Source organism: Sphingomonas pseudosanguinis, assembly GCF_014196255.1.
Classification (GTDB): domain Bacteria; phylum Pseudomonadota; class Alphaproteobacteria; order Sphingomonadales; family Sphingomonadaceae; genus Sphingomonas; species Sphingomonas pseudosanguinis.
On record NZ_JACIDH010000001.1, the window covers coordinates 283,479 to 337,843 of the forward strand.

65 protein-coding genes and 1 tRNA gene (2 of these 66 cut by a window edge) are annotated in these 54,365 nt (G+C 64.6%); 53 read left to right on the forward strand and 13 right to left on the reverse strand.

Annotation, left to right across the window (positions count from 1 at the left end):
- The 7 genes from GGR48_RS01350 to GGR48_RS01380 all read left to right on the forward strand — a co-directional run.
- Positions 1-1,657, forward strand: the 3' portion of a protein-coding gene (locus GGR48_RS01350; RefSeq protein ID WP_183950079.1) for a methyl-accepting chemotaxis protein. It extends 26 nt beyond the left edge of the window; the window shows 1,657 of its 1,683 coding nt (coding positions 27-1,683); the start codon falls outside the window, past its left edge; it ends in the stop codon at positions 1,655-1,657.
- Complete coding sequence (locus tag GGR48_RS01355; RefSeq protein ID WP_183950081.1) at positions 1,654-2,151, forward strand: chemotaxis protein CheW; 498 nt, start codon at positions 1,654-1,656, stop codon at positions 2,149-2,151. Before GGR48_RS01350 ends, GGR48_RS01355 begins: the two co-directional genes overlap by 4 nt.
- Positions 2,152-2,227: 76 nt before the next feature.
- The gene (locus tag GGR48_RS01360; RefSeq protein ID WP_240456144.1) at positions 2,228-3,079 is read left to right on the forward strand and encodes a CheR family methyltransferase; all 852 of its coding nucleotides are present in this window, start codon (positions 2,228-2,230) and stop codon (positions 3,077-3,079) included.
- A 4-nt stretch (positions 3,080-3,083) separates the two neighbouring features.
- Positions 3,084-4,157: a protein-glutamate methylesterase/protein-glutamine glutaminase gene (locus GGR48_RS01365; protein WP_183950083.1), complete on the forward strand. Its 1,074-nt coding sequence runs from the start codon at positions 3,084-3,086 to the stop codon at positions 4,155-4,157.
- Between the two features lie 19 nt (positions 4,158-4,176).
- Positions 4,177-5,886: a hypothetical protein gene (locus GGR48_RS01370; RefSeq protein ID WP_183950084.1), complete on the forward strand. Its 1,710-nt coding sequence runs from the start codon at positions 4,177-4,179 to the stop codon at positions 5,884-5,886.
- A gap of 133 nt (positions 5,887-6,019) precedes the next feature.
- Complete coding sequence (poxB, locus tag GGR48_RS01375; RefSeq protein WP_183950085.1) at positions 6,020-7,744, forward strand: ubiquinone-dependent pyruvate dehydrogenase; 1,725 nt, start codon at positions 6,020-6,022, stop codon at positions 7,742-7,744.
- Positions 7,741-8,292 (forward strand): FUSC family protein, encoded by a 552-nt coding sequence (locus tag GGR48_RS01380; protein WP_183950086.1) that lies wholly within the window; start codon positions 7,741-7,743, stop codon positions 8,290-8,292. The genes poxB and GGR48_RS01380 overlap by 4 nt, the downstream gene beginning before the upstream one ends.
- Here GGR48_RS01380 and GGR48_RS01385 read toward each other — a convergent pair.
- From GGR48_RS01385 to GGR48_RS01395, 3 genes are read right to left on the reverse strand one after another with little or no spacing between them, the layout of a single operon-like run.
- Entirely contained in the window at positions 8,270-10,852 is a 2,583-nt protein-coding gene (locus GGR48_RS01385) for a carbohydrate-binding protein (protein WP_183950087.1), read from the reverse strand. The genes GGR48_RS01380 and GGR48_RS01385 overlap by 23 nt on opposite strands.
- 23 nt (positions 10,853-10,875) lie before the next feature.
- On the reverse strand, positions 10,876-12,264 hold the full coding sequence (locus GGR48_RS01390) for an MFS transporter (RefSeq protein WP_183950088.1): 1,389 nt from the start codon (positions 12,262-12,264) through the stop codon (positions 10,876-10,878).
- Positions 12,265-12,282: 18 nt separating this feature from the next.
- Positions 12,283-14,334, reverse strand: a complete 2,052-nt coding sequence (locus GGR48_RS01395) for a glycoside hydrolase family 31 protein (protein ID WP_183950089.1) — start codon at positions 14,332-14,334, stop codon at positions 12,283-12,285.
- Between the two features lie 123 nt (positions 14,335-14,457).
- On the opposite strand from GGR48_RS01395, the gene GGR48_RS01400 reads away from it, so the two are divergent.
- On the forward strand, positions 14,458-15,519 hold the full coding sequence (locus tag GGR48_RS01400) for a substrate-binding domain-containing protein (RefSeq protein WP_183950090.1): 1,062 nt from the start codon (positions 14,458-14,460) through the stop codon (positions 15,517-15,519).
- A 276-nt stretch (positions 15,520-15,795) separates the two neighbouring features.
- Entirely contained in the window at positions 15,796-17,673 is a 1,878-nt protein-coding gene (locus GGR48_RS01405) for a glycoside hydrolase family 127 protein (RefSeq protein ID WP_240456145.1), read from the forward strand.
- A gap of 435 nt (positions 17,674-18,108) precedes the next feature.
- On the opposite strand, the gene GGR48_RS01410 is transcribed toward GGR48_RS01405, so the two are convergent.
- Positions 18,109-18,184: transfer RNA gene (locus GGR48_RS01410), tRNA-Val, on the reverse strand.
- A 599-nt stretch (positions 18,185-18,783) separates the two neighbouring features.
- On the opposite strand from GGR48_RS01410, the gene GGR48_RS01415 reads away from it, so the two are divergent.
- A complete protein-coding gene (locus tag GGR48_RS01415; RefSeq protein ID WP_183950091.1) occupies positions 18,784-19,083 on the forward strand; it encodes a hypothetical protein in 300 nt (99 codons plus the stop codon).
- Positions 19,084-19,350: 267 nt separating this feature from the next.
- Here GGR48_RS01415 and GGR48_RS01420 read toward each other — a convergent pair whose 3' ends face one another.
- Together GGR48_RS01420 and GGR48_RS01425 are read right to left on the reverse strand one after the other, a co-directional pair.
- Complete coding sequence (locus GGR48_RS01420) at positions 19,351-19,626, reverse strand: hypothetical protein (RefSeq protein WP_206362534.1); 276 nt, start codon at positions 19,624-19,626, stop codon at positions 19,351-19,353.
- A gap of 8 nt (positions 19,627-19,634) precedes the next feature.
- Positions 19,635-19,862: a hypothetical protein gene (locus tag GGR48_RS01425; RefSeq protein ID WP_240456146.1), complete on the reverse strand. Its 228-nt coding sequence runs from the start codon at positions 19,860-19,862 to the stop codon at positions 19,635-19,637.
- Between the two features lie 176 nt (positions 19,863-20,038).
- Between GGR48_RS01425 and GGR48_RS01430 the strand changes: the two genes are divergently transcribed.
- The gene (locus GGR48_RS01430) at positions 20,039-20,449 is read left to right on the forward strand and encodes an ABC transporter permease (protein WP_183950095.1); all 411 of its coding nucleotides are present in this window, start codon (positions 20,039-20,041) and stop codon (positions 20,447-20,449) included.
- A gap of 178 nt (positions 20,450-20,627) precedes the next feature.
- Here GGR48_RS01430 and GGR48_RS01435 read toward each other — a convergent pair whose 3' ends face one another.
- Together GGR48_RS01435 and GGR48_RS01440 are read right to left on the reverse strand one after the other, a co-directional pair.
- Entirely contained in the window at positions 20,628-21,665 is a 1,038-nt protein-coding gene (locus tag GGR48_RS01435; RefSeq protein WP_183950097.1) for a phage portal protein, read from the reverse strand.
- Positions 21,665-23,470, reverse strand: a complete 1,806-nt coding sequence (locus tag GGR48_RS01440; RefSeq protein ID WP_183950099.1) for a terminase large subunit domain-containing protein — start codon at positions 23,468-23,470, stop codon at positions 21,665-21,667. The genes GGR48_RS01435 and GGR48_RS01440 overlap by 1 nt, the downstream gene beginning before the upstream one ends.
- A 168-nt stretch (positions 23,471-23,638) precedes the next feature.
- Here GGR48_RS01440 and GGR48_RS01445 point away from each other — a divergent pair, with 168 nt between their 5' ends.
- The 28 genes from GGR48_RS01445 (at position 23,639) to GGR48_RS01575 (ending at position 43,702) form a co-directional block, all read left to right on the forward strand.
- On the forward strand, positions 23,639-24,460 hold the full coding sequence (locus tag GGR48_RS01445) for a GPO family capsid scaffolding protein (RefSeq protein ID WP_183950101.1): 822 nt from the start codon (positions 23,639-23,641) through the stop codon (positions 24,458-24,460).
- A 46-nt stretch (positions 24,461-24,506) separates the two neighbouring features.
- The gene (locus GGR48_RS01450) at positions 24,507-25,583 is read left to right on the forward strand and encodes a phage major capsid protein, P2 family (protein WP_183950103.1); all 1,077 of its coding nucleotides are present in this window, start codon (positions 24,507-24,509) and stop codon (positions 25,581-25,583) included.
- An 89-nt stretch (positions 25,584-25,672) separates the two neighbouring features.
- Complete coding sequence (gpM, locus tag GGR48_RS01455) at positions 25,673-26,458, forward strand: phage terminase small subunit (RefSeq protein WP_240456147.1); 786 nt, start codon at positions 25,673-25,675, stop codon at positions 26,456-26,458.
- 127 nt (positions 26,459-26,585) lie between these two features.
- Entirely contained in the window at positions 26,586-26,831 is a 246-nt protein-coding gene (locus GGR48_RS01460; RefSeq protein WP_183950107.1) for a hypothetical protein, read from the forward strand.
- The gene (locus GGR48_RS01465; protein ID WP_338110537.1) at positions 26,828-27,310 is read left to right on the forward strand and encodes a head completion/stabilization protein; all 483 of its coding nucleotides are present in this window, start codon (positions 26,828-26,830) and stop codon (positions 27,308-27,310) included. Before GGR48_RS01460 ends, GGR48_RS01465 begins: the two co-directional genes overlap by 4 nt.
- Positions 27,310-27,522, forward strand: a complete 213-nt coding sequence (locus GGR48_RS01470) for a tail protein X (protein ID WP_183950111.1) — start codon at positions 27,310-27,312, stop codon at positions 27,520-27,522. Before GGR48_RS01465 ends, GGR48_RS01470 begins: the two co-directional genes overlap by 1 nt.
- Entirely contained in the window at positions 27,513-27,866 is a 354-nt protein-coding gene (locus tag GGR48_RS01475; RefSeq protein WP_206362535.1) for a hypothetical protein, read from the forward strand. The genes GGR48_RS01470 and GGR48_RS01475 overlap by 10 nt, the downstream gene beginning before the upstream one ends.
- Positions 27,863-28,381: a glycoside hydrolase family protein gene (locus GGR48_RS01480; protein ID WP_183950115.1), complete on the forward strand. Its 519-nt coding sequence runs from the start codon at positions 27,863-27,865 to the stop codon at positions 28,379-28,381. The genes GGR48_RS01475 and GGR48_RS01480 overlap by 4 nt, the downstream gene beginning before the upstream one ends.
- On the forward strand, positions 28,378-28,848 hold the full coding sequence (locus GGR48_RS01485) for a hypothetical protein (RefSeq protein ID WP_183950117.1): 471 nt from the start codon (positions 28,378-28,380) through the stop codon (positions 28,846-28,848). Before GGR48_RS01480 ends, GGR48_RS01485 begins: the two co-directional genes overlap by 4 nt.
- Positions 28,849-28,957: 109 nt before the next feature.
- Positions 28,958-29,086, forward strand: coding sequence for a hypothetical protein (locus tag GGR48_RS18265; RefSeq protein WP_276208025.1), 129 nt, complete (start codon positions 28,958-28,960; stop codon positions 29,084-29,086).
- 2 nt (positions 29,087-29,088) lie between these two features.
- Positions 29,089-29,424, forward strand: coding sequence for a hypothetical protein (locus tag GGR48_RS01495; protein WP_183950120.1), 336 nt, complete (start codon positions 29,089-29,091; stop codon positions 29,422-29,424).
- Complete coding sequence (locus GGR48_RS01500; protein WP_183950122.1) at positions 29,417-30,811, forward strand: polysaccharide deacetylase family protein; 1,395 nt, start codon at positions 29,417-29,419, stop codon at positions 30,809-30,811. Before GGR48_RS01495 ends, GGR48_RS01500 begins: the two co-directional genes overlap by 8 nt.
- Entirely contained in the window at positions 30,808-31,305 is a 498-nt protein-coding gene (locus tag GGR48_RS01505) for a phage tail protein (protein WP_183950124.1), read from the forward strand. The genes GGR48_RS01500 and GGR48_RS01505 overlap by 4 nt, the downstream gene beginning before the upstream one ends.
- Entirely contained in the window at positions 31,305-31,781 is a 477-nt protein-coding gene (locus GGR48_RS01510; protein ID WP_183950125.1) for a phage virion morphogenesis protein, read from the forward strand. The genes GGR48_RS01505 and GGR48_RS01510 overlap by 1 nt, the downstream gene beginning before the upstream one ends.
- A 58-nt stretch (positions 31,782-31,839) precedes the next feature.
- Positions 31,840-32,733, forward strand: a complete 894-nt coding sequence (locus tag GGR48_RS01515) for a baseplate assembly protein (protein ID WP_183950128.1) — start codon at positions 31,840-31,842, stop codon at positions 32,731-32,733.
- A complete protein-coding gene (locus GGR48_RS01520) occupies positions 32,730-33,374 on the forward strand; it encodes a phage tail protein I (protein WP_183950130.1) in 645 nt (214 codons plus the stop codon). The genes GGR48_RS01515 and GGR48_RS01520 overlap by 4 nt, the downstream gene beginning before the upstream one ends.
- Positions 33,371-34,423 carry a phage tail protein gene (locus GGR48_RS18045; protein ID WP_240456148.1) on the forward strand — a complete coding sequence of 351 codons (1,053 nt, stop codon included), beginning with the start codon at positions 33,371-33,373 and terminating at the stop codon, positions 34,421-34,423. The genes GGR48_RS01520 and GGR48_RS18045 overlap by 4 nt, the downstream gene beginning before the upstream one ends.
- Positions 34,424-34,426: 3 nt before the next feature.
- Complete coding sequence (locus GGR48_RS01530) at positions 34,427-36,412, forward strand: hypothetical protein (RefSeq protein WP_183950132.1); 1,986 nt, start codon at positions 34,427-34,429, stop codon at positions 36,410-36,412.
- On the forward strand, positions 36,409-36,546 hold the full coding sequence (locus tag GGR48_RS17880; protein ID WP_206362536.1) for a hypothetical protein: 138 nt from the start codon (positions 36,409-36,411) through the stop codon (positions 36,544-36,546). Before GGR48_RS01530 ends, GGR48_RS17880 begins: the two co-directional genes overlap by 4 nt.
- A gap of 74 nt (positions 36,547-36,620) precedes the next feature.
- The gene (locus tag GGR48_RS01535; protein WP_183950595.1) at positions 36,621-37,172 is read left to right on the forward strand and encodes a phage baseplate assembly protein V; all 552 of its coding nucleotides are present in this window, start codon (positions 36,621-36,623) and stop codon (positions 37,170-37,172) included.
- Positions 37,173-37,177: 5 nt separating this feature from the next.
- Positions 37,178-37,546: a GPW/gp25 family protein gene (locus GGR48_RS01540; RefSeq protein ID WP_221211336.1), complete on the forward strand. Its 369-nt coding sequence runs from the start codon at positions 37,178-37,180 to the stop codon at positions 37,544-37,546.
- A complete protein-coding gene (locus tag GGR48_RS01545; protein WP_183950136.1) occupies positions 37,543-38,718 on the forward strand; it encodes a phage tail sheath subtilisin-like domain-containing protein in 1,176 nt (391 codons plus the stop codon). Before GGR48_RS01540 ends, GGR48_RS01545 begins: the two co-directional genes overlap by 4 nt.
- 32 nt (positions 38,719-38,750) lie before the next feature.
- Positions 38,751-39,263, forward strand: coding sequence for a phage major tail tube protein (locus tag GGR48_RS01550; RefSeq protein ID WP_183950138.1), 513 nt, complete (start codon positions 38,751-38,753; stop codon positions 39,261-39,263).
- A 71-nt stretch (positions 39,264-39,334) separates the two neighbouring features.
- Complete coding sequence (locus GGR48_RS01555; protein ID WP_183950140.1) at positions 39,335-39,679, forward strand: phage tail assembly protein; 345 nt, start codon at positions 39,335-39,337, stop codon at positions 39,677-39,679.
- Positions 39,680-39,687: 8 nt separating this feature from the next.
- Complete coding sequence (locus tag GGR48_RS01560) at positions 39,688-39,816, forward strand: GpE family phage tail protein (RefSeq protein WP_183950142.1); 129 nt, start codon at positions 39,688-39,690, stop codon at positions 39,814-39,816.
- A 3-nt stretch (positions 39,817-39,819) separates the two neighbouring features.
- On the forward strand, positions 39,820-42,279 hold the full coding sequence (locus tag GGR48_RS01565) for a phage tail tape measure protein (RefSeq protein WP_183950144.1): 2,460 nt from the start codon (positions 39,820-39,822) through the stop codon (positions 42,277-42,279).
- Positions 42,279-42,668 (forward strand): phage tail protein, encoded by a 390-nt coding sequence (locus tag GGR48_RS01570; RefSeq protein WP_183950145.1) that lies wholly within the window; start codon positions 42,279-42,281, stop codon positions 42,666-42,668. Before GGR48_RS01565 ends, GGR48_RS01570 begins: the two co-directional genes overlap by 1 nt.
- A complete protein-coding gene (locus GGR48_RS01575) occupies positions 42,665-43,702 on the forward strand; it encodes a contractile injection system protein, VgrG/Pvc8 family (protein WP_183950147.1) in 1,038 nt (345 codons plus the stop codon). The genes GGR48_RS01570 and GGR48_RS01575 overlap by 4 nt, the downstream gene beginning before the upstream one ends.
- Positions 43,703-43,734: 32 nt before the next feature.
- Here the strand turns inward: GGR48_RS01575 and GGR48_RS01580 are convergent, their stop codons facing one another.
- The 5 genes from GGR48_RS01580 to GGR48_RS01595 form a co-directional block, all read right to left on the reverse strand.
- A complete protein-coding gene (locus GGR48_RS01580; RefSeq protein WP_183950148.1) occupies positions 43,735-44,181 on the reverse strand; it encodes a type II toxin-antitoxin system VapC family toxin in 447 nt (148 codons plus the stop codon).
- Entirely contained in the window at positions 44,178-45,269 is a 1,092-nt protein-coding gene (locus GGR48_RS01585) for a hypothetical protein (RefSeq protein ID WP_183950149.1), read from the reverse strand. Before GGR48_RS01585 ends, GGR48_RS01580 begins: the two co-directional genes overlap by 4 nt.
- 15 nt (positions 45,270-45,284) lie before the next feature.
- Complete coding sequence (locus tag GGR48_RS01590) at positions 45,285-45,941, reverse strand: MT-A70 family methyltransferase (protein WP_183950150.1); 657 nt, start codon at positions 45,939-45,941, stop codon at positions 45,285-45,287.
- Entirely contained in the window at positions 45,938-46,159 is a 222-nt protein-coding gene (locus GGR48_RS17885; RefSeq protein ID WP_206362537.1) for a hypothetical protein, read from the reverse strand. The genes GGR48_RS01590 and GGR48_RS17885 overlap by 4 nt, the downstream gene beginning before the upstream one ends.
- A 98-nt stretch (positions 46,160-46,257) precedes the next feature.
- Positions 46,258-47,070 carry a LexA family transcriptional regulator gene (locus GGR48_RS01595; RefSeq protein WP_183950151.1) on the reverse strand — a complete coding sequence of 271 codons (813 nt, stop codon included), beginning with the start codon at positions 47,068-47,070 and terminating at the stop codon, positions 46,258-46,260.
- Between GGR48_RS01595 and GGR48_RS01600 the strand changes: the two genes are divergently transcribed.
- The 14 genes from GGR48_RS01600 to GGR48_RS01660 all read left to right on the forward strand — a co-directional run.
- Positions 47,069-47,461: a hypothetical protein gene (locus GGR48_RS01600; protein WP_183950152.1), complete on the forward strand. Its 393-nt coding sequence runs from the start codon at positions 47,069-47,071 to the stop codon at positions 47,459-47,461. The genes GGR48_RS01595 and GGR48_RS01600 overlap by 2 nt on opposite strands.
- Positions 47,458-47,622 carry a hypothetical protein gene (locus GGR48_RS01605; RefSeq protein WP_183950153.1) on the forward strand — a complete coding sequence of 55 codons (165 nt, stop codon included), beginning with the start codon at positions 47,458-47,460 and terminating at the stop codon, positions 47,620-47,622. The genes GGR48_RS01600 and GGR48_RS01605 overlap by 4 nt, the downstream gene beginning before the upstream one ends.
- Positions 47,619-47,876: a hypothetical protein gene (locus tag GGR48_RS01610; RefSeq protein WP_183950154.1), complete on the forward strand. Its 258-nt coding sequence runs from the start codon at positions 47,619-47,621 to the stop codon at positions 47,874-47,876. Before GGR48_RS01605 ends, GGR48_RS01610 begins: the two co-directional genes overlap by 4 nt.
- Positions 47,873-48,103, forward strand: coding sequence for a hypothetical protein (locus tag GGR48_RS01615; protein ID WP_183950155.1), 231 nt, complete (start codon positions 47,873-47,875; stop codon positions 48,101-48,103). The genes GGR48_RS01610 and GGR48_RS01615 overlap by 4 nt, the downstream gene beginning before the upstream one ends.
- Entirely contained in the window at positions 48,100-48,702 is a 603-nt protein-coding gene (locus GGR48_RS01620; protein ID WP_183950156.1) for a hypothetical protein, read from the forward strand. Before GGR48_RS01615 ends, GGR48_RS01620 begins: the two co-directional genes overlap by 4 nt.
- Entirely contained in the window at positions 48,699-49,193 is a 495-nt protein-coding gene (locus tag GGR48_RS01625; protein WP_183950157.1) for a hypothetical protein, read from the forward strand. The genes GGR48_RS01620 and GGR48_RS01625 overlap by 4 nt, the downstream gene beginning before the upstream one ends.
- Positions 49,190-49,507 carry an ogr/Delta-like zinc finger family protein gene (locus tag GGR48_RS01630; RefSeq protein ID WP_183950158.1) on the forward strand — a complete coding sequence of 106 codons (318 nt, stop codon included), beginning with the start codon at positions 49,190-49,192 and terminating at the stop codon, positions 49,505-49,507. Before GGR48_RS01625 ends, GGR48_RS01630 begins: the two co-directional genes overlap by 4 nt.
- Positions 49,508-49,613: 106 nt before the next feature.
- Positions 49,614-52,340 (forward strand): toprim domain-containing protein, encoded by a 2,727-nt coding sequence (locus tag GGR48_RS01635; protein WP_183950159.1) that lies wholly within the window; start codon positions 49,614-49,616, stop codon positions 52,338-52,340.
- A 13-nt stretch (positions 52,341-52,353) separates the two neighbouring features.
- Entirely contained in the window at positions 52,354-52,716 is a 363-nt protein-coding gene (locus GGR48_RS01640) for a DUF2312 domain-containing protein (protein WP_240456149.1), read from the forward strand.
- Complete coding sequence (locus GGR48_RS01645; protein WP_183950160.1) at positions 52,716-53,201, forward strand: hypothetical protein; 486 nt, start codon at positions 52,716-52,718, stop codon at positions 53,199-53,201. Before GGR48_RS01640 ends, GGR48_RS01645 begins: the two co-directional genes overlap by 1 nt.
- Positions 53,198-53,320: a hypothetical protein gene (locus GGR48_RS18270; RefSeq protein WP_276208026.1), complete on the forward strand. Its 123-nt coding sequence runs from the start codon at positions 53,198-53,200 to the stop codon at positions 53,318-53,320. Before GGR48_RS01645 ends, GGR48_RS18270 begins: the two co-directional genes overlap by 4 nt.
- Complete coding sequence (locus tag GGR48_RS01650; RefSeq protein WP_183950161.1) at positions 53,317-54,003, forward strand: hypothetical protein; 687 nt, start codon at positions 53,317-53,319, stop codon at positions 54,001-54,003. The genes GGR48_RS18270 and GGR48_RS01650 overlap by 4 nt, the downstream gene beginning before the upstream one ends.
- The gene (locus GGR48_RS18420; protein ID WP_183950162.1) at positions 54,000-54,287 is read left to right on the forward strand and encodes a helix-turn-helix domain-containing protein; all 288 of its coding nucleotides are present in this window, start codon (positions 54,000-54,002) and stop codon (positions 54,285-54,287) included. Before GGR48_RS01650 ends, GGR48_RS18420 begins: the two co-directional genes overlap by 4 nt.
- A protein-coding gene (locus GGR48_RS01660) for a tyrosine-type recombinase/integrase (RefSeq protein WP_183950163.1) crosses the window boundary here: on the forward strand, positions 54,179-54,365 show its start. Its footprint extends 899 nt past the window's final position; only the first 187 of its 1,086 coding nucleotides appear in the window; it begins with the start codon at positions 54,179-54,181; the stop codon falls past the right edge of the window. Before GGR48_RS18420 ends, GGR48_RS01660 begins: the two co-directional genes overlap by 109 nt.

The following is a 54,365-nucleotide window of genomic DNA, read 5'->3' on the forward strand; positions in this document are numbered from 1 at the left end:
GGGGATGACCTTTGCCATTGTCATCGCACTCTTATGTGCGGTGGTGGGGGTTGGCGTCGCCAAGATCGGCACGTTGAATGCCATGATCGCCGACATCGTCGACGGGCCGTCGCGCCGCATTCAACTGTCGTTGACCGCTGATGGCGATATCGGTCGGGCGATTCGCAATGAAAAGAACATGATGATGACCGAGGATCTGGCGTTGAAGCGCGGCTTCGACGTCAAGTTCGCGGATTATAATGGCAAGATCGACGAAAACCTGAACGCCGGCCTGAAGATCGCCACCGAACAGGGGCGGCCGGTATGGACGGCGGCGCTGGAGGAATGGCACGCCTATAAGGGGGTCAGCGACCGCGCTCGCGCACTGGCGATGCAGAACCGCAACGCCGAGGCCGCAGAAATCTCGATGACCGAAGGGCGTGAGATCGCGATTCGGTTGAGCGCCACATTGCTGAAGCTGGCGGGCATCACCCAGGGGCAGATGGCGACCGCCACCCGCGAGGCGAATGAATTGTACGACACGGCACGCACGACGTTGCTGGTCACGGCGCTGGTCGCGCTGCTGATCGCGGTGGCGGGCGCGGTCTGGGTGGCCCGACTGGTGTCGAAGGGGCTGCGTACCGTCGGGGAAGCCGTCACGGCGGTCGCCGATGGCGATCTGAGCAAGGAGGTCGTGGTGAACAGCAATGACGAGATCAGGGACCTGGTCGATACGGTCAACCGCATGACCGAGCGCCTGCGCGAGACGATCGGCGAGACGGCACAGGCCGCGCATAATGTCGCATCGGGCAGCCAGGAACTCTCCTCCTCCTCGGAGCAGGTGAGCCAGGGTGCGACCGAACAGGCCGCCGCCGCCGAAGAGGCTTCGGCATCGATGGAGCAGATGGCCGCCAACATCAAACAGAATGCCGACAACGCGACCCAGACCGAGAAGATCGCACGCCAGTCGTCCCAGGATGCCGAACAGAGCGGCGTGGCGGTGCAGGAAGCGGTCGTCGCGATGCGTACCATCGCCGAGAAGATCGGCATCGTGCAGGAGATCGCACGCCAGACCGACCTGCTGGCACTGAACGCGGCGGTCGAGGCGGCGCGCGCGGGCGAACATGGTCGCGGCTTCGCGGTCGTCGCCGCCGAGGTCCGCAAGCTGGCCGAACGCAGCCAGACGGCGGCGGCCGAGATCAGCGGCATGTCGTCGGCCACCGTCACCGCCGCGACGCAGGCCGGCGAGATGCTGACCCGGCTGGTGCCCGACATCCGCCGCACCGCCGAACTGGTCGCCGAGATCAGTGCGGCATGCCGCGAACAGGACATCGGTGCGAACCAGATCAACGAGGCGATCCAGCAGCTCGACAAGGTGACGCAGCAGAACGCCTCGGCCTCCGAGCAGATCTCCTCCACCTCCGAGGAACTCGCCAGCCAGGCCGAGGAATTGCAGCAGAATATCGCCTTCTTCCGTGTCGGCGACGAAGAGCCGCGCCGCTTCCGCGCGACGGGGGGCACCGCCAAGGCGCGCGCCGTCGCGGCGAAGGCCGCCCGACCGGCGGCGTCGCGTCCCGGCTCGATCGCCGACCAGCAGGCGCGGGTGCGTGGTTTCGCGCTCGACCTGACCAATGGCGGTCCTGACGGCGAAGACGCCGAATTCGGACGCGCGGCATGAGCGCCCCGTCCGGAGACATCCAGGTCGTCGTGTTCGGCCTGGGCGAGGAGGAATTTGCCCTGCCGGTGACGGCGGTGCGCGAAATCCTGGACCATCGTCCCGCCTATCGGATGCCGGGCGCACCCGCCTGGTTCCTGGGGCTGACCGATGTGCGCGGCGATTCGGTGCCGATGGTCGACCTGCGCGTGCGGCTGGGGATGATCGCGGCGGATACGACGCTGGCGACCCGTATCCTGGTCGTTGACATTCCCCAGGGCCAGGACGGCACGCCCGCGATGGCGCTGGGTCTGGTCGTCGACCGGGTGCTGGATGTCAGCACCTTCGGCCCCGACGCGATCGAAGCCTCGCCCGACATTGGCGGCCGCTGGCGGTCCGACCAGATCGCGGCGATCCTGCGCCGCGGCACGGGCTTCGTCGCGCTACTCGACCCGGCGCGCCTGTTCGCGGGCACCGACGGCGTGAATGCCCTGAACGGACTGGGCCTGGCGGCCTGATCCCTCGCTACGCCGGCCGCCATGTCGTGACGTGGTGGCCGGCCGATCTTCCACGGACGACATAGGAGCCGTCTTCTTGAGCAATCTGGCCCGTCAGGCGGTGATGTCCGATGCGCTTCGGCGCAGCGATTTCGATCGCATCGCCACCTATGTCTACCGCGAATGCGGCATCCGCCTGCCGCCGGTGAAGATCACGATGATCGAGGGGCGGTTGCGCCGACGGGTGCGCGCGAACGGCCATAGCAGCCTGGGCGATTATTGCGGCTGGCTGTTCGACGGCGACAATCTGGCGACCGAGCGCGAGCATCTGTTGAACGCGGTCACGACCAACAAGACCGACTTTTTTCGCGAGCCCAGGCATTTCGATTATCTGGTCGGCACCGCGCTGCCCGCGATGCGCGATGCGGGCATCGGCCGACTGCGCGTGTGGAGCGCGGCCTGCTCGACCGGTGCTGAGCCCTATACGCTGGCCATGCTGCTCGACGCCTTCGCGCAGGATCGCCAGGGCCCCGATTACGGCATCCTCGCCACCGACCTGGACAGCGAAGTGCTGCGCATCGCCCGGCGCGGCGTCTATCCCGCGGCGATGCTCGATCCCGTGCCGGCGGCGTTGCGCGCGCGCTATGCGATGCGCGCCAACGATCCCAAGCGCGGCGAGATGCGGATCGCGGCCAATCTGCGCGCCGCGATCGGCTTTGCCCAGATGAACCTGATGGACGAACGCTATCCGGTCGGCGATCCGATGGACATCGTCTTCTGCCGCAACGTCCTGATCTATTTCGACAAGCCGACCCAGGAAAAGGTCGTGCGACGCCTGACCGAATGCCTGCGCCCCGGCGGCCTGCTGTTCCTGGGCCATTCGGAGTCGATCGCCGGCTTCGACCTGCCGCTCAAGACGGTCGCCAACACCGTTTTCGCACGGGTCTGACGCGATGAAGAAGATTCGTGTGCTGATCATCGACGACAGCGCCAGCGTCCGCCAGGCGATGACCGCGATCCTGTCCGCCGATCCGCAGATCGAGGTGATCGCCGCCGCCGCCGATCCCTTCGCCGCTGCCCGCTACATCCAGGAAGAGGTGCCCGACGTCATCACGCTGGACGTCGAGATGCCGCGCATGGACGGTATCACCTTCCTGCGCAAACTGATGGCGCAGCGGCCGGTGCCGGTCGTCATGTGCTCCTCGCTGGTCGAGGAAGGGTCGGAGACGTTGCTCCAGGCGCTGGAGGCGGGGGCGGTCGACGTCATCCTGAAGCCGCGCGTCGGGGTCGCCGATCATCTGGCCGAGGCGCATATGATGATCCGCGAGACGGTGAAGGGCGCCGCCACCGCGCGGCTGGGCGCGCGTCGCCAGACCCGCACCGCGTCCCCTGCGCAGAAGCTGACCGCCGATGCCGTCCTGCCGCCGCCCACCGGCCGCGCGATGAGCCGCACGACCGAGATGGTGGTGTGCATCGGCGCCTCGACCGGGGGGACCGAGGCGCTGCGTGAGATATTGGAGGCGCTGCCCGCCAATTCGCCGGGCGTCGTGATCGTCCAGCATATGCCGGAGAGCTTCACCCGCGCCTTTGCCCGGCGGCTCGACGGGCTGTGCCAGGTCGACGTCAAGGAAGCCGAGGACGGCGACACGGTGATGCGCGGCCGGGTGCTGATCGCGCCGGGCGGGCTGCGCCACACTATGCTGGAGCGGCAGGGCGCACGTTATGTCGTGTCGGTGCGCGAAGGGCCGCTGGTGTCGCGCCATCGTCCCTCGGTCGACGTGCTGTTCCGCTCGGCGGCGCGCAATGCGGGGGCCAATGCGGTCGGCATCATCCTGACCGGCATGGGCGATGACGGCGCGCGCGGGCTGCTGGAAATGAAACAGGCGGGCGCGCGCACCTTCGCGCAGGACGAGGCGACGTCGATCGTGTTCGGCATGCCCAAGGAAGCGATCGCGCGCGGCGCGGCCGACAAGATCATCCCGCTGGGCAGCGTCGCGCGCGAACTGCTGCACGCCACCGCCCGCTGACCGGAGAGGACACGCCACCATGTTTATGGAACGCATCACGCCCGATTCGGTGATCCTGACGCCGGTCGTCGCGCTGGCCGACCAGCTGGAAGCGGAGATGAGCGGGCTGGAGGATGCGTTCCGACAGACCGGCGAGACGCTGGCCTCCGCGATCGACACGATCGACGGCATGGCGCGCGGCGTCGCCGACATCCGCCGGTCGCTGTCGCCCGAGACGGCAGGGGCGGCGGTCGAGCGGTTGCGCCAGGTCGCCTATCGCCTGACCGCGCTGCCCGTGATCCAGCGCCGCCGCGCGGTGGAGGTCGAGACGCTGACCGGCCGCGCGCGCGAACTGCGCCGCCTGTTGGAAGAGGTCGGCACCATCCTGAAGCTGCTCGGCATCTATGGGATGAACATCAAGATCGCCTCGTCGGGCGAGGCGGCGTTCTTCAACTTCGTCGTCGGCATGGACGAGAAGCTGGCGAGCGGCCGGCAGGAACTGCACCATATCGAAAAGGAGCTGGACCAGTTCGGGCAGGTGGTCAGCGAGGTGCAGAAGGCCGATCGCTCGCTCGCCGCCGAATGCCAGCGTGCAGGGGATGCCCTGCCGACCGAGCTGACGAGCAACGCCAACGCGCTGCAGGAGCATGTCGAGGCGGTGATGCGCATGACCGACGAGGCCGATGGCGTCATGCGCACGGTGCAGGGCGAGGTCGCGCGTATCCTGGGCGCGATCCAGATCGGCGACAGCGTGCGCCAGCGTGCCGAACATGGCATCACGATCCTGCGCCGGATCGCCGCGCACGATGCGGGCGAGATGGCCGTGCCCGTTTATGCATCGGCGCATATGGCGCGGCTGGTGGCGGCGCAGCTGGAGGCGATGGCGGCGGATTTCGGGCAGGAGATCAACGCGATCGTGCCCTCGCTCGAACGGCTGGGGCCGCTCGCCGACACGCTGCGCATGCTGCTGGAAGCGAACGGCGGCGATGACGGGCGGATTCTGGTCGAGCTGGAGACCGGCATCGCCAAGCTGGGCCATGTCACCGACCAGCTTTGCCAGGCCGATGCGCAGCTGGCCGAATTGACGGGCTTTGTCGGGCAGACGCTGGCCGATCTGACCAGCGGGCTGGCACGTATCCAGAATATCGCGGTCAATGTGCAGGACATCTCGACCAACACCCAGCTGCTGTGCCGGCGGCACGGCACGCTGGGCCGTGCGGTGGCGGTGATCGCCAAGGAGGTGGCGCCGTGCGCCAGCCGCCTCGACCAGTTGAGCATCGCGGTCGGGCAGCTGATCGGCGTGCTGGCCGCGATCGATCTGGTCCAGGATGCCGGCGCGGCGGATACCCGCCATGTGCTCAGCGATGCGCTGACCGTGGTGCGCGGCGCGTGCGACAGCTCGGGCGCGGCGATGGCGCGCGCCGGGGGGCAGGCGCTGCGCATCGCCGCCTCGCTGGAGGCGACGGCCAGCGATCTGGCGCAGCAGCGCGGCTTCGTCGAGACGCTGCGTCTGGCCGGGCAGTCGCTGTCGCTCTATGCCGATCATGTCGCGCCCCCGGTCGATCCGGATGGCGGCTTCAGCGAGGCGGATGAGGAATCCCTGCGCGAGCTGATGCCATGGGCCGCGCGGCTTTATACGATGGCGTGCGAGCGCGACATCCATGCCGCCTTCCTGCGGCCCGGCATGGCACCCATGGCGGCGCCCGTCTCGGCCGTGACCTTCGACGACGATGATGACGGGCTGTTTTGACGCCTGTCTGATGTCTTGGTGAAAACAATTTCACATCCTTAGGGGAAGCCAATCGCCGTCCCCATCGTTTCGCTGATGCAGCATGGGCAGGCCCCTCTGGCGGCCGCCCCCTTCAGCAATGGGATGATGGCACATGGCCGAGACGATCGCCGACCTTCTGAACCGGACCCTGGTCGAAGCCGGGGTGGAGCGCATCTGGGGCGTGACGGGCGACAGCCTGAACGCGCTGAACGACAGCCTGCGCAAGTCGGGCCAGATCGACTGGATGCATGTCCGCAACGAGGAGGCGGGGGCTTTCGCCGCCGGGGCCGAGGCCGCGGCGACCGGCGCGCTGGCGGTCTGTGCCGGCAGCTGCGGTCCGGGCAATCTCCACCTGATCAACGGCCTGTACGACTGCCACCGCAACCGCGTGCCGGTGCTGGCGATCGCGGCGCACATCCCGTCGAGCGAGATCGGCCTCAGCTATTTCCAGGAAACCCATCCGACCGAGCTGTTCCGCGAATGCAGCCATTTCTGCGAGATGGTGCAGGACGCCCGGCAGATGCCCGAAATCCTCCACCGCGTGATCCGCACCGCCATCGGCGAGCGCGGGGTGGCGGTGCTGGTCATCCCCGGCGACGTCGCATTGCAAACGGCCCCCGAAACCCGCGCGGTGCCCTTCCCGCCGCTCGCCGCGCCGCGCATCCTGCCCGATGACGGCGTGCTGGCGCAGGTCGCCGAGCTGCTGAACGGGTCGAAGGCGGTAACGATGCTGTGCGGTGCGGGCACGGCGGGCGCGCATGACGAGGTCGTCGCACTCGCCGCCGCGCTGAAGGCGCCGATCGTCCATGCCTATCGCGGCAAGGAATGGATCGAGTGGGACAATCCGTACGATGTCGGGATGACCGGGCTGATCGGCTTTTCCTCGGGCTATCATGCGATGATGGATTGCGACACGCTGCTGATGCTCGGCACCGATTTTCCCTATCGCAACTTCTATCCCGAAAAGGCCAGGGTCGTGCAGATCGACCGCGATCCCGGTGCGCTGGGCCGGCGCGTGCCGATCGACCTCGGCGTCGTCGCCGATGTGCGCGAGGCGGCGCGCGGCCTGTTGCCGCTGATCCGGGACGGCCGCGACGACCGGTTCCTGGAGAAGGCGCGCGCGCATTACCGCGATGCGCGCAAAGGACTGGACGACCTCGCCACGCCGCGCAAGGAGGACCAGCCGCTCCATCCGCAATATGTCGCCCGGCTGGTCGACCGGATCGCGGCCGACGATGCGGTCTTCACCGCCGATGTCGGTACGCCCGCCGTCTGGGCGGCGCGCTATCTGACGATGAACGGCAAGCGGCGGCTGATCGGGTCGTTCAACCATGGCTCGATGGCCAATGCGCTGCCCCAGGCGCTGGGTGTGCAGGGCGCGTATGCGGGGCGGCAGGTGGTGTCGCTGTCGGGCGATGGCGGTCTGGCCATGCTGATGGGCGACATGCTGACGGCGGTGCAGATGCGGTTGCCGATCAAGGTCGTCGTCTTCAACAACGCCTCGCTGGGCTTCGTCCAGATGGAGCAGAAGGCGGCCGGCTATGTCGACACCAATGTCTCGCTGCAAAATCCCGACTTCGCCGCGATCGCGCGCGAAATGGGGTATCTGGGCGTGCGCGTCACCCGCTCCGACGCGCTGGAGGCGGCGTTGCGCCAGGCGTTCGCGCATGACGGCCCGGCGCTGGTCGATGTCGTGACCGAGACGCAGGAACTGATCATGCCGCCCAAGATCCAGGCCGAGCAGGTGAAGGGCTTCAGCCTCTACGCCGCGCGCGCGGTGCTGAGCGGGCGGGGTGACGAGGTGCTGGAGCTGGCCAAGGCCAATCTGTTCCGGTGACGCCGCGCCCGGCCCTGCGCGCCTGGGTCACCGCGCGGTGGCCGCTGACCGAGACGATCCGCACGGTCGCGTTCATCGCGCGCTGTACCGGCGCGGCGGTGGCGGCGCTGGTCATCGCGCAGCAATGGCACCTGAACCACCCCGTCTGGGCCAGCGTCTCGGCGCTGGTCGTCTCGCAGGATCAGCTGGGCGACACCAACCGCTCGCTGGCGTGGCGGATCGCAGGGACGATGATCGGCGTCGGTGTGGCGATCCTGGTTGCGCTCGTGATGACGGGGGCGAGCGCGGTGGCGATGCTGGCGGTCGCGGTCGGCATCACCTCGGCGATCGCCCGGCTGCGCAGCGAGCTTCGGCTGTGCATGTGGACGGCGGTGATCGTCCTCCTGACCGTGCCCGCCGGCGGCTCGGTGCTGTCCGCCGCGCTCGACCGCGCGCAGGAGGTGCTGCTGGGCGTCGCGGTCGGGGCGGTGCTGCACTGGGGTGCCGACCGGCTGCTCTTCCGGCGGAAGGAGCAGCCGGAGGCGGTCACGGCATCGGCGTCACCGTGATCCGGTCGATATTGGGCGCATAGGCCGAACGCAGCAGCACGCCGGGCCAGGTCTGCGAGGCATAGCTGCGGCCATCCCAATCGGGCTGTTCCTCGCCCGCGATCCGGATGCTGTTGGCCCCCGCGCGCAAGGTGACCGGCACGGTCATCTCCCACCAGTTATTGGCGTGGAAGCTGTTGGGGAAGGTCGCCAGTACGGGCTTGGCACCGTTGACGGAAATGCGTGCGGTGCGGGCGAGGGGGTCTGGGTTGTAATGCGTCGCCTTGGACTGTTCGTCGTTGGAGAAGCGGATGGTCAGCGCGTAGGTGCCCGCCTTGTCCACCGTCACATTCGGGAAGGTCAGCGTGTTGCCGTTGCCCGGCGCGCCGCCGATGTCGAACACCGCCCGGCCGCCACTGGCGAGCGACACCGCCCCGATCCGCGCGCTGCCCGCGACCTGCGCGGCTTCGGCCTCGTAATGGCGGGACGCGGCGTCGGGGGCGGGGGCGACGCGCAAGGTGCGGAGCGTCGCGAGCGGCCCCGTCACCACGACCTTGTTGATCCCGCCGAGCAGGAAGGCGGTCTCGCCAGTGATCGGGCGGCCATTGACCGTCATCCGAACCCGCCCGCGCGCGTCGGGCGTCAGCCGCGCCAGACCGTCCTGCGCGCCATATACCCAGAAGGTCGCCCGGCCGTCCTTCACCATCGCGTCGCGCACGTCATAGGTGGCGGTCGTCTCGGCCGGATCGGCGGCGGTCAGGGTGATACGGTCGACGAGCGCATTACCGCGCGTTTGCCGCCGCCCATCCAGGCTGCGCGTCGCGAGCGTCAATATGTGGCGACCCTGCGGCAGCGAGACGACCGTATCGACATGGTCAAGGACCGAGGGCTTGTAGCCGAGCGGCAGCAGGAGTTCGGTCTCGCCCGCCGCCTGGTTGTCGATGCGCAGGAAGACGTTGGTCGGCCCCTGCGCCTCGGCCAGCGGGTCCTTGTTGAAAGTACTGGCCAGCACACGCAGATCGTAGCGGCCGGCGCGCGGTACATCGACCGCGAAGTCGAGTGCGGCGTCGGCGCCGGTCTTGAACCCCTCGACCGTATAGGCACCCGAGACGTGGAAGCGGTCGACATTCTTGGGCGAACCCTCGGGGCCGCGGATGCTCAGGCCGGTGCCGCGCCGGGTCGCCGTTTCCGCCTCGTAATCCTGGGTCCAGGGAATTGCGACCGGGGCGGGGCGCGCACCCTCGGCGGGGGTCACGACCAGTTCATAGGCGGCTTCCTCGTGCAAAGCCGGCAGCCCGTCCCGGCCGAAGGTCAGCGCCACGCCGCCGTCGCGCACCGGCAGGATGCGATCGGCCAGGACGGCAGGCGGGGTGGAATCGCCAAGCTGCCCGGTCCAGCCGATCATCCGCACCCGCACGCGGACATTCGCGCCGAAAGCGGCGGGGAGGCGGTTCAGCGCGATGGTCGCATCGCCGCTCTTGCCGCCGAACAATATGCGCGACTGGCGACGCGCAGGGTCGAGCGTCGCGACGCCCTGCAGCGTATAGCTCTGGTCGGGATGCGGCGGGGTGACGGCCAGCGTATGGCCGCTCATCGTCGTATAGGCGTTGAGCAGCCACCATTGCCCGTTGCCGCGATTGGCCTGGACGGCGGAATCGCTCAGATTGCCGTCGATATTCCAATAGGCGATGTCGGCATCGACCTTGGAATCCTCGATCGCCGCCACCCATTGCACCATCTGGCCGGGAACCGAGGTGTGGTAGTTATAGGCATATTCGTTGATGTTGATGGGCAGATGGCGGCCCTGCCAGCTGGTCCCGGCGAACAGCCGATCCTCCCACGCGCGATATTTCCGCACGCTGGTGCGCACCGTCGCGGGATTGCTGAGTTCGTGCCACGTCACGATGTCGGGCATGGTGTCCGCCGCGATGGCGTGGCGCAGGAAACCCTCGACCTCGGGGTAGAGGATGCTGGTGTTCGGTCCCGCGATCCGCGCGCCCGGCAGTTCCTGGCGGATCATGCGCACTGCACGATCCCAGGCGTCGTTGAACGCGGTCGGGTCCTTCTGCCACCGCACATTGTTGCAGCTCTTGGGACCTTCGGCGAACATGTTCCCATCGGGCTCGTTATAGGGCACGAGGACGATGCGGTCGCGGTAGCGCTTGTCCATGCCCTTCACTTGGCGGACCTGGGCGCGTAGCTTTTCGATATAGGCGGTGACCGATTGCGCGCAGTCGCCGGTCTTCCAGTTATACGGAAACTCGCGGTTGATGTCGGTCATGTAGATATAGGTGTCGCCGCCCGACGCGTCGGTCAGCAGCGTCGACACCTCCAACGCGTCGGCGCCGGGATGCTGCGGCCCATCCTGTGCCTTGGTCGAGACGGTGCGCAGGCCGATGCCCTCGACCAGATTGGGATGCGGCAGGCGCGCGTCATAGAGGCCATAGAGCGTCCCCGACGCCCCGCCATGAAAGGCGCCGGTGTCGCCCGCCATGTCGACCTCCAACCGCTCCTGCGCGATGGCGGGCAGGGCGGCGGAGCCGAGAAGGGCTGCCAGCAACAGGCGAAGCGGGGAGGACATGAGGCGGGCTTTCGTTGAGGGGGTCATTGGCCGCGCTCGGCGGTCATGCGCGCGATCGTCGCGCCGTTCAGGATCAGCCGAGCAGCGGTGATCGCCAGCGCCAGGTGCATCAGGCCGGGGATGATCGTCGACAGCGCGCGGATACCGGCCAGCGACGTCGGCGTCTGGTTGCCCGCACCGGCCTTGTAGGAGACGATCACCAGCACCCCGCTGATCAGCACGCCGGCCAGCGCCCAGGCGAGCTTCACGAAGAACTGGTTGAAGGCGAAGCTCATGCCCGAGGATCGCATCCCCAGCTTCCATTCGCCATATTGGTCGGCCAGCTGGATCAGGGTGAAGTGGAGCGGCAGCGTACAGCCCAGCACGATGCAGCATAAGCCGACCAGCGCCAGCCACAGCATCGGATAATCGCCCGGCACGAAGAAGGCGGCGAAATGCCCGGCGACCAGGATCAGGTTCACCCAGACATAGACGGTCTTCACGTCGAAGCGCCGGGTGAAGAAGGGGACGATCACCGAGCCCAGAAAGCCGCCGGCGGTCGCGGTGCCGAAGAACAGCGCCTGATAGGTCGCATCGCCGCCCAGCACATAGGTTATGAAATAGAGCGCCGCGCCGCCCTTGGTGTTGAAGATGCCGATCAGCAGCAGCGTCATGATGAAGGTCAGCCGCAGCTGGTCGTTCTTCAGCGTGGTGGCGACCGCGACCTTCAGCGGCACCTCGGCGGAATCGGCGGCGACCACGCGCTCGCGCACGAACAGGAAGCAGATCAGGAACATCGCCACCGCCGCCAGGCTGAGGATCGCCACCCCGTCGCGATAGCCGCGCGCGATGTCTCCACCGCCCAGTTCGCGCACCATGATCGGCAGGCCGACCGACACGCAAAAGGAGGCGATCGCGACCAGCGCGAACCGCACCGACTGGCACGCCACGCCCTCGCGTGCGCTGTCGGTCATGCGGGTGATCAGCGCGCAATAGGGCACGTTGTTGAGCGAATAGGAGAAGGCGAGCAGGAAATAGGTCACCGCCGCATAGGCGACCTTGCCGTTATAGCCGAGGTCCGGCGACTGGAAGGTCAGGAAACAGCTGAGCCCCACCGGAATCGCGGTCCACAGCAGATAGGGGCGGAACCGCCCCCAGCGGGTCGATGTGCGGTCCGCCATGATGCCGATCAGCGGATCGGAGATCGCGTCGAAGATGCGTAGCGACAGGAACAGGATGCCGACGATCCCCGGCGCCAGTCCGAAGACGTCGGTGTAATAGAAGGTCAGGAAATTGGCGATCAGCCCGGTGACGATCGTGCCCCCGGCATCGCCCAGGCCGTAGCAGACCTTTTCGAAGAAGGGGATGTGCGGGTCCGCCGTGCCGATCCGATCCGTATCCCCCGCCCCCGGGGCCGCTGCGATAGCTGTCATGACATCCACCCCCCCTTGTCAGTCGATCCGGTCGAACGCCGCTTCGACCGCGGCCCCGGCGCGGACGAACACCGGCAGGCGGTCGAGCGGTGCGTCGCACCAGATCTGGCATCCCCCCGCGACCGCCTCGCCCGTCCAGGCATCACGCCATTGCCCGGCGGGCAGATAGACGTCGCGCTCCGACTGGCCGGCGGTCGTCACCGGCGCGACCAGCAGGTCGGGGCCGAACATATACTGGTCGTCCAGCCGCCAGCATTCCGGATCGTCGGGATGATCGTAGAACATCGGCCGCATCAGCGGATCGCCCGTCTCATGCGCCGCGCGCATCAGGCCCGCGACATAGGGGCGCAGCCGTTCGCGCAGCGCGGCGTACCGGCGCAGCATGTCGAACACCGGCGCGCCAAAGCTCCACAGCTCGTTGCCGGCCCCCGTATCGCATTGCGCGACGCCGTCGCGGAACGGCTCGGCCGGCGGGGTGATCGGATCGCGGTGGCCGTGCATGCGCAGCACGGGGGTGAAGACCGCCCATTGGAACCAGCGGATCATCAGTTCGTGAAAGCCGGGGTCCTCGACATGGCCGCCATGGAAGCCGCCAATGTCGGTCGTCCACCACGGGATGCCCGCCATTCCCATGTTCAACCCGGCGCTCAGCTGGTTGCGCATCGCCTCGAACGAGGAATGGATGTCGCCCGACCAGACGAGCGCGCCGTAACGCTGGCTGCCCGCCCAGGCGCAGCGGATCAGGCTGACGATCTCGCTTTCCCCCTCGGCGCGCAGCCCGTCGTAAAAGGCCTGCGCATAGTGCAGCGGATAGGCGTTGCCGATCTCCAGCACCGGGCCGGCATGATAGCGATAATTGTCGAAGTCATAGGCGCTATATTCCGGCTCGGCCTCGTCCAGCCAGAACATCGCCACGCCCTGGTCGCGGTAATTGCGCTTTGCCGTGTCCCACAGGAATGCGCGTGCACCGGGATGGGTGGTGTCGATGAAGCGCGTATTGCCCAGAAATTCCTGCTGCACATCCAGCCCGCGATTGGCGCGGACCAGATAGCCCTTCTCGGCCATGGTCGCGTAATTCTCCGATCGCGGATCGACCGTGGGCCAGACCGAGACGAGCAGTTCGGTGCCCATCGCCTTCAACTCGGCGGTCATCGCCGCCGGATCGGGCCATTCGCGCGGGTCGAACCGCCAGTCGCCCTGGACCGGCCAGTGGAAGAAGTCGGCGACGATCACCGCCAGCGGGATGCCCCGCGCATGATAGTCGCGCGCCACCGCCAGCAGCTCGTCTTGCGTGCGATAGCGCAGCTTGCTCTGCCACAGGCCCAGCGCATAGTCGGGCATCATCGGCACGGTGCCGGTCACCGCCGCATAGTTGCGCACGATCCCGGCGGGCGTGTCGGCGGCGGTGATCCAGTAATCGATCTCGCGCGCGGCCTGCGCGGTCCAGGTCGTGCCGTTGGCGGCGAAATGCGCCTCGCCCACTGCCGGCATGTTCCACAGGAAGCCATAGCCCTCGCTCGACACGACGAAGGGGACGCTCGCCTGCGAATTGCGCTGCGCCAGTTCGAGCGTGCAGCCGGCGAGATCGAGATTGGGCTGTTGATACTGGCCCATGCCATAAAGGCGCTCGCCCGGCTTCGCCTCGAACCGGACGGCGATGCGCGCGGCGCCGCCGGGCAGCGGCTTGAACTCGCGCCCCGACAGGCCGAGGGCGCTGATCATCCGCACGTCCTTGGTGCCGACCGTCCAGAATTTGGACGTCGTATCGCGCTGCCGCCACTTCTCTTCCAGCAGCAGCGTGCCGTCCGCATTCAGGAAGCGGACCCGGCCCTGAAGGTCGATCTCGGCGGTGATCCGGCCGTTGGTGATGCGCGCGGTCGCGCCGTCGCGGGTGACGATCGGTGCCGCGCCATCCGTGCCGTCGTCGAGCAGCGCGCCCGGCCGGGCCGGCTCGGGCGCGAAAGGCGAGGCACGCAGGCGCAGGCCGTCGCGGCCATGCGCCGCGATCCGCAGCCACGCCCCGTCATAGGCCCAGGCGATAGCGCGATCCTCAAGCGCGAGCGTGTCCAAGCGGCCAGTCCTCCCCGGGCCGCTCTTTGGCGGCCGTAAACGTTTCCGCATTTGTCATGCAATTGGACTGATCTGTCAACAGTCCCTCTTGTGCGAACCAAAATGTATCGCGATCACGGAGACATGGACATCCGTACCCTCGCCCGGCATCTGGGTCTCTCGATCGGCACCGTGTCGCGTGCGCTGAACGACCGCAAGGACGTCAGCCCCGAGACGCGCAAACGCGTGATCGCGGCGGCGGCGACGCATGGCTATATCCCCAACCAGTCGGGGCGGACGCTGCGCAGCGGGCGGACGGGGACGATCGGCTTCATGCTGACCCTCGAGCATGACAGCGCGATACATGGCGACCCCTTCTTCATGGCACTGTTGGAGGGACTGCAGAACGGGTTGAGCGAGCATGACCTCGACCTCGTCGTCCTGCTGGCGCGAAAGGGCGAGGATGGGCTGACGTTCCTGCGACGCCATGTCGCGCGCGGCACCGTCGATGGCTGGGTGCTGTCGGGCACGCATCAGGCCGATCCGCGCATCGACTTCCTGCTCGATCGCGCCATCCCGTTCGTCGCGCTGGGGCGGACGGCGACGGCGCGCGATTATGCCTGGATCGATCTGGACTTCGAAGGGGTGGTGACCCAGGCCATGGCGCTGCTCACCGATGCCGGGCACTACCGGATCGGTCTGGTCGCGCCGCCGGTGACGATCAACAACAGCCATATCGTCGTCGAACGCTACCGTACCGCGCTGTCGCGTGCGGGCCTGCCCTTCGACCCCATGCTGGTCCATCATGGCGAGACGGACGAGAACGATGGCGAGGCGACCGCGCGCGAGCTGATGACGCTGTCCGACCGGCCGACCGCGTTGCTGCTGATGGGCGAGACCGCGCCGGTGGGGGCGTATCGCGCGCTGCGCGGCATGGGGCTGGAGCCGGGGCGCGATGTCGCGGTGATCGGCCTGCGCGACAATCCGGCCTGCCGTGCGCTGTCGCCCGACCTGACCTGCTTCACACTGAATCTCGACGAACTGGGCCTCGCGTTGGCGCAGGCGGTGGTCAGCCTGCTCCCCGGCCATCGGCGGCCGACGGAGCCGCTGGTCCAATCGCTATGGGTCATGGACCTGCGGCTGGGGCAGAGCCATGCGGTCGTGGCGGGGGCACCGTTGGACCGGGGGCTTACCGCAGCGGAGTGACCGAACAGTCAGACAAATCACGAGTTGGTGCGGTACGGGCCTGATGAGCCAGTCCGCCGGACGATTGATCCAGACGGCGTCGGCTTCTTAAAAATACAGTTAAAGACAACGAGGTAGCGCGACATGCGCGCGCCGGATCACGAAAGCGGTTGCTGATCGGGGTGCGAAGTCGCTACGCAAGGGCAAAAGATAAATAGTCGGAGAAGATCGGTGCGCTCTTGCTGCCCTGCCTCGCTGTCGCGTCGCGACGTCCTTGCCACCGCCAGCGTGGGGGCCATGGCGACGGGCCTTGGCGGCGCGATGCCGGCCAGCGCCTGGGCGACCCCGCGAGCGGCCACGCAGCCGCCCGCCACCGTTGTCCAGCCCTTCGACATGGCCGATGTGACGCTGGGCGACAGCCCCTTCCTCCACGCGCAGAAGATGACCGAGGCGTATCTGATGCGCCTGCAGCCCGACCGGCTGCTCGCTAATTTCCGCACCAATGCCGGGCTGAAGCCCAAGGCGCCCGTCTATGGCGGTTGGGAATCGGAGGCGCAATGGGCGGACATCAACTGCCATGGCCATACGCTGGGCCATTATCTGTCCGCCTGCGCGCTCGCGTACCGCGCGACGAAGGACAAGCGCTATCGCCAGCGCATCGACTATATCGCGAACGAATTGGCGGCGTGCCAGAAGGCATCGGGCAGCGGCCTGATCTGTGCCTTCCCCAAGGGGCCGGCGCTGGTCGCGGCGCATCTGCGCGGCGAGCCGATCACCGGCGTGCCCTGGTACACGCTGCACAAGGTCTATGCGGGCCTTCGCGATGCGGCGCTGCTGGCGGACAGCGAGCCGTCGCGCGCGGTGCTGATCCGGCTGGCCGATTGGGGCGTCGTCGCCACCCGGCCGCTGTCGGACGACCAGTTCGAAAAGATGCTGGAAACCGAATATGGCGGCATGAACGAGATCTATGCCGATCTGTATTTCATGACCGGCAATGCCGACTATCGCCGGCTCGCCGAGCGCTTCTCGCAAAAGGCGGTGATGAACCCGCTGGTACAGGGGCGCGACTATCTCGACGGCATGCACGCCAATACGCAGATTCCGAAGATCATCGGCTTCCAGCGGGTGTTCGAGGCGAATGGCGACGCCAAATATCACGACGCCGCCGCCTTTTTCTGGCGGACGGTCGCGCATACCCGCGCCTTCGCGACCGGCGGCCACGGCGACAACGAGCATTTCTTCGCAATGGCCGATTTCGACAAGCACGTCTTCTCTGCCAAGGGATCGGAAACCTGCTGCCAGCACAATATGCTGAAGCTGACCCGCGCGCTGTTCCTGCGCGATCCGCGCGCCGAATATGCCGATTACTATGAGCGGACGCTCTATAACGGCATCCTCGCGTCGCAGGACCCGGATTCGGGCATGGCGACCTATTTCCAGGGCGCACGGCCCGGCTACATGAAGCTCTATCATACCCCCGAGGACAGCTTCTGGTGCTGCACCGGCACGGGGATGGAAAATCATGTGAAGTATCGCGACTCGATCTACTTCCATGATGATCGCGCGCTCTATGTGAACCTGTTCATCCCCTCGACCGTGACCTGGGCCGACAAGGGTGCGGTGCTGACCCAGGCGACCAGCTTTCCGGAGGCGGCGAACACCCGGTTCCGCTGGCAGTTGCGCCAGCCGACCGAACTGACGCTGAAGCTGCGCCATCCAAAGTGGAGCCCGACCGCGACCCTGCTGGTCAACGGTGCGGAAGTGTCGCGCTCGGACAATCCCGGCAGCTATGCCGAACTGACCCGGACCTGGAAGACCGGCGACACGGTGGAGCTGCGCCTGGTCATGCAGCCCGCCGCCGAAAGCGCGCCCGCCGCGCCGGAGATCGTCGCCTTCACCTATGGCCCGCTCGTGCTGGCGGGCGCGCTGGGCCGCGAGGGGCTGGCGCCGGGGGCGGACATCATCGTCAGCGAGCGCAAATACGGCGAGTATAACGACACGCCGTTCCAGGCGCCGACGCTGTCGGGTGAGCCGGATGCGCTGGCGTCTAAGATCCGCGCGACGGGCAAGCCGCTGGAGTTCACCATCCCGGCGGCGGACGGCCAGCCGGTGCGACTGGTCCCATACCACCGCATCGCGCATGAGCGTTATGCGACGTATTGGAAGCTGGCCTGAATCTAAACTCAACGACCCTGGCGAAGGCCGGGGTCCAGTTGCCACGTCGTCGAGACCGACGGCACAATAAGATTTGTTCGCACGGAGGCGCGGAGGACGCAGAGAGGGCGTCCGATCGGCTGCGGCACGGCGTCATCAACACATGGCGGAGAGAGGCATAGAGCGGGATGACATGAGATGAAATCGTCATTGCGAGCGTAGCGAAGCAATCCAGTGTCCGGGCAATATGCTCTGGATTGCTTCGCCACGCTCGCAATGACGTTGTGGGTCACATCGGCGTCGTCGCGTTCCAGAGCCGTCACGGACGATACATCTCCGCGTCCTCCGCGCCTCCGCGCGAACAAACTCTCTTTCGACGCATCAGCGCTCCGCCGACCGCTGACAACTGGGCCCCGGCCTCCGCCGGGGAGGTGTTCTTGAGTGAATGTCGGAAAATGGTGGGCGATGACGGGCTCGAACCGCCGACATTCTCGGTGTAAACGAGACGCTCTACCAACTGAGCTAATCGCCCCCTCTCGGGAAACCCACCTATTACCGCCCTTTTCAGAGGTGGCAAGCGGGCATTTCGCGGAACGAAAGGGAACCGAGCGGAACCCTGCGGAACCGAAAGTCCCGAACTATTCCCGAACCAATTTGCGGGCCGATCAAGGGCCGGCCGTCGCGCATGCGCCCAGGCTGGATAGCCGAGCGTGCTGAGCCGTCATGCAGGCTTGATTGTGCTGTAGGGGAGGGAGCGCCCCACACATTTGGGAGGGGTCGGGAAAACCATAACCTCCATAACATGCCAGCAATTTCAATGGCTTACACCATAACAAAAACTATAATATTACCATAACCTGATTATGATCTTTTGGCCTGACCAATGCCTTTGAAAAATCCGTGTGAAATCAATGGGATTATGGTTTTGGGGTCAGAAGGTTATGAAAGATTATGGTCGAACCATAATCCCAGAAACGGCAGTTTTCAGCCGTTCCTGACCCCGAATTCGGGGGTAGTTATGGAGATTATGGTTTTCCCGACACCGCCCCCCCCTTGTGGAATGAGAGCTGGGATAGCGCTATTGATCTTCGAGCTGGCAGTGCCAGATTATGCGTCTTCAAGGAGGACGATATGAAGATCAACGGCAAGCCAGCAGTCACCGGTTCGTTCGTATTGAGAGAAGGGCAAGAGACGCCGACTATCGATACAGCAATCGGCCCCGTCTCGCTGGAGTTCATCACGGATGCCGGCGATATGAGGGTCAGCATGTCGGGTTCAACGATACAGGTTTTCAACTTTAACGAGCAGCTGAATGCATCTTGGACAGGGTCATTCACTCCTGCTGGGTCATCAAAGACACTGAAATCCGCGCTGGCCACATCCGTCACTGGCGGCATTCGCGTCGTCACATATTCGTTTTACGAAGTTTGAGCCGATCGGGTTGGGGCAGGTGCTACCTGCCCCCAAGATTTACTTCGCCAACTGCACCTAAGTGCACCCAGCCGCACCTAGGCTTAATGGCTACGAGGCCCAGGTCCTGGGCCGGTTCCGACCAGTATGCTCACTGCACCTTTTCGGACATAGAAAGAACGCGGGCGAGGCGGGGGGAAAAGCGCGCAATTTGGGGTGGCAAGTTTTCGACGAAATTTTCATGTAATAAAGTTACAAGAAATAAAATTACAAAATTTTTGACATAAATTAACTTTCAAATGTAATATTATTACGTTCCAAAATTGGGACAGGATGGGGTTCGTCCCGGTCCCAATAGCCCTCACGCTCCCCAGCTTGTGACACGACATTGCTCGGGCGGAGGATCACCGACTCATTATGCGGTGACCCCATCATGCGGCGGAGGATATCCTCGACCATCTGATCGCGAAGTATCTCGGTGTTAATACCCATCACCTTCTTCTCAGATCGCTTATAGAGGCCGAGGGCGATGCGCAGGGTTAGCCTGGCCTCGTCGCGTGTCATGCGCCGCATCAGAACGACATCCAGTCCAGCTCGGCATCATCCAGCGCCGCGAAGGCATCGCCATCGGCCCCCATGGCGCGCAGGCGCTCACGGACCTGTTCGGGGCTGCCATTGCGGGGGAAGGCGCGGTCAGCGCGGGCAGCGGCAGCGATCGGGTCGATCCAGTCGCCGCGATCCTTCTGCGCGATCAGCCAAGCACCAAAGGGTTCCTTGGCCTGTCCATATTCTGCGAGCATCGTCACCTCCATCGAGTCGATGCGTCGATTATACAATGTTCCCCTTTTGTTCATAGGCTTGTGTTGCTCTGCGTGAGTGACCGAGGGAATTCCACCGACCCGGGCAAATCGCCTTTGCCATTGACGACTGAGACAACGCCATTGATTAAATATGGCTTTTCGAGGGGGCAGGCGCAATGGATGAACAAGGTGACCCACGTAAGGCGTTCGACCGCATTTGGACTCCATTGATTGGTCTAGGAATTCTGCTCGCCTTTGCGGTCCAGCAGATATCTCCGTTTATCAATCCTCTTCTTGTGGTATTGTTCGTTATTCCTACCGGCTGGTTGTATGTTCAGTCATTTTCCGCAGTCGTTGAAAAGAAAAAAATTCAAGGAATTGCGATGTGCGTTTACGTGCTATTCGGCTTAGTTGCGATTGGTGCGGGTGTAATGGGAGCCGCTCAGTCCTTGCAAACAATAAATGAAATATCGGCTCCATGCAGCAACCTCCGCAATATATTATTGACTGGGCCGAATAGCGAGGCAGCGGACACTTATTCAGCGCTTCACTGCCCCGTTTACCTACCGGCGTATCATTGGCCTTAATCAAAGGGGTTGGGTTTGTAGTTTCAATGACGGCTAGGGCCGGTGAAGGGAGAGGCGCGCAGCACGCCTTCGAGCTTGGATAGCGAATGAGGGGCCGCCCTTCGTATCTAGGCCAGAAGCTATCCGCCGGTTGATTTCGAAGGCGCTCAATCGCTCGGGCTGAGCCGATGAACCGAGGTCAAGCGGCCTTCGTCACCATCGCCGCGATCGTCGCTTGCATCACGGCCTCGTCGAAGGCGATGATGTTACCCCCGAGCTGTTCGTTCACATCGAGCCACCGCGTCATCAGCGGATACATTTCCAGCGCCCAGAACATGCGTGTCGTGTCGGTCGGGTTACCGAACGCCGATCCTTGCGCTGGCACCACGCCGAGCAACTGGGGCGGGACCCGATGGGCTGCGAGAATATCGTCACGCGTGGCGTTCTTGATGCCGAGGAATTCGTCCTTGGCACCCACCTCGGCGATACCGTGTATTTTGATCCCGCCTTCCTTGCCACCTGGCTGATGCACGAACAGGTTGCGGAAATTGCCCGGCCCCTTCGACTGGCGCAGCGCCTCCCGAATTTTGTCGACATCGCCATCGGCGAACTCGCCGGTCGCGTGGAGGATGAAGCCGGCATGGCTGCCGTTGATGTAGTATTTGCGGCGGAACAGCGTCGCCGCCTCGTTGAGCAAGGTCGATTGCAACGCCGAGATATATTCGGGGACCCCGTAAATCTCCTGGTTCACGTCTGGCTGCATGATCTGCAGGACGCTACCAAATCGGAATTCGGTTTCCGGTTCGCTGCCCGGCACGAAGAAATAGCGCCCCTCCTCGACACCGCGCCTGGTCGCTTTCGCCAGCGAGTGCTTCAGATGGTGCAGCCCGCCCAGGCGATTGGGGACCTGTTCCAGAAAGCCGAAGCCGAAAACCAGATAGTCCTGAACGACCTTTTCGAAGGCGGCGCGAGTCAGATAGGGCGTCGGCTTGAACGCGCCGACCAGCAGGTTGCGTTTGAGCAGGATGGCCGAGCTGTGATGCGGTGAGGCGCGAAACGACCGCGCCAGTCCTTCGACGCTGATCGGCGGTTCATACCACCGGCCATTGTGCCAACACTGAAGCAAGTCGAGGATTTCGCGACGATCGTTGACCGGCTCGGGATCACCGAAGCTGAAGGCCTCGGCAGCGGCCGGCGCGGCCCGGCTGCTTTCGCCGAAGACGGGCATTTCGAGCATCACAATATCTCCATGGTGGATTTCGGCGCTTCGCGGCCGTCGAGCGGTTCGTTTATGAGCGTGTGCATGACCGCCCAGGCGATATCGGCGTGGCCATCGTCGCCGCCCCGGCCGGCCTTGAACGTCGTGTTCCGGCCGCTGTCGGTGATGGTCTTCTTGATCGATATGAACGACGACACGACGTCGAGATGGCCCAGATCGAAGGACAGGCGGCCCCGGCGCACGACGTTCTGCGCCTTCATCACCATGGTCGCCTTCACTTCGAGCGAATATTCGATCTTGGTGACGCCACGGATCGGGGAGCCGGGCTTTGCGAGGAGCTGATACACGCCCGCGCCGACGCCGGTAGCGTCAATCCCCAGATACGTGCAATTGTAGCGCGACACCATCGCCTTGATGAAATCGGCCTGCTGCTCGAAATCGAGACCCCGGAGCTGGTGGCGCTCCAAAATGCGGAACGTCCCGCCCTGCTCGGTTGGGGGCGCGACGATGACCAGCGCGGCGTTGTCGCCCTCTTCGCTGTTCTGCGGATCATAGCCCGCCCAGACCGGCCGTTCACCATAGGGGCGCGCGCTATCCGGATTGAAATCGGTCCATTCGACCTCGCTATCGCAACCGAGCGCGACCAGATCGTTGAACTTGAAGGCGGACAGGCTGTCGTCGACGAAGATGCAACCGAAAAGGTTGGCAAATTCATCATCCGGGTGATCGTCGTGCAGTTCGTCGAGGTCGACCAGATTGAAGCCGCTCTCGATCGCATCGTGTACCGTGACGATCTGACGCCAGATCCCGTCCTCACACTCGCGACCGTCCTTCAGGGCGGCGTGACTGGTGTCGATTTCGACCCGATCCGCCTTCTTCTTGCGCTTGTTGCGCCGCTCGCCGGTCCAGTAGGGATAGGCGAGATGCGCGACGGTCGAAGGCGTCGAGAAATAGGTCTTCCGCCACTTGGTGTGCGTCGCCATCGCCGACGCCACCTTGTTCAGTTCTTCGAACCCGTGGACCCAGAAGAATTCGTCGAAATAGAAATTGCCGCTGCGCCCCTGGGCAGTGCGGAAATTGGTGCCCAGGAAATGCAGCTCGGCCGCTGCCTCACCTTCGGGGCGCAGGTCCGACGTGATCAGCATCGGATCGCCGCTCAGCGTCACGCCGACTAGCTTGGCGAAACCGACGATGTAGTTGCGGAACTGGTGGGCCTGCGCCTTCGACGCGGACAGGAAAATCTGGTTCCGGCCGCTCTTGATCGCGTCCATCAACGCTTCGAACGCGAAATAATAGGTCGCGCCGATCTGGCGCGACTTCAGGATCATGCGGGTGCGGCGGTTGAGATTGGCCCACCACGTTTCCTGATAGCCGAACATCTGGCCGAGGAAGTGGTCTTCCAGTTGCTGGGCCTGTTCGGCAGTGAAGTGGTTTTTCTTCGCCTTCGGCTTGCGCTCGCCGGAATTGCGATTGGCGACCTTGTCGTTCAGATCGCCCGAATGACCGCCTGGCGCTTCGTAGCGGCGGACCTTCGCCAAGCTCTCGACCTGGCGGCGTAGCGCGTCCAGTTCGACATAGTCGGCCTCGGTCTTCTTCTCCTTGCAGATCAGCACCATCAGGCGCGTTTCGAGGCAGTCTTCCAGCTTGCGGATCGAGGACGCTTCATCCCAGCGGTCACGCCGGCCCCACGACTTCACCGTGTCGCGGTTGAGCTGCAATTCCTCGGCGATCTGGCCATAGCTCCACCCCCGCCAATACAGGCTGCGCGCCGCATTGCGGCGGTCCTCGGGCGCTAGGGTCAGGGGGTTGGCAAGGATCGACATGGTGGCGCGTACCTAGCCACGCGCCCGACACCGCCGCCCCATGCCGCTCTTGTAGAAAGCATTTCTACAAGAGGACCGCCTTGAGAAGCGGCCCGCCTTCGGTCCCTTTGAGCCTCGCTAACCGGGCGGTCGCCGCCCAGCCGAGACCGAACCGAGGACCGAGCCGCCATGGGCAAGAAGAGCCAGTTTTTCCGCGCATTCGTCGCTGGTCAGACGATCAGCGATAACCGCGAGGTGACGCCGGAAATGATCGACGAGATCGTCGAGACCTTCAACGCCGAGACCTACAGCCCGCGCATCAATATCGAGCATATCGCCGGCTATAGCCCGGAGCCGCCCTTCAACGGCTATGGCGACGTGATCGCGGTCAAGAAGCAGGTCGACGAATTCACCATCGCCGGCAAGACCGAGAAGCGCCCCGCGCTGTATCTCCAGGTCGACGCCAACGATCAGCTCTTCACCCTGTCGAAGCGTGACCAGAAGCCCTACCCATCCGTCGAGCTGACCCCGAACTATGCGGGCAGCGGCAAGGTGGGCCTGATCGGCCTGGCGTTCACCGACACCCCTGCCTCGATCGGCACCCAGCGCCTGAACTTCAGCCGCGTGAACGGCAGCATGATCGCCACATCGGATGAGCGCGCGGCGCTCGCCTTCGCCGAGGACGCGGATGGCAAGGACCCGGTCGACAGCATCGTCAACCGCCTGTTTTCGAAGCTGACTGGACACTTCAAGCCGTCCGAGCCGGAAAAGACCAAGGAAGAACCGGCCCAGCCCGCGAACGACAATTTCGACCTGGGCAAGTTCACGGCCGACATGAGTGCCGCCGTTGCCGGTTCGATCAGCGAAGCGCTAGCGCCGATCGCCGAGGCCCAGGCCACGCATCAGCGCGAATTCGCCGCGCTGAAGGCGAAGCTCGAAGGCGAACCGGACACGACCTTCTCCCGCAAGCTGGTGTCGGGTGGCGGCGCGGACGTGCTGACCGACTGCTGATCGCCCCCTCCCGCACCCACCCCCAGACCGTCAGGACCCCGTTTCCATGCTCAATGGCACCCGCACCAAGTACGACCAGTACACCCAGCAAATCGGCAAGCTGAACGGCGTCACCGACCCCAGCCGGTCGTTCACCGTCGCCCCGGCGGTCGCGCAGACGCTGCGCGCCAAGCTGAAGCAGAGCAGCGACTTTCTGAGCCGCATCAACATCATCCCGGTGGTCGCCCAGGAAGGCGACAAGGTCGGCGTCGGCGTGAAGGGCACGATTGCCAGCCGCACGGACACCCGCGCGAAGGATCGGGCGCCGCGCTATCCCGGTGATCTGGATGAGAGCCGCTATCGCTGCGAGAAGACCGATTTCGATACGCTCATCCGCTACGAAACGATGGACGCCTGGGCGCATCAGCCCAATTTCCAGACCCTGCTGCGCGACGCGATCGTCAACGCCAAGGCGATCGACATCATCACGATCGGTTTCAACGGCGTCACCGTCGCCGCGACCACCAATCCCACGACCTATCCGCTGCTTCAGGACGTGAACAAGGGCTGGCTCCAGCACATCCGCGAAGACTCGCCCGAGCGTCACATGGCGGGCGGCGAGCTGAAGCCGGACGAACGCGACGCCACCACCGGCCGCGTGACCAAGGCCGGCGCGATCTACGTCGGTGCCGGCGAGGTCGGGAAGGATGTCGATTTCGTCAACATCGACGCGCTGGTGTTCGAGGGTATCGAGCTGTTGCACGAGAATTATCGCGAGGATACCGACTTGGTTGCCATCGTCGGTCGCGAGCTGGTGCACGACAAGTATTTCTCGATCGTCAATGCCGCCGGCGACAAGGCCACCGAACAGCTTGCCCGCGACGTGCTGCTCTCCGACAAGAAGATCGGCGGTCTGACGGCGGTGCGCGTCCCCAAGTTCCCGAAGAACGCGATCCTCATCACCACGCTCGCGAACCTGTCGGTCTATGAACAGATCGGCACCGAGCGGCGCAAGATCGAGGACAACGCCAAGCGCGACCAGATCGAGAATTACGAGAGCGTCAACCATGCCTATGTCGTTGAGGACGAAGGCAAGGCGGCGCTGATCGAAAACATCGTCATGGGCAAGAAGCCGGCCGCGTAAGCGGCCGCACCTGCCTGTCACCCCGTACCCGCTCCCCAACAGGACACGCCATGAGCCTCGCTCGACGGATGCAAGAACGCGTTCTTGCCATGAAAGCGGCGTCTGCTCCTGCCTCGGGGAGCGGGCACACCCACCCCGCCGCGACCGCCCCCTCGGTCGCGGCGGGCCATAGCGCCCCCATCTCGACCCGCGAGGGCAGTACGGCTGAAAGCCGCCTTGCCGCGCAGATGAAGATACGCCTGGTCCATGACCTGCGCCGGCTGAAGGAAATCAAGTCGACCGAGCTGAAGGTCGCCGCCAAGCGCCAGATGCTCCCCGAATATCGCGACTGGTGTGATGGCCTGCTTCAGGCCGGGCGCAGCACGATCGGCAATGTGCTCGGTTCGTCCGGAGCCGAAGACGTTTTTCCCACCATCATGGTCTGGTCGATCGATACCGGCGATTGGACCCGCGCGCTGGAAATGGCTGAGCACGTCCTCCGCTTCGGCCTGGTCATGCCCGATCGCTACAAGCGCGATCCGGCGACGCTGGTGGTCGAGGAGATCGCCGAGGCCGCGATCCGCGCCCAGGCCGCCTCCCAGGTCTTTCCACTTGATGTGCTCGAACAGGTCGAATTGCTGACCGTCGGCGTCGACATGCACGACGAAGTGCAGGCCAAACTGCAAAAGGCGCTTGGCGTCGAACTGGCCCGCGTGGCTGGCGAGATCGATACCGGCCCCACCGATTTCATCGCGGGTGCCAACCGCGCGCTGGGCGTGCTGCGCCGCGCGCAGGACCTGAATCCGCGCGCGGGCACCAAGACTCGCATCACCCAGCTCGAAAAAGCCATTAAGGCGGCAACCGCCTTCCAAGAACAGGCCGGCACCGCCGGCTGACAGTCTCGCCCCCCGGCGCTCGGGGGCGGATCACGCGATGCGGGAGGGCTCTTCGGAGCTGAGGGCCGCCATTCGACCTGATCCCCACCCCCGTATGCCGAGGAGCGCTCGGCCCGAAGGATCAACCATGACCGCCCTGATTTTCATCGTCGCCATCATCTTCGAGACCATCGGCATACTGGCGTGCATGTTCGGGACGCTGTCCGCCTGGCTGCTGGCGACGAACGACATGGCCACCATCAACGTGTGGTCCCCTTCGTCGGTCGAATTCAGCAAGCGCGAATTGACCTATTGCGCGGCCGGTACTGCGGCGGTCGGGTTTGTCGTGTTCCTGATCGCCCTGTCGGTCATCACCCGGATCATCGCCGCGTGAACGTCTTCATGCCCGACCCCGTCGTGCCCGAAGCGCAATCGCCCGATCGCCCGATCGACACCGGCGCGTGGTTTCCGGCGATCGACCCGACGCTGTTCCGCGCCGAGCACCGGGTCAGCGACAGCGTGACCAGCGAGCGGGTTCGCCAAGCGTTGATCGCGGCGGCCATCGGCGTCTTCCGCGACCTCGCCGACTGGTCGCGCGCGCGCCGCGCCGATGGGGCGGCCAGCCTTGCCCAGGTCGCAACCGACCTGCCCGAGATCGACGGCGAAAGCGCACTGATCCTGCTCTATCGGCGCGCCGTCTCGACCGCCGCCAAGGCCGAACTGATCGAGCGCTACCGCGACATGGACATCACCGGCGCAGGCCAGCGCGGGGCCGAGCTGCTCGACCCGACCATCGGCGAGCTGCGCCGCGATTCCACCTTCGCGATCCGCGACATCAAGAATGTCGGTCGCTGCGCGGTCGAGCTGATCTGATGGACTCCGTGCGCGCGATCGAGGGCGATACGCTCGATGCGCTGATCTGGCGCGCGCGGGGGCTCGGTCCCGTCGATCTGCCCGCCGTGCTGGCCGCGAACCCCGGCCTCGCTGCGCTCGGTCCCGTCCTGCCGAAGGGGACCCCCGTCCGCCTGCCCGACACCCCGACGCCCGCCGCCAAGGTGCGCGACACCCTCAATCTGTGGGACTGATGATGAACAAACTCGTCCACGAAGTCGTGGAAGCCGCCCTGGCTTTCCTCGCCGCCTTGGTCCCAGGCACCGCAGGTGCTGCGGTCAGCCTGGTCTACGAACAGAACCTGACTTGGACGCAGCGTGTCACCCAGATGATGGTCGGTATCACGGTCAGCTATTTCGCGCGCAACCTCGCCGCCTCGCTGACCGGTTGGGATGGTTATGTCCTGCAGGCGGTTGGCTTCGTGGTCGGGATGACCGCGTTCAAGGCGACCCCGGCCATGATCGCCGGCATCGTCGAGCGCGCGCCGATGCTCCTCAACCTGATCGATGTCATCACCGGTCGAAAGGGCGCGAAATGACCTATGACCGTGCCCGCCTGGCGCGTGAGATCGCGCGCGACGAAGGCGACAAGCTGGCCGTCTATCGCTGCTCCAAAGGCTATCTGACGATCGGCAAGGGCCGCAACCTCGATCAGGTCGGCATCACCGCCCAGGAGACCGCCACCCTGGGGATCACCGTCGCGAGCTGCATCGCGCGCGGGATCACGCAAGGACAGTCGGACGCGCTGTTCGCGAACGATATCGCCCGCTCCGAAGCCGATCTGGATCGGCACCTCTCATGGTGGCGCAAGCTCGATCCCGTGCGCCAGCGCGTGATGCTGAACATGTGCTTCAATATGGGGATCGGCTGGCCACCGTCAAAGACGCGTAAGGGCAAGGGCCTGCGCGCCTTCACCGGCACGCTGCCGAAGATCGAACGCGGCGACTGGGCCGGCGCGGTCGCCGGTATGCGCGCCTCGCTCTGGCATCGTCAGGTCGGCGACCGCGCCGTGCGGCTGGAGGCGATGATGCTGACCGGAAAGGAACCCCGATGATCTGGCTTCGCACGCTCCTCGGCCGGCTGAAGGGTGAACTGCGCTTCATCCTGCTGCTCGCCGTCGTGATCGCCGGTGCCTGGCTCTACGTGCAGGCGCGTCACGCCGAACGCGACCGTGACGACGTGCTGCGCCGCGCCGAGCTGGTTTGCGCGGCGGTGGGGATCAAGTGGACCGCCAAGCATATGCGCGGGCCTGGCGAGGCCTGTGCAGACCGTGCCCGCCAGCTCCGCGCTGATCGCGAGGCGATCGACCAGCAATCGGTTCGCCTGCTGACCGACGTGATGCGCCGCGCCAATGCCCAGGCCAGCGCCGATGCGCAGGCCGCCCGTGCCGCGCTGGCGCAGGCCCGCGCCGCTGAAACCCGAATGGAGGCCGCCAATGGCAAAGTTGAACATGACACTGTGGGCGCTGACTGGTTCGCTGCTCTCAGCGACCTTGCCGGGCTGCGCCGGCCGGCACGTTGACACGGTCCCGCCGCCCCCTGTCGCGGTCGCGGTCGAGCCAGCCCGTCCGCCGGCCGAGCTGCTCGCCTGCGCCGAACGTCCCGCCGCCTTGGCGCAAGATCCCGCGCTGATGGCGACCATCCCCGCCAAATGGCGCGCAGGCCTGATCGGCCTGGCGCGGGCGGCCGGCGTCAACGCCGATCGCCTCGACCGTCTGACCAACTGGATGTCGCCGGGTGCCTGCCCGGCCAAGGAGTGACCATGGCCCGCTCGACTTTGGAACAGCGCCGCGCGGTCTTCGCCGCCACGGCCGATCGCCGGCAGGAACGGGTCGCGCTGGCCGCCGCCAACGCGGCCAGCGCGCCGGTCGCGCTCTATGGCGGCAATTATGTGCTGGCGCAGGCGTGCTCGACCTATGGACAGATTGCGCTGCGATACCGCGACCCCGCCGGAAACATGGTGCAGCTCCTGACCAAGGGCGGCGTCGATGTGGGCGGTGGCACCTCCCTGCAATTCGCGGCCGGAACGGTGGTCGATGTCGTGCTGACGGGCACCGCCGGCGCGAACGTCACTCTGTCGAGGGTCCCCAATGCGTAACATCCTGATTGCGCTCGCCGCGCTTCTCCTGGCCGTGCCGGCCGCTGCCCAGATCATCGTTCCACCGCCGGCCCCCGGTGCCGCGCTGCCCAGCCCCGAATGGCCGAACCAGCCGGCGGACGGCGACAAGGGGCCGGCGGTGGGCGGGCGCGCCTATCAGCGTTACCGCGTCGCCGCGCCCATCGCCGTCCTCGCCTCCTTTGATCAGGTCGCACGGCTCAACGGCGCGCCCGGCGAGGCGAGCGATGTCGCGACCGATCCGCTCTATGGCGATACCCGCCTGACCATCACGCTCGCATCGTTCAACGCGCGCCAGTTCCGCCCGATCGCGACGCTGGCCAGCCCCGCCATCGCGACGGGGCAGCTCATCCGCATCTGGACGAAGCCGATCGCCAATGTCGAACCGCGCCTCGATAGCTATAAAATCCGCCTCTATTCGGAGGGCAACCCGTCCTCGCCGGGTGCCAACTATCACGAGTACAACGCGGCCGGCCTGATCCGCGAGGGCCAGAAGAACGCCGAGCAGCGCTGGGGGTCCTTCACTATCCCCGTCAGCGCGTTCACGGCGGTCGGCAGCGGCGCGAACCTCTCGGCCGTCACCTGGGCGATGGTGACGATGCAGGCCAACAGCTCGGCCGGAATGTCAATCGCGGTCGGCAATGTAGAGCTGGTCGCCAATGCACTGACCAAGGCCAAGTTCGTCATCGGGTTCGACGACCAGTATCCGGCGACCATCAACTACGCCGCCCGCGCCATGGCGCGTTATGGTTTTCGCGGCGTCCTGTATTTGTCGCCGGCTGTCGACACCGGCCGCACCGGCAAGCTGCCCATCGCCCAGGTCAAGACGCTGCACGACTATCTCGGCTGGCAGATCGCCAGTCAGGCCTATTCGACCGAGAATAATGTCGGTCCGGGCGGCATCGAGTCGATGACCGCCGATCAGCGCACGGCCGAGACCGCCAAGCTGCGCAATTGGCAAAATGGGATGGGCTTGAGCGGTGGTGGCCACGGCTCCTATTTCGGCAATGTCGGTCCCACCAACATGCTCACCTATCCGATGTTTCGGAATTACCGGTCGGTCCGCGCCTATTATTTCGGCGAGTTCGGCACGGTAGAAACCTATCCCTGGGGCGATCCGATGCGCATCCGGGCGATGGGGGCGGGGGAGTTTCAGTGGGGCAACAGCACGGTGCTGTTCTCGACCTATTGGAAAAACCATGTCGACCGCGCGATGTCGCAAAAGGGCGTCGGCTTCATCGTCTTTCACGACGGGCTGAGCGGCTCCATGTCGAACTGGCGGCCGGCCTTCGACCAGCTCCTCGCCTATCTCGACGCAAACCGCGCGACGATCGATGTCGTGACCGTCGACGATTTGGAGGTTCCATGACCAAGCTCGACGGGCTGCGCGCCCTCCTGATCCGCTCCATCCCCCAGCTCAAGGCCGATCCCTCCAAGCTCGCCGCCTTCGCCGATCGCGGGCGCATCGCCGCCCGCGCCGGCTCTCCATCCTTCGAATATCGCTACACCGCCAGCCTGGTGGTCGAGGATTTCGCCGGCGACATCGATCTGGTCATCGTGCCCATCATCGGCTGGATCGCCGTCAACCAGCCCGAGCTGATGCAGAAGCAGGATAGCGAGCCGTTCGCGTTCGAAGCCGAGCTGCTCGCCAAGGACCTGATCGACCTGTCGATCACGATCGAATTGACCGAGCGGGTGAAGGTGGAGCGCGGCGTGGTCGCCGGCAAGCCTGGCACGATCACGACCCATCTCGACGACATCATCCCGCCCGACACCTTTCCCGGGGCCGAGGGCGCGCGCTTCTGGGCCGGGATCGCCGATGATCTGGTCGCGGAAGCCAGTGCGGTGGTGGTGCCCGCCTGATGGACGATTTCGCGCCGATCGAACAGCTCGCCGGCAACCTCCTGCAAAGCCTGTCCGCGCAGGAGCGCCGGTCGTTGCTGCGCAAGATGGCGCGCACCATCCGCGCTTCGCAGTCACAGCGCATCGGTCGCCAGCAAAACCCGGATGGATCGGCCTTCGCCGCCCGCCGCGCCCAGGAGGGGGGAGGGCGGTTGCGCCGGCGCGGCCAGATCAAGCGTGCCGCGATGTTCCGCAAGCTCCGCTCGACCAAGTTTCTAAAGAGTGGATCGACCGACACCGAGGCATGGATAGGCTTCACCGGCCGCGCCGCTGCCATCGCCCGCGTCCATCAGGAGGGGCTGACCGACGCGGTGACCAAGGGCGGTCGCAAGGTCCGCTATGCCCGCCGCGAGTTGCTCGGCTTGACCGAGCCGGAACGCGACCTGGCGCTCGACATGCTGCTCGATCACGTCGCCGCCCGCGCTCTTGTAGAATAGCTTTCTACAAGAGCGCGGGGTGGTCAGGCGTCCACGCCGCAACTGACATGGCCAGCGTATGGCCGCCACCTCCACCACCATCGACCTGTCGCGCCTGACGCCGCCCGAATTGGTCGAACAGCTCGACTTCGACGCGATCGTCGCCGCCATGGTGGCGGACGTGCAGGCGCTGCTGCCCAGCTTCGACGCGACGGTCGACAGCGATCCGGCCGTCAAGGTGCTACAGGTCGGGGCCTATCGCGAGCTGCTCCTGCGCCGCCAGTTTCAGGACGCCGCCCTGCAATTGTTCGTCGCCTATGCCGGCGGCAGCAACCTCGATCATCTCGGCGCGCTGGTCGGTGTCGCGCGGCGCACTATCACCCCCGCCGATCTGTCGACCGGCGCGCCGGCGGTGATGGAAGGCGATGACGAATATCGGCAGCGGATCGTCCTGGCACCGGAGGCCTTTTCAACCGCAGGGCCGGAACTGGCCTATGTCGCGCTCGCCAAGGGTGCGGCCGGCGACGTGCTGGACGCCAGCGCGATTTCCCCCGCGCCCGGTGAAGTCCTGGTGTCGGTCCTGTCGCGAACCGGCGACGGCACCGCCCCGGGCGATCTGGTCGCGGCCGTGCGCGAAGCGACCAGCCCCAGCGCCAAGCGACCGCTCGGCGATGCGGTCAGCGTCCGGTCGGCGCAAATCCGCAACTTCAGGATCAAAGCGCAACTCTTCACCTTCGCGGGGCCTGACCTGTCGGTGGTGCTGGCGACCGCCCGTGCCAATCTCGACGCCTATCTGACCGAGAATCGCAAGCTTGGTCGCACGCTGACCCGGTCGGGGATCAGCGCCGCGCTCACCGTCGCCGGCGTCCACCGCGTCGTCCTTATCGATCCGGTCGACGATGTGGTGTGCGACCGGACTCAGGCCGGTTGGTGCACCGACATCGTCATCGAGCATGGGGGCTATGCATCGTGACGCTGCTCCCACCCAACGCCACCGCGCTCGAACGCGCACTGGAGGCCGGCGTGTCGCGTATCAGCGATGTCGCCACACCGATCGACACCCTGGTCGATCCGGCGCGTATCGACGCCAAATGGCTCCCCTGGCTGGCCTGGGGCCTGTCCGTCGACGCCTGGGATAGCGCCTGGTCCGAGGCGGTAAAGCGCCGGGCGGTCGCCGAGTCGATCGCGCTCCACCGCATCAAAGGGACCCGTGCCTCGGTCGATATGGTGCTGTCGCGCATCGACGACTTGTCGAAGGTGGTCGAGTGGCACGAGGAGCCCGACCGCCTGGCCCCCCACAATTTCGAGATCCACATCCCGCTGGTCACCAGCGCCGGCGCGGCTGGCGGTGACCGGACCAAGGCCGCGATCGTCGACGAGATCATCGGCGCGGTCGAGCGCGTCAAGCCGCTGCGCGAACATCTCCGGGTCGTCCAGACCATCGAACTGACCGGTGGGGTTGGGGTTCAGGGCGCGGCTCGGCTTGCGGCCTACACGCGCGACGAAGCGCAACTGGCGACCGACACATCAACGTCATGGGCTCTCCTCCTCCAGACCGAGGATGGCGAACCGCTCGAAACCGAAGACACCGGCTATCTGGACACCGCCCCATGAAGCTCACGCTGACGATTACCACGGCCGGGCTGGAGCGCTTCACCGCTGCCCAGCTAGCCGATGACCTCGACCTGACGATCGCCAAGGTCGGGCTGACCGATGCGGTCTTCGTCGTCGCGCCCACGCTCGACAAGCTGCCCGGCGAGTTCCGCCGCCTGTCCGCCATCTCCGGTCAACAGGTCGGTGACAACATCGTCCACATGACGATGCGCGACGATGAAGAGATCGGTTACACGGCGCGCGGCTTTGGCCTGTTCCTGGCGGACGGTACGCTGTTCGCTGTCTATGGTCAGGCCGATCGCCTGTTCGAGAAGTCACCGCGCGCGGCGTTCCTCTCGGCGATCGACATCGCCTTCCCGACCGGCGACGTGCGCGAACTGCGCTTCGGCGACACCAATTTCCTCAACCCGCCCGCGACAACTGAGGTGAAGGGCGTGGTCGAACTGGCCACCCTGGCTGAGGGGGCGGCGGGTAGCGATCCGGTGCGCGTCACCACCGTCGCTGTCGCGCGCGCAATGATCGTCGCGGCGGTATCGCCCGTCGTCACCCTGCTCACCGATCTGACCAAGGCCGTCGACGAGTCGATCAAGTGGGTCATCGGCCATAAGGTGCTGGGCAGCGGCCTGGTCACGGGCGGCGGGACGATCGAGAATAACCCTGTCCTGTCCGTCGCGGCCGCGACCCCCGAACAGGTGCGTGAGGGCGCGGACCACTCGGTGGCGCTGACGCCGTGGTCCCTGCGCAACGCCTATTCCAGCCAGCTCGGGAACACCGGCTGGCGCATCCACCCGGACGGCTTCGTCGAGATGTGGGGGCAAGGTGACCGCCCCCCCAATGAAGGCGAATTTACGCTGAATTTTCCGCGCGCCTTTCCCAACGCCTGCGCCGGCGTGCTCCCCATGACCATCAACACCAACAAGACCGTCGATGGTCAGACCACCGTGCAGGAAGTCGCGCTCTATCCCGACCGCGCCGTCCTGTTCGCACAGAATCATCAATCCACCTGCGTGGAGGCCGGCGGCTTCCGTTGGCGCGCCTGGGGCTATTGAGCGATGGCAAAGATCAGCAAACTTCCCATCGTCGCCAAGCTGCTCGGCGACGAACAACTCCCGGTCGTTCAGGCCGGCGTGACCAAGGGCACGACGATGGCCGCTTTCCGCGACCTGATCGTCCCGTTCCTGCAGAACTGGTACAAGGGCGATCGCGGCGACCCCGGCGCGGCCGAGAACACCTATGACAGCGTCGACGCGCTGCGCGGTTCCGATCCGCTGCGCCGCATCGCCTCGCTCGCTGGCGACGCCACCGTGCCGGATGGACGTTTCAACTGGGAAACCAAGAACGCGCCTTATACGGACGACGGATCGTCGACGATCGCGCCCGATCAGAACGGCGCATGGGTTCGTCAGACGGCGGACGGAATCAAGATCAACCACCCGCTCGGCGCACCCGTCTATGCCAAGCTCCTCGGCGATCTGGTCGGGCAGGAGGTCAACGCCACCCTGTTCTGCAAGATGGATGGCCGCCGCGACGATGGTCAGAACTATCAGGAGCTGATCGACAAGAAGCCCCGCCAGATTATCTATCCGCAGGGGCGCGAACTGGCGACGACGCGCCAGATCCGGCTGGCGTCGGACATGCGCCACCGCCTCGAACCGGGCTCCGGCATCCTCGCCGATGTCAACGACTATGGTTTCGCGGGACTGGGCCTGACGGGTGGCGATATCGGTCCCGTCCTCAATCCGATCTTCCGGTTCGAACGGGTGATCGAGGTGACCAACGCCAGCGAGTTGCGCCCCGGCGACATGATCCAGATCGCCTATATCAAGGACTTGGCCGACATCATCAACGAACCAAACATCGTCGACCGCATCGTCGGCACATCGGTCTATCTGCGCTACGAACTGAATGTGTCGATGCCGGACCGTACCTATATCCGCGTCTACCATGTCTATGCGCCGGTCAAGAACGTCGTGTTCGACGGCTACGGCCGACTGTCGAATGTCAACGCCAAGGGCGGCGGCATCCGCTTCAACATGGCGCACGACGTTTCGGTCAAGAAGCTGCGCTGTGTGGACATCGGCTATATCGCGCTATCGTTCGAAAACACCATCGGCGTGACCGCCTCGGACCTCTATCAGGACAAAATTGGCGCGACAGGCTTTGGCCTGCGCTCCGTCAAACAGATTAATCTGACGGACTTTTTCGCCACCGGCATCATGTCGGATGAGGCGATCAGCGCCTACTACAATGTCTCCGGCTTCAACCTGGTTAACATCTTCGTCCGCCAATATCTATTCGGCGCAGGGCCGAAGGGATCGACCGCCGGCAACAACATCCTGTTCGACAAGCTGTGCGCGCGCATCACCATGACAAACATCAATTGCGAAGGTTCGGCGACCTATAACATCATCTTCAACGACCAGACCTATTTCGTCACCATTTCCAACTTCCACCTCATGCGGTCGAACCTCGGCGGCATCCGTATCGCCAATGGGTGCGACGGAATCACGATCGGCATCGGCTCGATCAGCGACGTGACCGACGCGGTGACGCCGCAAGATTTCGGGGAGGCCAGTGGCCAGCCGACCGCCGGCGTCATGATCGACCCGACCAACCGGCGCTGTGGCGTCAGCGGCTCGATCGACTTCGACCGGATCGCATCGGGTCGCGGCATCGTCGATCGGCAGGCCAAGGCCAACCGCAAGACGACGCTGGTCGAGCGCTTGGGGGCGGGCACGACCGCCCCGGCGCATAGCGTCAGCGGGGTCGGCACGATCGGCGTGCAGTCGCCGGATTTCGAGGACGGCAAGACGGGCGATGCGCTGGCGCTGATCGCGGACGGCGACGCCTGCGCGATCCAGGCGCAGGGCGCTGGCGACCGGACACCCAAGCCGCTCAAGCTGCAACCCTATGGCTCGACCGTCGAGTTCCTACCCAAGCCTTACCCATCCAACGAGGATGCCAAACTGGCGGGGCTGAAGCCGGGTCACTGGTACATGAACAGCAGCAACCAGAACGCACTCACACCGGTGGTATGATGGACAACGATACGGCCCTGACCGAAAGCCAATTGATCGCGCTGATCCCTGGCGAACGCGACCCGGAACGCAAGGCGGCGCTCATTGCGAAGTTGGAAGCCCTGCTCGACCCGCCACAGAAGCCAACCCCCTGACCCTGCTCTTGTAGAATAGCTTTCTACAAGAGCAGGGTCTCGCATGATCAAACAGGCCGGCCATGGTCGCGTACATGGCCGATCCTGCCGATATTCAACGCCTGCTTGGCGACCTCGCACGCGAAGGCACGGTCATATCCGTTGACCACGCTGCGGGAACCGCGCGCGTCCAGTTCGAAGACCTGATCACCGGCGACATCCCCTGGCTCATGCCGCGCGCCGGCAAGACGCGGATCTATTCGCCGCCTTCGATCGGCGAACAGGTGCTGGTCATCGCGCCCGAGGCCGATACCGATCGCGCCATCATCGCTGGCAGCTTGTCGAGCAACGCGCATCCCAACCCCGCCCAGGACGGATCGACGGTGATCGCATTCGAGGACGGCGCGCGCCTGGCCTATGATCCCGCGACTCACGCACTGACGATCGCGCTGCCATCGGGCGGAACCGCCGCGATCGTCGCGGATGGTGGCCTGTCGGTGACAGGCCCGCTCTCGGTCGACGGTCCCGTCGACGTGACGGGCAAGCTGACCGCCAGCGACGATGTGGTGGGCGGCGGCAAGAGCCTGAAGGATCACGTCCACGACAAGGTGCAGCCGGGTCAGGGCGTTTCGGGCAAGCCGCTGTGATCGGCATGGATCGCCATACTGGGAAGGTCTGCCAAGGTGTCGACCACCTCGACCAGTCGGTTGCCGACATCCTCGGCACGCCGCTCGGCACCCGTATCGGGCGGCGTGACTATGGCAGCTTGGTTCCTGAACAGCTCGACCAGCCCAACAATACGCTCGGCCGCACGCGCATCTTCGCCGCTGCGGCCCTTGCGCTGCTGCGACAGGAAGGCCGGGCACGCATCGCTCGCGTCACGCTGTCGCCGGGTCTGTCGCCGTCCCACGCGGTGCTGACGGTTACCGGTCGCCGCGTCGATGTCGCCGGAACCCCGGCTTTTTCCACCTCCACCACCGTCCGCGCCCTTTCGGCGCTTGTCCAAGGGGTCAATGCATGACTGACTTTTTCCACGGCATCCGGGTCGGCGAGACCAAAAGCGCCACACGCTCGATCGCGACGATCGCCACCGCCGTCATTGGCCTGGTGGTCACCGCGCCCAAAGCCGATGCTTCGGCTTTCCCCCTCGACATCCCGGTCAAGGTGACCAACATCGACGACGCGATCGAGAAGGCCGGGGACACCGGCACGCTGCGCGCCTGCCTGCAAGCGATCAAGGGGCAGGTGTCCGCGCCGATCGTCGTCATCCGCATCGCGCCGGGTGCCAATGCAGCGGACACCGCGACCGCCATCATTGGCAAGGATGAGAATGGGGTGAAGACGGGCATGCAGGCCCTGCTCACCGCCTCGGCCCAGATCGATCTGCATCCCCGCATTATCGGCGCGCCCGGCCTGGAAAGCGAAGTGGTGACCAAGGCCCTGGTCGAAGTCGGTAAGAAGCTGCGCGCCCGCGTCTATGCCGCCGCCCTGGGCAAGGATCGCGGCGAAGCCATCGCCCACCGCGCCCTGTTCCCCAACGCGCGAGAGCTGACGCTCCTGTGGCCGGGCGTCACCGCGCCCTACGGCGCGGCCGGTGCCAGCATCGCCGTTCCCGTCGCGGCCGTCGCGCTCGGTGCCCGCGCCGCGATCGACCAGACACAAGGGTTCCACAAGACGATTTCCAACGTCGCGCTGAACGACATCGACGGCCTGACCGCCGGTGTGTCGTTCGACATTCAGGACCCGACCAGCGACGCCAGCGTGCTCAACGCCTCCGAACTGGTCACCGTCGTTCGCATCGCCGGAGCGCTGCGGTTCTGGGGCAACCGCACCTGCGCGGCCAAGGACAGTGACTTCGTTTTCGAAAGCGCGGCTCGCACCGCCCATATCCTAGCCGATACCGTCGCGCTCGGCATGGTGCTGGCGATCGATCAGCCGCTTGTGCCCAGCCTCGCAAAATACATCGCCGAGCAGATCAGCGACAAGCTGCGCAGCATGAAGCGCGCCGGTCAGTTGCTGGGCGGTGCGGCCGAGTTTCGTGATGCAAAGAACCCGACCGCCAGCCTGAAGGTCGGGCAACTGGTCATCTCCTATCGCTACACGCCCGTCCCCCCGCTGGAAGGCCTGGGGCTGGAACAGGAGATCACCGACGAATTCTTCGCAGATTTCGCCGCGCTGGTCGGCTCCGCCTGATCCCCCGCCCCCTCTCATAAGGACCAAACGCGATGGCGTTCCCCAGCAAGCTTAAGCAGACCACGATGTTCAACGAGACTGAGGCCTATGTCGCCGAAACGGTCTCGATCACGCCGCCCAAGCTCACCCGCAAGATGGAAGAATATCGGGGCGGCGGTATGAATCGCGCGGTCAAGGTCGACATGGGCGGCGAGCCGCTCGAAATGGAGGCGACCTATGGCGGCCCCATGCGCAGCATCCTGCGCCAACACGGCATGCTCAACATGAGCGGCGTCTATCAACGCTTCGTCGGGTCGTTCCTGAACGACGACACGGGCGGTGTCGACACGATCGAGATCGTCACGCGCGGCCGGCACGAGGAAATCGACATGGGCGAATGGAAGCCCGGCGAGGACACCGAGTTCAAGGTCAAGAGCAACCTCACCTATTACAAGCTGACCTGGAACGGTGTCGTCGAGATCGAGATCGATGTGCTGGGCATGGTCGAGATGGTGGGCGGCGTCGACCTGATGGCACCGCACCGTGAGGCGCTCGGCCTCGGCTGACCTGATCCCCTGACCTTCCACCCCGCCGGTTGATGTTCCCGGCGGGGCCTTTCCCGAACAGGACTTTCACCATGGCCGACCAGAACGACAGCACCGCGACCACTGCCCGTCTTTTCAGCGACTTCACGCTCGATGCTCCCATTCGGATCGGGGACAAGATCGTGCAGGAAGCGGGCACCAAGATTCAAGTCCGCCGTCCCTCGGCCGGCGAGCTGCGCGGCATCGATATTTCGGCGGTGATCAGCCGTTGCGACTATGCGCAGATCGAGAAGCTGGCACCGCGCCTGACCAATCCCGTGCTGCACAAGGAATATGTCGCGGCGATGGACCCGGCCGACTTCGTCCAGTTGGGTGGCGAAATCGTCGATTTTTTGCTGCCGAAGGCCGTCAAGCAGGCGGCCTCCCAGAGCGCATAGAGCCGATCATGGGTGACCTGGCCGAATTGTGGAGCTGGGCACCCGCCACCATGAACGACATGACACTGGCCGAACTGCTCGGCTGGCGGGCCGACGCGCTGGAACGCGCCAAGCGGCGCGCCCAGAGGGAACGCTGACCCATGGACCGCACGTTGCGCATCCGCATGCTCTTGGAGGCCGGAGACCGTGCGTCCCGGCCGCTGCGCGATCTTGCGGCGGGATCGAGCCGCGCGGCGGAATCGCTGCGGACCGCCCGTGAAGAGCTGAAGAACATCAGGCGGGCGCAGGCCGATGTCGCGGGCTTTCGCGACCTGCGCCGGGGGATCACCCAGACCAGCACCGAATTGGGCGCGGCCCGTCGCAATCTTGCGACTGCCCGTGCCGCCATCGCTAGCACCGCCAATCCGACCCGCGCCATGACCCGCGATCTGGCCCAGGCGGAACGCCAGCTTGAGGCGGTTCGCCGGCGCGGGACTGAGGAGGCGCAACAACTGCGCGAACTGCGCGCCCGCATGGAGACGGCCGGCATTAGCACCCGCGACCTGGCGCGTCATGAACGCGATCTGGAACGCCGTGCTGGGCAGGCGACCGACGCGCTGAGCGAACAGGAGCGACGCATGGCCCAGCTCGCCGACCGCCAGCGCCGTCTTGCCTCGGCGCGTGACGGCTTCGCGCGGGTGCAGGACCGGGCGGGCGGGATCGCGGCGGGCGGCGCATCCGCCATCGCGATCGGCGCGGCGACGGGCGCGCCACTGGTCATGGCCGCGCGCGGTGCCATGGATCTTGAAGAGGGGATGGCGGGCGTCGCCAAGGTGACCGGGCTTGCCGGCCCGCAGCTTCAGGGGATGACGAACGATATCATCAACCTGACCACGAAAATCCCGATGACCGCGACCGAGCTGTCGCAGATCGCGGCGGCAGCGGGCGCGGCCGGCGTCGGCATGGATGCGTTCGGCCGCCCACTGCGCACCCAGGCGAAAGACTTGGTCGCGTTCACGGACGACGCCGCCCAGATGGGTATCGCCTTCGACATGACCGCCGAGGATGCCGGCGCGACCATGGCGAAGTGGCGACAGGCGTTTAAGATGACCCAGCCTGAGGTTCGCGCGCTCGGCGACCGCGTCAACGCGCTGACCAACAAGTTCGGCGGCAACGCGTCCTCGGTCGCCGGCATCGTCACGCGCATCGGCCCGCTCGGCAAGGTGGCGGGTATCGCCGCGCCCCAGGTATCTGCGCTGGCGTCGTCGCTGAATTCGATCGGTGTCGAGGAAGAGGTCGCCGCAACCGGCATCAAGAACCTGCTGCTCAACATGACCAAGGGCAGCTCGGCGACGAAGAGCCAGTCCAAGGCCTTTTCCTCGCTCGGCCTCGACGCGGTCAAGCTCGCCAAGTCGATGCAGGTCGATGCCAGCGGGACGATTGTCGACCTGCTCGAACGGGTCGGCAAGCTCAGTCCGGACAAACAGGCCAGTATCCTCAGCGAGATGTTCGGCACCGAATCGGTCGGCGCGATTGCCCCGCTGCTGACCAATCTTGACGGTGTGAAGCAGCGCCTCGATCTGGTCGGCGACCGCTCGAAATATGCCGGCTCGATGGCAGGCGAATTTGCGTCGCGCATCAGCACCGCCAAGGGCATGACCGATATCGCGAAAAACGCCTTTGAGGCGGTCTCGCTATCGATCGGTCAGTCGATGCTGCCGATGATCAAAGAGGGCGCGTTGCGCTTCACGGCGATCGCGATGCGCATGGGCGCTTTCGCCACCCGTCACCCCCAATTGATCAAGTTCGCCGTCATCCTGACCGGGGCGCTGGCCGGGCTGTTCTTCGCCATCGGCGCGGGCAGCATCATCCTGGCCGCGATCATGGGGCCGATCGCGCTCATCAACGCCGGTCTGCTGGCGATGGGCGTCGCCGGCGGTGTGGCATCGATCGGGTTGTTTCCGATCTTCGCCACCATCGCGGCCATCGCCGGCGCGGTCGCGCTGGTCGTTGCCGCCTGGAACCATTGGGATACGATCAGCGCCGCCTGGTTCGGCTTTTGGGGGACGCTGCGCGCCGCCTTTGTCAGCGCCGGGACCTTCATCGCCGATTGGGGGCCACGCGTCGGGCGTTTCCTGATGAGCGGTCTGCTCAGCATGTTGAACCCCATGACACTGGTCAACCGGGTCAAGGCGCTGGGCCACGCGGCGATCGGCGCTTTCAAGAGCGTCCTCGGCATCCATTCACCCAGCCGCGTCTTCGCCGGCCTGGGCGGATACATGATGGAGGGCCTCGCCGGCGGTATCACGGATGGCGAAGGCCAGCCGCTGCGCCGCGTCGACTCGGTGGCCAAGCGCCTGACCTCGGCGATGGCGCTGGGCACGATCGCGCCCGGCCTCGCCATGGCCGCGCCCGGCGCGCCTGGCGCGGGCGGGGCAGAGGGCACGTCCGCCATGGCTGCGCGTGCCCCCCGTATCACCATCGTCGTGCAGGGCGCGCCCGGACAGAGCGAACAGCGGCTGGCCGAACTGGTCGCGATCGAGGTCGCCAAGGTCACCGGGCAATCGGTGGCGGGGAATGTCTCCAGCTTTGCCGACATCCCCGATTGGGAGAATGGCTGATGCTGCTCGGTCTCGGCATGTTCATCTTCGGTATCGACACGCTGACCTTTGACGAACTGGCGCGGCGTGCGAGCTGGCGGCACGCCACGTCCCCGCGCGTCGGCGCGCGCGACGCGACCCAGTTCACCGGCCCGGCCGAGGAAACCATATCGATCCCCGGCAGCGTCTTTACCGAGATCGCCGACGGCGACGTGTCGCTCGACGAACTGCGCCGTATGGCGGACACGGGCGATGCCTGGTCGCTGGTCGACGGCCTCGGCTATGTCTACGGCGCATATGTCATCACCACGATCGATGACCGCCGGAAGCTCTTCTTTCCCAACGGCAAGCCGCGCCGCATCGACTTCACCATCGAGCTGCTGCGCGTCGATCAGGAGGAGCGGGCATGATCGCCAACATCCCGCTGGCGCAGGTGATCGTCGACGGCCGCGACATTACCCCGATGCTCTATGGCAAGGTCGCGCAATCGAATGGCCGCCCGCCACGCAATCGCTTGGTCTCCCTATCCATCAGCGAGAAACGCGGCGAGGAGGCCGACCAGCTCGACCTGATTATCGACGACAGCGATGGCGCGGTAGCCCTACCGCCCACCGGTGCCAAGATCGCGGTCTCGATCGGATGGAAACAGGGGAGCGAGGTGCAACCCGGGCTGGTCGACAAGGGCGTGTTCGTCGTCGACGAAATCGGCCATGGCGGCCCGCCCGACCTCATCACCATCAAGGCGCGGGCGGCCGACTTCATCGGCGAGCTGAAGACCCGGCGCGAACAGGGCTGGCACGCCACGACGCTGGGCGGAATCGTAGCCGAGATTGCCCAGCGCAACGGCCTCAAGCCCAACGTCGCCGCGCGCCTGGCAAATATCGCGGTTCATGCCAAGGCGCAGAGCCGGGAAAGCGATATCGCATTCTTCCGCCGCCTCGGCCGAGAGAATAACGCCGTCGCCACCATCAAGAAGGGCGTCATGATCCTGAAGCCGATCGGCGACGGCAAGACCGCGAGCGGCAAGACGCTGCCCACCGTCACCATCCGCCGGCGCGACGGTGATCAGCATCAGTTCCAGCGCCAGAAGCGGGAGGAGGTGACCGGCGTCACGGCCAGTTGGCGCGATCGTGCCGGAGCGAAGCACGACAGCGTGACCCACGGCGACAAGAAAGGCGCGCGCAAGCTGTCGCGCGTCTACGGGTCGGAGGCAGAGGCGCGCACCGCCGCCCAGGCCGCGCACGCCCGCGCCGGCCGTCAGCCGCTATCGCTGACCATGACGCTGGCACTCGGCCGAGCCGATCTGCACCCCGAGCAGAAAGCGACGGTATCAGGTTACAAGGCGACGATCGACGCGGTCCCATGGCTGATCGGCGAGGTGACCCACACCATCGGCGATCGGGGGTTTCAGACCCAGTTGAAACTAGACACGTGCGACAAATAATATGTCGCTCAATAGAATATGTGGGGCAGTATTCAGTCGGGCCCTAGTTTGATGGGTTGCGCAACGACCTCCTCACCATTTGGATGCGAGATCACTAAGCCGAAAAAGAAATTTCTGAAATCTTTGGGGTTGCCGGTCACCAGAGTGGCACCCATTTCCAGAGCGTCCGCCCCGATAAAGAAATCAGGCAGTACGTTAGTTCTAGTCCCCCCATTATCTTGATACTTTTTATATCTCTGTCCGGCTTGATGAAGGGCAATATCTGAGGGCGAGGACCGCTGGAATCCAAACCTTTGAACGATCTGATCGACATCTGATTTATTTGGAAGCCCAGCGGAAATCTCTGCGTAGACGATATCGCTGATGATAACCGGTCCGTTCTCCATTCTGGTGGTGAACTGATCAAAAGACCATTGATGGTTGGCGTGATCAGGATCGGACAAAGCAATCACTGCGCTGGTATCGAAGAACGTTGTCAATTGCCCCTCGTGAGTTTGTGTAGCTCTTCCGGTGAAAGAGTTGATTTTATGTTGTCGTGCACCAAGCTATCTACCGCTCGGCGGGTTTGAGTGGCTATGAAATCTTTTGTATTAAATGTTTCTAGATCATCTTCATAAACAATCCGAAAGCCCGCCTTTTCCGCCAGACTAGAGCATTCTCGAGGAATTGTCTTAAGGATTCGTGGATTAGTAGGGTGGACCGCGCCTTGCGGTGCATTGTTGTTAGGCTGCTGCCAGTAATAGTCCGGCAGTTCTATGGACACTCGATCCTGCACCTGTGACGGATCAAACCTGCCGGCCTTTCCGCAGATGGTGTAAAGGCTCAGTAAGTGGGCCATTGCAAAAGTTTTCTCGGCTGATTTTGGGCCGCTTAGTTCGCTAAAGTTCGACCGTAGAAGTAGGCTTGGGAGGGAATCGGAACTGGTTTCCAACCCATACGCCATGCGGTCGCCAACAATTCGATCAAGCGCAAGAAACAGAGCGTCTACCCACCAGCGTTCAATGCGAGGTGCTTCGAGGGCTGACAGGCCTCCAACCCGATATAGGTAGGCAAGATTAGTTGCGACTTTGCGATATGAAGTCTTTGCCTTAAATTGGGGTTTGGATCGCAGAAAGCTTTCGATATCATCTGCATTGACAAGTTTCGTGTTCCAGCGAAATACGTCAGCTACACGCTCGATTATATAATTCTTAGCCCACAAAGTTGGGTAGCGCTGGCCTGGCTTAATAGTGCGCCAGTGTCCGGCATATCCAAAATTGAAGGCAAAAAGCGCAAGATGATCAAACCGTGGTGAGTGCCGTGCTGTCAAAGCCTGAAAGACGAGTTCGTCTACGGCTATGTAATCTTTGTTATCTCTCGTATAATTAAACAAAAAGTAGTTGAGGGGGATGAAGTCTGGCCGATCGAGGTGCGCAACACGTGCCCGAAAGTCTTTTCTTTTGACGGGCTTCAGTTCCTCTTGAAAGCCAACCCGTATAGCCTGATACAGGTGCCAAAGGCCAATGCCGGAACCCCAGGAATAATTTTTAGTAAAGCTGCCCGGAAGCCAAGATTGTTCAGCGGCCATTAGGTCGAGCACCCGTCACCGGGTGCCTCCCAAGGCTAACCGTCGCTGCGCGGCGGAATTGTGCGCATACGTATCCCAAGTGGGCTCGTAGCCTTCGTCCGCTTGATTGCCCCATGTTGTCCAATTCGGCCTTACTCCTCGGGCAAACATTTCCAGAAAAGGTCCGGGGCTGCAACTCTCAATAAGATCATATTGCTCGTCAGGCTTGCGGGAGTGTTCGCGCTTGCGGGTGCCCAGGTAGTTCACTTGGCTCCTGCCAGGTGCGAGTGTGCGCGCGCCTTTGCCTCGAACACCAAAGAGCAGCATTTCCGTGACGTTGCGGAAATAGAAGCCAACGCCTCGACCGTCGCTGCCGCCGTCTTTCCGCAGCTTGTGCCAAATTATGTTGGATTTGTATTGGAAGCCCCATGCCTTCAGTACTTCAAGGCCATCCGGTAGTAATGCGTTAGGCACCCAGAGGTACAAATGCGCCGTGTTTGCAAGATGTTCGCTAACGGGCAATGCGCAAATGTCCGCTAAGTCCATGGTGTCGTACCGCGAGAGACGCCGGTGCTCAGGCGCGACTTTCCCAGTCCGATTTGTAAACCGCCATGGCGGGTCAGCCAGTACTGTAGCAAATCGCTTGCCCGCGAGTTGCTTTTGAAAGTCCAATATGGGGGAGCCGTCTGTCATTGGGGGGCCTCGGCACTATCGAGCTTGTGGATCACGGTGCGTTCGTAATGTGACCAAATTTCAACAAAAAGTTCGTTTGGTTCCATCCCGCGCAAGGCCGCATGAGATTTAAATTGGCGCTTCAGATTGGCCGGGATACGGACCTGTAAGGGCTCTTTTTCAGGCGCTCTGTCTCCGCGAGCGCGGCGCGCTACGATACCTGGCAATCTGCTTTGCATAAAGCATGTTTGCATGACTGCATGCACGCAGTCAATAATGGCAGCGTTGGTCCCGTCGCTGCGTGTCGGCGATCAACCAGCGTAGTCGTGCAGCCAATCTAAAACCCTAACGCCTCATCCCACGGCATGACGCGATGAACTGCTTTCACCTGCTCATTTGGGACTTCGAAACGAAAATCAGGATTGAACTGGCGTAGCACCACCATGCCCGGCTTGCGCCTGACCAATTGCTTGATGAGGACGTGGCAAACTTCTTCACCATCGAATGTCGGGCTGCGCAGCTGCACGACCACGTCGTCGCCGACACCTGGGGAGCGCCGCGGATCCACAAGCACGCGCCGTCCAGAGTCGTAACGCGGCTCCATGGAATGGCCGGACACCTCGACGACATAGAGGTCGGGCCGACCCGTCACGCCGATCGGGCGGGCCATATAGTCGATCGGCGAGGACATATGAACCTCGGTCTGTTCGACTTTCACCACTACGCCCCCGTCCCCCCCAAACTCCATATCTGCGCCTAAGGCGCTGCCGTAAATAGGAAGTGTCTTTGGCAGTCGCCGCAGCGCTTCTGGGCGGATGGGTTGTCCATCTGCGAACGATCGTTCGATAGCTTCCTCACGTCCGAGGAGCCAATCGGAGGTGGTGCCCAATACTTCGGCGATTGCGTCCAGTCGGTCGAGTCCCGGCATGTGCCCAGCGAGAATCGCGCGAATTGCGTCGGGCTTGTTCAGTGCGGCGAGCGATGCCTCGCGGGCCGACATGCCCAGTTCGCTCAACTTAGCCGTCAAGCGTTCTTTCAAAACATCAGGGACGTTTTTCCTCATGCTGCACCCATGACGCATGACCTGCGGAAAGGCATGCTGAAAATTTACGTTGACCGGTGCTTCATGCGTGACGTAAATATGCGTCATGAGCGACGCATATCAGAACGCAATGAGAACGGTTGCTGAAGCCTACGAGGCTGAGGTGGCATCGTTTGGAGGACGTTCGCTATCCCGCGTGTCCACCATCGTTGCCAGTAATGGCACGTTCTTTGAGCGGCTTCGCCAAGGCAAGCCGTTCTATGTGCACAACCTGGACCGATTTGCGGCGTGGTTTCGACAGCCCTCGAACTGGCCTATGGGGTCGATACCGCAAACCGCCCGTGATGCGCTGATCAGCATTGGCCGTCCCGTATGTGACGCAAATGTTCCTCATCCCGAAACCACCTCACACGTACTCCCTCCGGCCGAGGTGGTAGAGGGCGGCGCGCCGGTTGTCCCCGGCGATCGGCGCGCCATTTCGCAGTGTATTAAGTCATGAGCACACCGGTCACCCAGACGCCGGATGCTACGTGCGAGGCAATCCGCCAGTTTATCACGAAGCAGCTTGATGAGCTGTGGCGCGATCGTGTGATCCTTCCGCCCGAACAGTGGAACGTCGTCCTCGCCGCCCTCTCCAACGCCAAGGACGATCGAGCATGAGCTACGACAACACCAATCCGCGTCATGTCGCCCTGCGCCTGTCGCAGGGTCAGGAAACGGTCCTACTGGGGCTGGACGACAAGCCCTCCATCCTCGGCTGCGCCGAGGCGACCGCCGCCCGCATGACCAAGGCGACGAAGCGCCGCCCGGCGCTGGTCACCCGCGTCACGCATGACGGACAGCCCGCCTTCGTGCTGAACGCCATGGGCGCATCGGTGCAGGTCCAGCTTCGCGCGATGGCGGCCCAACTGTGACCACCGACCAGTTCATGCACGGGCTCGGCATCGCCTGCCAGATCACCGTCTTCGGCCTGGCCGGAGCCGGCGCGGTCGCCACCATCGCCCACATGCTGAGCGAACATTGGGCCAAGATCACCGCCGCCTATCGCGGCGCATGGTTCGCCGGCGCCATCCGCCACCCGGTGCCCGCCCCCAGCAACGATGTCCTACCCGAAAGCACGAACGCCCGGAGGGCTGCATGACCCAGCCGAACACCGCCGAGGCGAAAGCCCAGGTTCTGTTGCTTGAGGTCGAGCAGGAACACGCGATCCACATGCCCAAGAATTTTCGCACCATCGCCATCAAGGCGATCGTCGCCGCGATGGCGCAGGTGGTCCGCCCCATCGCCGAAACCAACGGCAACCAGCGGCCGGTACTGATGCTGAACGGTCGCCCCATTCCCGACGCCGCCCGCGAGGCTTTCGCCGATGTGATGGGGCGGTCACTCTTCAAGTTCGCAGACGCGGTCAAGGCCCTCGCCGACAACGGTATCACCATGGAGGGCCGCGCAGCCGAGAAGCTCGCCGATCGGCTGATGGTGCAATACCGCCGTCGCGGCCTGGTCGTCAGCGCCGGCACGCGCGGTTACTGGCAGGCGAGCGGTAACCCGCGCGCCGACACCCCCGCGATCCCGCAGGATGGCGAGCCCATTTCGCTGGAGGCAGAGTTGCTGCGCAAGGCGCTGATCGAGGCGGCGAGCGACTTCCATCTGATCGCGCTGCACGGCGACATGCAGTCGATGTTTCAGGACGCGAAGGCCGGGCGCGACCGGGTCCTCAACGCTTTGGTGACGGCGGCATGACCCAGCTCCGCGCACCCCGCACCTATCCCGAAGCCATCACCCGCATCGCCGGCGTGATCGGCTGGGACGAGGTCCGCCGCATCACCGGCCGGGCGGAACGCTCCGTTCGCTACTGGTCGCAAACCAATTGCAAGACCGTTCCCCCGATCGATCAGGCGCAGGCGCTCGACGCCGCGTACATCGCGGCCGGCGGGGCCGGGTCCCCGTTCTTCGACGCCTTCGAATTCCTTCTCGGTCAACAGATCGTGCGGCAGGAGGCTTGCACCCGCGAGCTGCTGGTCAAGATCGCCATCGCCACCAAGGAGTGCGGCGATGCGATGGCCGCCGCCATGGGGGTCGTATCGTCCAATGCCTCGCCGCTGAACGCCCACCGCGCGTTCGCCGAGGCCGAGGAGGCCGCACGCGCGATCGACGCGCTGATGCACCTCCTGTCCAGTTTCCTGCCGTCGAATGGAGCAGAGGCAGGAACCAACGGGGGTAACCAACAGTGACGAAGCGTTCCTACACACCCAGGGTTCCGGGCATCGCGTGCCCGCATTGCGGAGCCCGATCGATCGCACGCGGCAGCGTCGAGATCGATATCCTGACCCGCGAACTGCGGTTCATGTGCGACAATGTTGATTGCGGCCACACCTTCGTGGCCCAGCTCGCCATTTACCGCACCGTGCGGCCCAGCATGACGCCGAACCCCTCGGTCATCCTGCCCCTCGGCGAATGGCGCTCGCGTCCCGCCAATGATGACCAGCGCGTCCCCGTCAACGACAACGAAACCCCGGCGGCCGAAACCGCCCCGACCCCCGGCTAACCGACCAGCGGCCTGAGCGCCGCGATCCTGCCCACTGCCTGACCGTCCACCCGGCGCGACCCCGTCGCCGGGAACGGTCCCCCCTTGCCTGAAAGACCTGTCCCCCGTGCAACCCGAACTCCTGAAAGAACTGCTCGGCCGCCTGAAAAAGGATTACGGCTTCGTGGAGCGGAAGCGTTATCTTCAGGAAGGCAAATGCCCGGCCTGCGGCAAGAAGGAACTCTTCACCTGGCTGGACAAGCCCTATGTCCTGAAATGCGGGCGTGAGAACCGCTGCGGCGAAACCTTTCAGGTCAAGCCGCTCTATCCCGAAATTTTCGACGACTGGTCGAAACGCTACGTCCGCACTGCCCAGGACCCGCATGCAGCGGCCGATGCGTATTTGCAGCACGCGCGCGGCTTCAACCTCATGGGCCTGCGCGGCTGCTACACCCAGGAAACCTATCACGACAGCAAGCTGGATATCAGCACCGCGACCGTCCGCTTTCCGCTGCCCGGCGCGCCCAACACCTATTGGGAACGGCTGATCGATCAGCCCGGGCGGTTCGGTAAGAAGAAGGCGCGCTTCGCCTATGGTTGCCAATATAGCGGCCTGTGGTGGGCGATGCCGGCGCACACCGCCGACATGCTGGCCGATGCGAATGAGGTGTGGATCGTCGAGGGCATCTTCGACGCGATCGCGCTCAATCAGGCCCCCGCGTTCAAGGATCGCGGTGCCATCGCGGTCAGCACCCTGTCGTGCAACAACTACCCCGAACAGGCGCTGGACGCGCTGCGCCTGGCGGCAGCGGGCAAGAACAAGTCCACCCCGAAAATCGTCTTCGCCTATGACGTGGGCGCGGCCGGCGTCCGCTACACTCGCGATTTCGTCAAGAAGGCGCGCGCGGCGAATTATTTCTGCGGCGCGGCCCAGGTCCGCCCGGATGGCGAGGGCGATAAGCACGACTGGAACGACCTGGCGCAGGCGGACCTGCTGACCGCCGAGCACCTGACCGACTATCTGTGGAACGGTGAGGTGACGATCGCCGGAAGCGCCACCGAGAAGGCGATGTTGATCTACAAGAAGGAGCGATACGCCTCCTTCCCGATCATCTTCGGCGGCAAGCAGTTGTGGGCCAGCTTCTCGGTCGAACGCATCAACCAAATCCAACAACAGTGGATGGAGAGCGATGACGAGGAACATGCGCTCTACAAGGACATGTCGCCCCAGGCGCGGTGGGACGCGGCGGCCGAGGAGGCCTGCGATATTGAGGAGGTCGCCAATTGCACCTTCCGCACCCTGTATTTCCAGCGTGACGCGGCGATCGAGGAGGGGTCCTATTATCTGCGCGTCGACTTTCCGAAGGGCCGTGCCAGCGTAAAGGCGACCTTTAGCGGCAGTGCCACCACCACCAACGGCGAATTCAAGAAGCGCCTCGCCTCGGTCGCGGCCGGTGGCCAGTGGACGGGCAGCGCGTTCCAGCTCGACCGGCTGATGCAGGTCCAGTGGACCAACCTGAAGCTGGTCGAGGCGATCCCGCACACCGGCTATTCCAAGGAGCACGGGGCCTGGGTCCTCGGCGACCGCGCCGTCTATCAGGGCCGCGTCTATGAGCCGAACGAGGAGGATTTCTTCGTCCTCGGCAAACAGAATGTGAAGCTGCGCACGACCGAGCGGATGCTGCGCATCACCTATGATCCCGACAAGCTGAACCTCGCCTGGTTGCCGCCGCTCTATACCGCCTACGGAGCCAAGGGGATCGTCGCGCTGACCTTCTGGGTCATGAGCTTTTTCGCCGACCACCTGCGCCGCGATCAGGAGAGCCTGGCCTTTCTGGAAATGACCGGCCTGCCCGGCACCGGCAAGAGCACCCTGTTGGAGTTCCTGTGGAAGCTGGCCGGCCGCTCCGGGTACGAGGGCTTCGACCCGACCAAGGCGACGAACGCCGGTATCGCCCGCACCCTGGGGCAGGTCGGCAACCTCCCCGTCGTGCTGATCGAGGGTGACCGCACCCAGGAGAGCCACGGCAAGAAGTTCGAATGGGACGAACTGAAGACCGCCTATAACGGTCGCGCCGTCCGTACCCGCGCTATCGCCAACGGCGGCATGGAGACGTTCGAGCCGCCCTTTCGCGGCGCGATCGTCATCGCCCAGAACGACCCGGTCGAGGCGTCGCCGGCGCTGCGCGAACGCATCATGGCGATGCACTTCGACAAGAGCCGCTTCAATCCGGCCGGTAAAGCCGCCGGCGAGCAGCTCGCCCGCGCCGATGTCGAGAATGTCTCGGGCTTCCTGATCCACGTCATCCGCCGCGAGGCCGATATCCTGAAGCGATATCACGAGAATTTCCGGGGCCATGAATCGCGCCTCGGCAAGCTGGAGGGGGTGCGCAACGGCCGCCTCATCAAGAACCATGCGCAGCTCGCCGCGATGCTCGACGCGATGCGCCTGGTCGTGACCAACTTGACCGACGCCCAGATGGAGGAGGCCCACCAGTTTATCGGCACGATGCTTCAGGAGCGTCAGCGCGCCGTCGAAAGCGATCACCCCCATGTCGAGCTGTTCTGGGAGCGGTTCGACCACATGCGCTCGATCGAGGCCGCCCAGACCGACAAGCCGATCGATCACAGCCGCACCCCCGATGTCATCGCCATCAGCCTGGTCCAGTTCGAACAGAAATGTGCCGACCTGCGCCTGTCGCTCCCCTGCTCGATGATCGAGCTGAAGCGCCTGCTGAAGACCAGCAAGACCCGCAAATTCCTGGCCACCAAGCCGGTGAACAGCCGCACCGAAAAGACGGTGATGTGCTGGGTCTTCAAGAACCCCGACCACCTTCCCACCCCCGCGCATTGAGGAACCCTGACCGATGAACGCGATCACCATGCGCATCGTGCGCACCGCCGGCGGGATGACACGGCACGTCCCGTGCCTCGCTCCGCCGCCAGCCCCCAAGGGCAAGAAAAAGCGCCACGTCCCCGATCCGATCAAGACCAACGGCGATACCGGGGCCGAGGAACTTCGCCTCCTGGTCGAGCGCGCCGAGCGGATCGAGCAGGAGATCAAGGGCATGCAGGACGATCTGAAGGACGTCTTTGCCGAGGGGACCGCGCGTGGCTTCGACAAGAAGGCGATCAAGCGCGTGATCGCCACGCGCAAGAAGCGTCGCGAGGAGCACCTCGAAGAAGAGGCGGTCTATGAAACCTATGCCCAGTCGCTGGGCATGATCTGATGGACCGTCCGTATCGCCCCCGCTGGCATGACGATTACGCGCTGCTCGCCGCCGTCGCCGCCAACCTCCACGCACAGCGCGCCACCCATTATCCGCGGTTGATCGTGGAAGGTCGTATCACCCGGCCGACCGCGCTCGACGGCCTGCGCGTCATGCGCACGATCGCCCGCACCTGGCGCGCCATCGCCCAGCTCCGCCCCGAACCGTTTGGCGTCCACACGCCCGATGAGGGCGGCGCATGGCCGTTCGAGCGCCGCCATCACCTGACCGTCGCCGCCCGTGCCGCCCGCACCCGCGCCGACGCGAACCCCGGCGAATTCGAGATCGTCGGCTTCGCCGACGCCGTCGACACCCTGTTGTGGTGGGAAACCGCCACCATGCCCGCGCGCCTCCTCGCCGACATCACCATCGGCCTGCGCAACGGCTCCTACCTCCACCCCCGCCCGGCGTCCGCCGGCACCCCGCAACTGAAGGAAGCCGCATGACCACCAAGCGCACCAACAAAGAACGCATCCTTACCGCCCTGGCGGTCGCGCTGGCACTCCTCGCGATCCCCTTCGTGCTGATCGGCATGGCCGGTGCCGCCAAGGAGCGTCGCCGGTGACTGCCCGAATCCTTGTAGCATGCGAGTTTTCCGGCACCGTTCGAGAAGCGTTCAACCGGCGGGGATACGATGCTTGGTCGTGCGATCTCTTGCCTGACGAACGGGGTTCAAACCGACATATTCGCGCCGATGTGCGCGAAGTCCTGTTGGACGGCTGGGATATGCTGATCGTCGCCCATCCGCCGTGCACCCGGTTATGCAACAGCGGGGTGCGCTGGCTGACCAAGCCTCCAACCGGCCGGACGTTGGACGAAATGTGGCAGGACCTCGACGACGGCGCGGCGTTGTTCTCGACGCTCTGGAACGCGCCGATCGCGCGTATCGCCGTCGAAAACCCGATCATGCATCGGCACGCAAAAGTGCGGATTGATCACTATGAGGAACCAGCCCAGTCGGTTCAACCGTGGCAATTCGGCGAATGGGAGAGCAAGCGCACATGCCTGTGGTTGCGCGGCCTTCCTAAGCTGCTGCCGACCTATCGCAACTATGCAGAGGCTGGCATTGCACTTGGAATTGCGGAGGGTGAAAAGCCAGCGGCGCGCGTTCACCGGCATTCGGGCTGGGGCAACCACGGGATCATCAGGGCGCGGGAACGTAGTCGGTTCTTTCCTGGCATAGCTGCGGCCATGGCCGATCAGTGGGGACCGCTTCTCACGATGCCCTCGGATAGAATGGCAGCATGACCGAACTGCTCACTCCTGAGCAGGCGGCGCACCGATTATCCGTCTGCACGAAGACCTTGCGCCGACTCAGGCAAGACGGTCACATTCGCTACGTCGCCATCACCGACCGCAAAATCCGATACCGCCCGGAGGACTGCGACGACTATGTTGCCAGCCGCGCCCGGAAAGCCCCTGAATGTCCGTCTACAAAAAGAGTAAATCGCCGTACTTCCACTACGACTTCGTCTTCAAAGGTCGTCGATTTCACGGCTCGACGGGCACAAAGACCAAGCGGGCGGCGCTAAGGTTTGAGGAACGTGAGCGGGCAAAGGCGAACCACGGCGGACAGATGCGCCCCCCGATCACGCTCGATGAAGCCTGCG

Bases quoted from the DNA above. Each gene is read 5' to 3' on its own strand.
- GGR48_RS01610 (WP_183950154.1), top strand. From the start codon at position 47,619: ATGAGCTACGACAACACCAATCCGCGTCATGTCGCCCTGCGCCTGTCG.
- GGR48_RS01435 (WP_183950097.1), bottom strand. From the start codon at position 21,665: ATGCTCGAAATGCCCGTCTTCGGCGAAAGCAGCCGGGCCGCGCCGGCC.
- GGR48_RS01365 (WP_183950083.1), top strand. From the start codon at position 3,084: ATGAAGAAGATTCGTGTGCTGATCATCGACGACAGCGCCAGCGTCCGC.
- GGR48_RS01605 (WP_183950153.1), top strand. From the start codon at position 47,458: ATGAGCACACCGGTCACCCAGACGCCGGATGCTACGTGCGAGGCAATC.
- GGR48_RS01480 (WP_183950115.1), top strand. From the start codon at position 27,863: ATGACCTATGACCGTGCCCGCCTGGCGCGTGAGATCGCGCGCGACGAA.
- GGR48_RS01620 (WP_183950156.1), top strand. From the start codon at position 48,100: ATGACCCAGCCGAACACCGCCGAGGCGAAAGCCCAGGTTCTGTTGCTT.
- GGR48_RS01405 (WP_240456145.1), top strand. From the start codon at position 15,796: ATGGCGACGGGCCTTGGCGGCGCGATGCCGGCCAGCGCCTGGGCGACC.
- GGR48_RS01385 (WP_183950087.1), bottom strand. From the start codon at position 10,852: ATGTCCTCCCCGCTTCGCCTGTTGCTGGCAGCCCTTCTCGGCTCCGCC.
- GGR48_RS01645 (WP_183950160.1), top strand. From the start codon at position 52,716: ATGGACCGTCCGTATCGCCCCCGCTGGCATGACGATTACGCGCTGCTC.
- GGR48_RS01440 (WP_183950099.1), bottom strand. From the start codon at position 23,470: ATGTCGATCCTTGCCAACCCCCTGACCCTAGCGCCCGAGGACCGCCGC.
- GGR48_RS01535 (WP_183950595.1), top strand. From the start codon at position 36,621: ATGGCCGATCCTGCCGATATTCAACGCCTGCTTGGCGACCTCGCACGC.
- GGR48_RS01470 (WP_183950111.1), top strand. From the start codon at position 27,310: ATGGACTCCGTGCGCGCGATCGAGGGCGATACGCTCGATGCGCTGATC.
- GGR48_RS01370 (WP_183950084.1), top strand. From the start codon at position 4,177: ATGTTTATGGAACGCATCACGCCCGATTCGGTGATCCTGACGCCGGTC.
- GGR48_RS01445 (WP_183950101.1), top strand. From the start codon at position 23,639: ATGGGCAAGAAGAGCCAGTTTTTCCGCGCATTCGTCGCTGGTCAGACG.
- GGR48_RS01590 (WP_183950150.1), bottom strand. From the start codon at position 45,941: ATGACAGACGGCTCCCCCATATTGGACTTTCAAAAGCAACTCGCGGGC.
- GGR48_RS01530 (WP_183950132.1), top strand. From the start codon at position 34,427: ATGGCAAAGATCAGCAAACTTCCCATCGTCGCCAAGCTGCTCGGCGAC.
- GGR48_RS01430 (WP_183950095.1), top strand. From the start codon at position 20,039: ATGGATGAACAAGGTGACCCACGTAAGGCGTTCGACCGCATTTGGACT.
- GGR48_RS01515 (WP_183950128.1), top strand. From the start codon at position 31,840: ATGGCCGCCACCTCCACCACCATCGACCTGTCGCGCCTGACGCCGCCC.
- GGR48_RS01500 (WP_183950122.1), top strand. From the start codon at position 29,417: ATGCGTAACATCCTGATTGCGCTCGCCGCGCTTCTCCTGGCCGTGCCG.
- GGR48_RS01595 (WP_183950151.1), bottom strand. From the start codon at position 47,070: ATGACGCATATTTACGTCACGCATGAAGCACCGGTCAACGTAAATTTT.
- GGR48_RS18265 (WP_276208025.1), top strand. From the start codon at position 28,958: ATGGCGACCATCCCCGCCAAATGGCGCGCAGGCCTGATCGGCCTGGCG.
- GGR48_RS01600 (WP_183950152.1), top strand. From the start codon at position 47,069: ATGAGCGACGCATATCAGAACGCAATGAGAACGGTTGCTGAAGCCTAC.
- GGR48_RS01355 (WP_183950081.1), top strand. From the start codon at position 1,654: ATGAGCGCCCCGTCCGGAGACATCCAGGTCGTCGTGTTCGGCCTGGGC.
- GGR48_RS01570 (WP_183950145.1), top strand. From the start codon at position 42,279: ATGCTGCTCGGTCTCGGCATGTTCATCTTCGGTATCGACACGCTGACC.
- GGR48_RS01450 (WP_183950103.1), top strand. From the start codon at position 24,507: ATGCTCAATGGCACCCGCACCAAGTACGACCAGTACACCCAGCAAATC.
- GGR48_RS01400 (WP_183950090.1), top strand. From the start codon at position 14,458: ATGGACATCCGTACCCTCGCCCGGCATCTGGGTCTCTCGATCGGCACC.
- GGR48_RS01505 (WP_183950124.1), top strand. From the start codon at position 30,808: ATGACCAAGCTCGACGGGCTGCGCGCCCTCCTGATCCGCTCCATCCCC.
- GGR48_RS01420 (WP_206362534.1), bottom strand. From the start codon at position 19,626: ATGACACGCGACGAGGCCAGGCTAACCCTGCGCATCGCCCTCGGCCTC.
- gpM (WP_240456147.1), top strand. From the start codon at position 25,673: ATGAAAGCGGCGTCTGCTCCTGCCTCGGGGAGCGGGCACACCCACCCC.
- GGR48_RS01585 (WP_183950149.1), bottom strand. From the start codon at position 45,269: ATGGCCGCTGAACAATCTTGGCTTCCGGGCAGCTTTACTAAAAATTAT.
- GGR48_RS01560 (WP_183950142.1), top strand. From the start codon at position 39,688: ATGGGTGACCTGGCCGAATTGTGGAGCTGGGCACCCGCCACCATGAAC.
- GGR48_RS01485 (WP_183950117.1), top strand. From the start codon at position 28,378: ATGATCTGGCTTCGCACGCTCCTCGGCCGGCTGAAGGGTGAACTGCGC.
- GGR48_RS01415 (WP_183950091.1), top strand. From the start codon at position 18,784: ATGAAGATCAACGGCAAGCCAGCAGTCACCGGTTCGTTCGTATTGAGA.
- GGR48_RS01460 (WP_183950107.1), top strand. From the start codon at position 26,586: ATGACCGCCCTGATTTTCATCGTCGCCATCATCTTCGAGACCATCGGC.
- GGR48_RS01545 (WP_183950136.1), top strand. From the start codon at position 37,543: ATGACTGACTTTTTCCACGGCATCCGGGTCGGCGAGACCAAAAGCGCC.
- GGR48_RS01555 (WP_183950140.1), top strand. From the start codon at position 39,335: ATGGCCGACCAGAACGACAGCACCGCGACCACTGCCCGTCTTTTCAGC.
- GGR48_RS17885 (WP_206362537.1), bottom strand. From the start codon at position 46,159: ATGCAAAGCAGATTGCCAGGTATCGTAGCGCGCCGCGCTCGCGGAGAC.
- GGR48_RS01565 (WP_183950144.1), top strand. From the start codon at position 39,820: ATGGACCGCACGTTGCGCATCCGCATGCTCTTGGAGGCCGGAGACCGT.
- GGR48_RS01540 (WP_221211336.1), top strand. From the start codon at position 37,178: ATGGATCGCCATACTGGGAAGGTCTGCCAAGGTGTCGACCACCTCGAC.
- GGR48_RS01495 (WP_183950120.1), top strand. From the start codon at position 29,089: ATGGCCCGCTCGACTTTGGAACAGCGCCGCGCGGTCTTCGCCGCCACG.
- GGR48_RS01390 (WP_183950088.1), bottom strand. From the start codon at position 12,264: ATGACAGCTATCGCAGCGGCCCCGGGGGCGGGGGATACGGATCGGATC.
- GGR48_RS01625 (WP_183950157.1), top strand. From the start codon at position 48,699: ATGACCCAGCTCCGCGCACCCCGCACCTATCCCGAAGCCATCACCCGC.
- GGR48_RS01510 (WP_183950125.1), top strand. From the start codon at position 31,305: ATGGACGATTTCGCGCCGATCGAACAGCTCGCCGGCAACCTCCTGCAA.
- GGR48_RS18270 (WP_276208026.1), top strand. From the start codon at position 53,198: ATGACCACCAAGCGCACCAACAAAGAACGCATCCTTACCGCCCTGGCG.
- poxB (WP_183950085.1), top strand. From the start codon at position 6,020: ATGGCCGAGACGATCGCCGACCTTCTGAACCGGACCCTGGTCGAAGCC.
- GGR48_RS17880 (WP_206362536.1), top strand. From the start codon at position 36,409: ATGATGGACAACGATACGGCCCTGACCGAAAGCCAATTGATCGCGCTG.
- GGR48_RS18420 (WP_183950162.1), top strand. From the start codon at position 54,000: ATGACCGAACTGCTCACTCCTGAGCAGGCGGCGCACCGATTATCCGTC.
- GGR48_RS01550 (WP_183950138.1), top strand. From the start codon at position 38,751: ATGGCGTTCCCCAGCAAGCTTAAGCAGACCACGATGTTCAACGAGACT.
- GGR48_RS01640 (WP_240456149.1), top strand. From the start codon at position 52,354: ATGAACGCGATCACCATGCGCATCGTGCGCACCGCCGGCGGGATGACA.
- GGR48_RS01575 (WP_183950147.1), top strand. From the start codon at position 42,665: ATGATCGCCAACATCCCGCTGGCGCAGGTGATCGTCGACGGCCGCGAC.
- GGR48_RS01425 (WP_240456146.1), bottom strand. From the start codon at position 19,862: ATGCTCGCAGAATATGGACAGGCCAAGGAACCCTTTGGTGCTTGGCTG.
- GGR48_RS18045 (WP_240456148.1), top strand. From the start codon at position 33,371: ATGAAGCTCACGCTGACGATTACCACGGCCGGGCTGGAGCGCTTCACC.